The following is a 51,964-nucleotide window of genomic DNA, read 5'->3' on the forward strand; positions in this document are numbered from 1 at the left end:
CGACCCCCAGATTCGTAGTCTGGTGCTCTATCCAGCTGAGCTACGGGTCCGCTGTAGGCCGGTGATCTAATTGTAGCCCAAGGGGAGCGCAAGGGCAAAATCTACTCGATCGCGAGATTTTCGACGAGGGCGCCTCTGGGCAGGGAAATGCGGAACTCGGTGCCGGTCTCGTCGCTGCGCGTCAGCTCCAGCTTGCCGCCGTGTCCGCCGATCAGATCGGCGGCAATCGCCAGGCCAAGGCCGGTGCCGCCCTTGCGGGTGCCGCCGGTGAAGGGCTGGAACAGATAATCGCGCGCCTTCTGCGGCAGGCCGGGGCCGGTATCGCCGACGCGGATGAGCCAGTCCTGCTCTCCCTCTGTCGCGGCGATTTCGATGGTGCCGGGACGGCCGGCAGCCTCGATCGCCTGGCGGCCATTGCGGATCAGGTTCGACAGCACCCGATGCAACTGGTCGCGATCGGCGCGGATGACCAGATTGGCGCTGACATCGGTGATGAACTCGACCAGCCTTGCGCCATCGGCGGTCTCTGACAGCAGCGTCTCGGCCTCGGTGATCTCCTCGACCAGATCGCGCAAGGCGAAGCGCGACAGCGTCGGCGCCGGCTCCTCGGCCTTGCCGAAGGCCAGCGTCGTCTCGCAGAGGTTCACGGCGCGGCTGATCGAATTGACCAGTTTCGGCGCCGCCTTGCGCACGGCCGGATCGGCGCTGTCCTCCAGCCGGTCGGCGAAGATCTGGCTGGTGGTCAGGATATTGCGCAGATCGTGGCTGATCTTGGCCACCGCCTGCCCCAGACCGGCCAGGCGCTCCTTTTGCTTGAGCGACTGGGTCACCGTGGTCTGCATCAGGGCGAGGGCGGCCTCTGCCTCTCGGACCTCCGAGATGCGGGCGTCGGGGGTGATGATCAGGCGCGGGTCGTTCGGCGCATCGGCGTATTTCGCCATATGGCTGATGACGCGGCGGATCGGCTTCAGGATCAGCCGTTGCGCCGCCAGGTTCAGAAGCGCCGCCGTCAGCGCGATCAGCACCGCCGAGGAGACCAGCACCCGGAAGCCGAATTCGGCCATGGCCGCGCGCAGGGGCGCGGTGGACAGCGTGATCTCGATCAGCTGGCCGGCATGGTTGACCGGCGCGCCGATGACGCGGATCACCTCGTCCTTGCGGTCGAAGAGCTGCCGGATCCCGGCCAGTGCCGCCGCCATCCACGAATCGTCGCGCAGGTCATAGGTCGCCGCAATCGGCCCCGGCAGCGGCGAGGACAGCACCAGCTGGCGCACATCGTCGCGCCGCAGCACCACGTTATAGACCCCCGCATTGGCCAGCAGCTCGGATTCCAGTTCGGCGGCGATATTCTGGTTGTCGTCGGTCGCCAGCAAGGTCAGCGAGGCGATCTGCGCCTTCTCCAGCCGCGTCTGCAGGTAATCCAGACGGAAATTCGATACCGAGGGGATCAGCACGAAAATCTCGGCCAACGCCACGAAGAGCAGCGTCAGCGCGGCGAAACGGCCCGAGAGTGTGTTGATCCTCATGCTTGACAGAACTCTTTGCCGCGGATCTGGTGCCCGCTCTGGCGCAACACCTAGCTGTCGGACGGGGCAAATTCAAATCTTTGTGCCCCGGCCTCGACAGTTTGGCCGTTTTTGGGCGGATCGCCCGAATGTCTCGTTGACTTAGGCACGACCATGGCCTATTTCGCGGGCTTCGAATAACCGACGCGGTCGCGTGGGGCGGGTTTTTCTGACCCATCACCCAGACCTTCCGCGCCCGTAGAGTGGAGAAACGAAGATGTCGAAGCGCACGTTCCAGCCGTCGAACCTGGTTCGCACCCGCCGCCATGGCTTCCGCGCCCGGATGGCCACCAAGGCTGGCCGTCAGGTGCTTAACCGCCGCCGCGCCAAGGGCCGCAAGCGCCTGTCGGCCTGATCCGACCGCTGCATTCCGGCGCGCATCGGCGCGTCAGACAGGACATGACGATGCCGCCGCATCCGCCCCATGACGCTGATTCGATCCAGCAGGGGAAAGATGCGGCGGCATTTGTCGTGCCTGCCTTCACCATCCTGCGCAATCGGCCCGATTTCCTGAAAGCCGCGCAGGCCCGCCGCGCCGGCACTTCGGGTTTCCTGTTGCAGGCCCGTCGCCGTGCCGCGGATGACCCTGCCGAGGCGCCGGTGCGGGTGGGCTATACCTGCTCGAAGAAGATCGGCAATGCAGTGGCGCGGAACCGGGCCAAGCGCCGGCTGCGCGCCCTTGCCCGCGCGGTCATGCCCGGGCTGGCGCAGCCGGGCTGGGATTATGTCCTTGTCGGTCGCCCGCAGGAAACCATATCGCGCGATTTCAAGTCCTTGCAGGACGATCTTGCGAAGGCGATGGCGCGCGTCCACGCCCCAAAGGCCCCGCGATGAGCCCGCTCGCCCGCATCTTTGCCCTGCCGGTGCGCGCCTATCGGCTGTTGCTCAGCCCATGGGTCGGGCATGGCTGCCGCTTTCAGCCGACCTGCTCGGCCTATGCGCTGGAGGCGCTGGAAAAACACGGTGCCTTTCGCGGCAGTTGGCTGGCGCTTCGGCGCATCCTGCGCTGCCATCCCTGGGGCGGCGAGGGCTATGACCCGGTTCCCGGCTGCGGCCATGGCCAGCACTACCATTCAGAGAAACATGACAGCGATGAACGAGCATAGCGATATCGACGGGCCGGACGAAACCGAGGCAGAAATCCACGCGCTTTTCCGAGGCGCGCCCGCGACCACCGCCTTTCGCAAGCTGCGCAAGCGGCTGGTGCGCGACACCCGCGCCGCGATCGAGGATTTCGGCATGATCCGCCCCGGCGACCGCTGGCTGGTCTGCCTGTCGGGCGGCAAGGACAGCTATACGCTGCTGGCCATCCTGCATGAGTTGCAATGGCGCGGACTGCTGCCGGTCGAACTGCTGGCCTGCAATCTCGATCAGGGCCAGCCGGGCTTTCCGGCGACGGTGCTGCCCGAGTTCCTGAAGGATCGCGGCGTCACCCACCGGATCGAATATCAGGACACCTATTCCATCGTCACCGACAAGATCGCGCCGGGCGGCACCATGTGCAGCCTGTGCTCGCGGCTGCGGCGCGGAAACCTGTACCGGATCGCGCGCGAGGAAGGCTGCTCGGCCGTGGTGCTGGGCCATCACCGCGACGACATGCTGGAAACCTTCTTCATGAACCTGTTCCATGGCGGGCGGCTGGCGACCATGCCGCCGAAGCTTCTGAACGAGGAAGGCGACCTGCTGGTCCTGCGCCCGCTCGCCTATATCGCCGAGGCCGATTGCGAGAAATTCGCCCGCGACATGGATTACCCGATCATCCCCTGCGATCTCTGCGGCTCGCAGGAGGGCTTGCAGCGCGCCCAGGTCAAGCGCCTGCTGGACGAATGGGAGGCGCGCAGCCCGGGCCGGCGGCAGGTGATGTTCCGGGCGCTGATGAACACCCGGCCCTCGCATCTGCTGGACCCGAAACTGTTCGATTTCGCGGGTCTCTGGCCCGGTGCGGCGACGGTTTCCGACAGCGACGTGCCGAATCTGCGCGAACATTAACCGAACGGGAACCAGTTCGCGCCTAGATTGCCTGGTGAGATGCAAGCGAATCGGGACTGGAATGCGACTGCGTGCCCTATTTGACCGACTGACGGCGGGCTGGCGAAGAAGGCCGGCACCTGCGGACGTTGCCCCGCTAGCAAGCCCGGCCCCGACGCCCTACGGCCGCGCCGCCGCCGGAAATCTGAAATTTCGTCCCCAGCTCAGTTGTGAAAACCGTCAGGTGGCGTCGATCCTGGTCCTGCCGGAGCGGCAGTTGAACGGCGATACCGAGGCCATCCTGCGGGCAGCACTGAAACAGTCGCATGTCTGGGTGCAGGACGGCCTCGCCACGCCCCCGCTGGTGATCGAACTGCCGAAAGCCCTCGCGGAATCGGCGGAACTGGCGCAACCGCTGCTCTGGGAAATCGACCGCCAGAACGGCCAGCCCGGGCAAGTGATCTTCAGCGCAGCAAGCGCGGGTCACTATAGCCATGTGCTCAACGGAATGGCGCTCCTGTCGCGCCATGGTTGCGGGATCGAGCTTGACTGCCTCGATCCCCTGGGCATGGCGCTTGTCCGCGAAGTCAAACCAAAGCGGGCGCGGATGCGGGTGCCGCCGGATTTCCTGCCGGATGACCTTCGCCATCCCCAAGGGGGGCAATTGATCCTGTCGCTTCTGGCCCTGGCCGAGCGGCATGGATTGGCGACACTGGTCGGCGATGTCCGCTCGCGAGAGCGGTTCGACTGCCTCGCCCAGACGGGTTTCGACATTGTCGAGGGCGATGCGGTGGCGCCGGTGCTCGATGCCGATGCGACGGCGCAGTTCCTTGACAATACCGGCGCCCGCGCGGTGCCGCATGACAGGCTGCACTGGCCGGCTGCGTGAATGCAGGATCTCGACCATTCGCCGCAACCCGGCACTTCGGCCAGTCTGTGCCGGTGATTTTCCGCGAATTGCCTTGACCTTTGCCCGCCCCTTCTGTTGAACGCTGCCTGACAACAAGGGGCTCATATCCGCATGGAAGACAACAACCGCAATCTGATCCTGGCCATGGTTCTGTCCATGGTCGTGGTGCTGGTCTGGTTCACCTTCTTCGCGCCGGAGCCGCCGCCGCCCACCCCGGAAACCGAAGTCGCGGCGCAAAGCCAGACCGATGCCGGCGGCGTGACCGCGCCCACCGCCGATGCCGCCGCCCCCGGTGCCGCGATTGCCGCGACGGGGTCGCAGGATCCCTCGGCCTCGGCAGGCCGGGTCACGGTGAAAAGCCCGGCGCTGGAAGGCTCGATCTCGCTGGCCGGCGGGCGCATCGACGATCTGCTTCTGACCAGATACCGCGAGACGCTGGACGAGGATTCGCCCTTCGTGCGGTTGCTGGTTCCGACCGACAGCAGCTACCGCGCCACCATCGAGGCCGGCACCCCGGTCGCGCCGGGCGGCGATCCCACCGCCGTCACCGAAAAGCCCTATTACGCCGTCTATGGCTGGAGCCCGGGCGCCGGAACCGATCCGGCCGCCGTGCCCAATGCCGCGACCGTCTGGTCAGTCGAATCGGGCGAGACGCTCGGCCCCGACAGCCCGGTCACGCTGGTCTGGGACAATGGCCGCGGCCAGGTCTTCCGCCGCAGCTTCGCGCTGGATGACAAATACCTGTTCACGATCACCCAATCGGTCGAGAATACCGCCGACACCCCCTTCGCGGCTGCCCCCTATGGAATCATCGCCCGTCACGGCCAGCCCGACACGCAGAATTACTATGTCCTGCACGAGGGCGCGATCGGCATGACCGACGGCGAATTGCAGGAAATCAAGTACAAGAACATCGTCAAGCTCGACTCCGTCGCCCGCGAGGGCCGCGCCGAGATCACCGAGGTCACCGGGAACGGCTGGATCGGCTTCACCGACAAGTACTGGATGACGACGCTCGCCCCGGCCCCGGGCCAGCCCTTCACGGCTGTGGTCAAATATGCCGAGGGCGCCGATATCTATCAGGCCGAGACCCGCTTCCCAACCGTCACCGTCGCCCCGGGTCAAAGCGCATCGAGCGAATCCTATCTGTTCGCCGGGGCCAAGGAATGGGAAACCATCCGCGAGTATCAGGAAGCCCCCGGCATTCAGCGTTTCGTCGATTCCATCGACTGGGGCTGGTTCTATTTCCTGACCAAGCCGATCTTCCGCCTGCTGCACTGGCTGCACAGCTTCATCGGCAATATGGGCTGGTCGATCATCGCGCTGACCTTCATCCTGAAGCTGCTGGTCTTCCCGCTGGCGCGCAAATCCTACATCTCGATGGCACGGATGCGCGAATTGCAGCCCGAGATGGAGGCGCTGAAGGAACGCACCGGCGACGACCGCGCCAAGATGCAGCAGGAAATGATGGCGCTCTACAAGCGCGAGAAGGTCAACCCGGCCGCCGGCTGCCTGCCGATCCTGATCCAGATCCCGATCTTCTTCAGCCTCTACAAGGTGATCTTCGTCACGCTGGAACTGCGCCAGGCACCCTGGATCGGCTGGATCCGCGACCTCTCGGCACCCGATCCTTCGTCGATCCTGAACCTCTTCGGGCTTCTGCCCTATGCCGCGCCGGCGCGTGACAGCATGTTGGGCATCGTCTCGCTGTCGATCATGGCCATCATCCTCGGCATCTCGATGTGGCTGCAGCAGAAGCTGAACCCGGCCCCCACCGATCCGACCCAGAAGATGATCTTCGCCTGGATGCCTTGGGTATTCATGTTCATGCTGGGCGGCTTCGCCTCGGGGCTGGTGCTTTACTGGATCACCAACAACGTGATCACCATCGGCCAGCAATATGCGATCATGTCGATGCACGGCCATCCGCCGCAGCTGTTCGGCAATATCCGTGACAGCGTGCGGCTGCGGAAGAACAAGTAATGACGCGGCTCGCCCAGATCTGGCGCTATCCGCTGAAATCCATCGGGCGCGAGAGGTTGTCTCGCGCCCGTCTCGATCAGGGCGGCAAGATCCCCGGCGACCGGGCCTGGGCGGTGCTGCATGAAGGCGCGGCCAATCGGTTGAACGAGGCCGGCAGGCTGGAAAGCTGGCTGCCCAAGATGGCCTTCCTGCGCGGCGCGGCTGGCCCGTCATTGCAGGCCATTGAGGGCGGGATGGACGGCGGCAAGCTGGCGCTGCGCCACCCCGATGCCGGCGAGATCGCCATAGAGCCCGCGAATGAAGACGATGCGACGCGGCTGATCGACTGGCTGCGCCCGCTCTGGCCCGAAGGCAAGCCCGCCCCCCTGCGCCTCGTCGCCGGGCCCGCGCCGCTGACCGATACGCAAAAGCCCTTCGTTTCGATCAACTCGCTCAGCAGCCTGAGTGAGTTGGAGCGCGTGGCCGGCCAGCGGCTGGGCGTCGAACGCTGGCGCGGCAATCTCTGGATCGAAGGGGCGGAACCCTTCGCCGAGTTGGACTGGATCGATCGCGAGATCTCCATCGGCGCGGTGCGGCTGGTGGTGCGTCAGGCCATCGGTCGCTGCACGGCCACCGCCGTCGATACCGCGACCGGCCAGCCCGACCGCGACATGGTCCGCACCCTGACCGAGACCTATGGCCACAGCCATTTCGGCATCTATGCCGAGGTGCTGGAGGGCGGCGAAATCGCCGAGATGGATGAGGTGACGCTGCATCCCGCAGCCGGGGTCGGTGCATGAAGGTCGCCTTCCCCCTCGCCCCCGATCCAGATCCAGAGGCCGCCGAGGCCGCGCGCCTGCTGTTTGCCGGCCCGGTCGATTTCGTCAAGGGCGTGGTCGCCATGGACGGGCTGCCCCCCGCCGACCGGCCCGAAGTCTGCTTTGCCGGACGTTCCAATGTCGGCAAGTCCAGCCTGATCAATGCGCTGACCGGGCGCAAGGGCATCGCGCGCGCCTCGAACACGCCGGGGCGCACGCAGGAAATCAACTATTTCGCGCTTGGCCAGCATGGCTATCTGGTCGATCTGCCCGGCTATGGCTTTGCCAAGGCCCCGGTGGCGGTGGTGGCGAAATGGCAGGCGCTTCTGAAAAGCTATCTCGCCGGCAGGCCGACGCTGCGCCGCGCCTTCTGCCTGATCGACGCCCGCCACGGCGTCAAGCCGGTGGATCACGAGATCATGACCCTGCTCGACCGATCCGCCGTGCCCTTTCAGGTGGTGCTAACCAAGGCCGACAAGCTCGGCCCGAACGCGATCAAGCCGGTCATCGCCCAGGTCGAGGAAGAGTTGCAGAAGCATCCTGCGGCCTATCCCGAATTGGTCGTGACCTCATCGGAAAAGGGCGAAGGCATCGCCACCTTGCGCGCTATTATCGCCGGGCTGGATTAAGGCCGGGTCAGTCGTCTCTGGACCTTGCCCGGCCCTGCCCCTAACCTGCGGGCAACGCATCAGGGAACCCCCATGAGACAGCAGGACATGACCCGAGATTTTGCCGCCGCCGCCGCCACGCTTTCCGAAGCCCTGCCCTATATGCAGCGCTATTCCGGTGCTGTCGTGGTGGTCAAGTTCGGCGGCAATGCCATGGGCGACGATGCCGAAATGGCAAAGTTCGCCTCTGACATCGTGCTGATGAAGCAGGTCGGCATTCACCCGGTCGTCGTGCATGGCGGCGGGCCGATGATCAACGACCTGCTGGGCAAGCTGGGAATCGAAAGCCGATTCGTGCGCGGCAAGCGCGTCACCACCAAGGAAACCGTCGAGGTGGTGGAAATGGTGCTTTCGGGCCTCGTCAACAAGCGCATCGTCCAGGCGATCAACGATGCCGGCGGTCGCGCCATCGGCATTTCCGGCAAGGATGACGATCTGATGGTCTGCGAGGCCGACGACCCGGAACTGGGCTTCGTCGGTAAACCCGTCGAAATGAACGTCCAGATCATCCGCGATCTCTACACCGCCGGACTGATTCCCGTAATCGCCCCGGTGGCGACGGGGATGGAGGATAACGAGACCTTCAACGTCAATGGCGACACGGCGGCGGGGGCCGTGGCCGGTGCGCTTCAGGCCGACCGGCTGTTGCTGCTGACCGATGTCTCGGGCGTGAAGGACAAGACCGGAGAGGTGCTGACGGCGATGACCCCCGATCAGGTCCGCGCCATGATCGAGGACGGCTCTATCGCCGGCGGCATGATCCCGAAGACCGAAACCGCCCTGAAAGCGCTGGAAGACGGTGTGCGCGCGGTGGTCATCCTCGACGGGCGGGTGCCGAATGCCGTGCTTCTTGAACTGTTTACCGAACACGGTGCCGGCAGCCTCATCCGCTCGACCGAGCCGCGGGTGAAGCCGCGCGGCCTCCGGCAGGGCGACAGCGGGCTTTAACTCACAGACCATCCCCATATTTCAAACGCTTGCCCTCTCTGCACAACCTATGGCAGGCTCCGTTCACATTCTTCGCCAAGAGAGGCCGTCCCCCGATGAATCCGTCCGGATATCGCCGCCTGATCCTGACCCGCCACGCGAAATCGGCCTGGGACGATCCAACGCTTGAAGATTTCGACCGCCCGCTGAACGATCGCGGGCGCCGTGCCGCCCGCGCGCTTGGCGATTTCATGGCCTCGCGCGGCTATGAACCCGAAGAGGTCATCTGCTCGCCCGCACGGCGCACCCGCGAAACCTGGGAACGGATCGCCGGCGCGCCCTTGGAAGTGCGCCCGGCGCTGCGCTTCGAGGAACGCATGTTCCATGCCACCCCGGATGTGCTGCTGGAGGTGCTGAAATCCGCCAGTGCCCCCACGGTGATGATGCTCGGTCACAATCCCGGCATCGCCGAGTTTGCCGCCCGCCTGCCCGCGAACCCGCCGCTCGACCCGGATTTCCGCCGCTTTCCGACGGCGGCGACGCTGGTCGTCGATTTCCAGATCGACGATTGGGCCGATCTTCGCCCGGGCGAGGGCAGCGTGATGGATTTCGTCCGCATCGACGGGCGCTGAGAACAGGGAAGAGACATGACTTATCTGAAATCGCATCCCGATGCGAAGGGCTTCTTCGGGCCCTATGGCGGGGCCGACCTGCCGCCGGTTCTGGTCGAACGTTTCGCCGAGATCGAGGCCGCTTATCTGCGCCTCTCGCGCTCGGCCGGGTTCATCAGCGAGCTGCGCCATATCCGCAAGCATTTCCAGGGCCGCCCGACCCCGATCAGCTATCTCGGCAATCTCTCGGGCGATTGCGGCGGCGCGCAGATCTATGCCAAGCGCGAGGATCTGAACCATACCGGCGCCCATAAGCTGAACCATTGCATGGCCGAGGCGCTGCTGGCCAAGCATATGGGCAAGACCAAGCTCATGGCCGAAACCGGCGCCGGCCAGCATGGCGTGGCGCTGGCAACGGCGGCGGCCTATTTCGGCCTCGACTGCGAGATCCACATGGGCGAGATCGACATCGCCAAGGAGGCCCCGAACGTCACCCGGATGAAGCTTCTGGGCGCGAATGTGGTGCCGGTGGGCTTCGGCGGGCGGTCGCTGAAGGAAGCAGTGGACAGTTGCTTCCAGGCCTATGTCGCCCAGGCCGATACCGCTCTTTTCGCCATTGGCAGCGTGGTGGGCCCGCATCCCTTCCCGATGATGGTCCGCGATTTCCAGCATGTCGTCGGCATCGAATCGCGCGAGCAGTTCCTTGAGATGACCGGCCGCCTGCCCGACATGGTCGCGGCCTGCGTCGGCGGCGGCTCGAACGCCATGGGCATGTTCGCGGGCTTCATCGACGACGAGGAGGTGGCGCTTTACGGGGTCGAACCCTTGGGCACCTCGTCCAATCTGGGCGATCACGCCGCCACCATCAGCTTCGGCGAGGATGGCGATATCCACGGTTTCCGCACGCTGGTGCTGAAGGATGCCGAAGGCAACCCTGCCCCGGTCCATACCGTCGCCTCCGGCCTCGACTATCCGGGTGTCGGGCCGGAACATGCTTACCTGCACAAAAGCGGCCGGGCCAATTACGTGGCGGCGGATGACCGCGAGGCGCTCGACGCCTTCTATCGCCTGTCGCGGCGCGAAGGCATCATCCCGGCGCTGGAAAGCGCCCATGCCGTCGCCTTCGCCCTGCGCGAGGCACCGAAGCATCCGGGCAAGACCATCCTTCTCAACCTTTCGGGTCGGGGCGACAAGGATATCGACTATGTCACCGAGACCTACGGGTTCGGCGAAAACGCCTGAGATCTGAAAATGATGAATGCCGCGCCGGGGTTCGGCGCGGCATCGTCATGTCCGGCAGTCCTTATTCGCCCGAATAAAGCCCCTCATAGATCGGGCCGAGCGTATCCAGTTCGAACAGCGAACTGACCGAGGTGCCGTTCCAGATATTGATGATGGCCTGCGCGAAAAGCGGCGCGGTCGGCACGATGCGGATATTGGCGCAGCTTTTCACCGCATCGGGCTGGTCGATGGAATCGGTGATGACCAGCGATTTCATCACCGATTTCTGCACCCGCTCGACCGCCGGCCCCGAAAGGACGCCATGGGTGATATAGGCATGAACCTCGGTCGCGCCGTGATCGACCAGCAATTGCGCCGCCTTGCACAGCGTGCCGGCAGTGTCGCAGATGTCGTCGACGATAACGCAGGTCTTGCCCTTCACATCGCCGATCACCGTCATATCGGCGATCTCGCCGGCCTTCTCGCGGCGCTTGTCGACGATGGCCATGGGGACATTGATCCGCTTGGCGATCTCGCGCGCGCGGGCGACGCCGCCGACATCGGGCGAGACCACCATCAGATCGTCGATGCGGCCCTTGAAGTGATGCTTGATATCCAGCGAAAAGATCGGCGCGGCGTAAAGGTTGTCCACCGGGATATCGAAGAAACCCTGGATCTGCGCGGCGTGAAGATCCAGCGTCAGCACCCGGTCGACGCCGGCCTCGGTCAGCAGGTTGGCGACCAGCTTGGCGCTGATCGGCGTGCGCGCCTTGGCGCGGCGATCCTGGCGGGCATAGCCGAAATAGGGGATGACGGCGGTGATCCGGCTGGCCGAGGAGCGCCGCAGCGCGTCGGTCATGATCAGCAGTTCCATCAGGTTGTCATTGGCCGGGTTCGAGGTCGACTGGATGATATACATGTCCTCGCCACGGACATTGTCGAAGACCTCGACGAAGATCTCCTGATCGTTGAAACGCTCGACCCGGGCATCGACCGGGGCCACGTTCATGCCCCGATGCATCGACATGCGCCGCGCGATGGCCTGGGCCAGGGGCTTGTTGGCATTGCCGGAAATGAGTTTCGGTTCGGTCATCGCGGGCATGGGTTCGGTCCTCTGGCAGCCGGGATTCGGACGATTGCAGCGGACTTAGCACCGCGCTAGCCTGCCCGCAAACCTCAACCGACCGATTGGACGGCATATGGCACATATCGACTATTACTTCGGCACCATCAGCCCCTGGGCCTATTTCGCCGGCGACCGGCTGGAGCGAATCGCGCGCGAGCACAAGGCCGCGATCACCTATAAGCCGGTGGACCTGATGCAGCTGTTCCCGCGCACCGGCGGCCAGAAGCCGGCGGATCGGCACGAAAGCCGCAAGGACTACCGGCTGCAGGAACTCAGCCGTTGGGCGGCGGTGTTGAAACTGCCCTTCAATCTGCAGCCGGCGCATTTCCCGGTGAACATGGCGCCGTCCTCCTATGCGCTGATCGCGGCGCAGGCGGCGGGCGGCGATGTCGGCGGGCTGGCGCAGGGCTTTCTGCGCGCCGTCTGGGCCGAGGATCGCGACATTTCCGACGATGCGGTGATCCGCGACGTGCTGGCCAAGGCGGGCTTCGATCCGGCCATCGCCGACAAGGGCCTGTTCGTCGGGGCCGAGCAATATGGCCGCAATCTGGAAGACGCGGTGGCCGCCGGGGTCTTCGGCTCTCCGTTCTATATCGTGCGCGAGACCGGGCAGAAATTCTGGGGCCAGGACCGGCTGGATTTCCTGGCCGCGCATCTCGCCTCGCTCTGATGCAACTCAACGAACGGCATTTCCCGGGCGATCCCGAGCGTCCGGCCATCGGGCTGCATTGCATGATGGGCAGCGGCGGGCTGTTCGACCCGCTGGCAGCAAGGCTGGGTGGGCTGGTCGATCTGCGCGCCTTCGACTTTCCCGGCCATGGCCGCAGCCCCGGCTGGATCGCGCCCGGGGACGGGATCGACCTGCACACTTTCGTCACCCGCCAGACCGCCGGGCTGATCACCCGGCCGGTCGATCTGATCGGGCACAGTTTCGGGGCCACCGTGGCCCTGCGCATCGCCGTCGGCGCCCCCCATGCCATCCGCAGCCTGACCCTGGTCGAGCCGGTTCTGTTCGCCGCCGCCTCGCCCGCCGCCAGCACGGCCGAATACGACCGGCTGGCCCCTTACGAAGTCGCGCAGGACTGGGACGGCATGTTGCGGCAATTTCTGGGCGACTGGGGTGCGGCCGGGCCGGTGCCGAGCGAGGGCCCCAAGGCCGAGCGTCTGCGCCGCCAGATGCGGATGGTCGTCGATACCAATGCCGGGCTGATGGCCGACCGCGCCAATATCCTGCGCGAGGGCGGGCTGGAAGGCGTCGATGTGCCGGTCATGCTGATCGCGGGTGCTCAATCGCCGCCTATCGTCCACGAGATCGCCGAGGCCCTTGCCGCCCGCCTGCCCGATGTCGCCCGCGCCACCATTCCCGGCGCCGGGCATATGCTGCCGATGTCGCATCCCGACCAGTTCGCCGAACTGACCCGGATGAATCTGGAACGCAGTTAACCCCGCAGCGCGGCGATCAGCGCCTCGACATCTTCCTGCCGGCTGTTCCAGCTGCAGACGAAGCGCAGCGTGACCTCGTCCTGGGTCTCCTCACCCAGCGAGGTCCATTTGTAGTAGCTGGCACCGGCGGCGCGGGCGCGGTCGTCGGCATCGCTGGGGACCACGGCGAAGACCTGGTTCGATTCGACCGGCTGGGCCAGCCGCGCGCCTTCGACGGTTTCGATTCCTTCCGCCAGAAGCCGGGCCATGTCATTGGCATTGCGCGCCGCATCCAGCCAGAGACCGCCTTCCAGCAACGCATAGAACTGCGCCGCCAGATAGCGATGCTTGGACCACAGATGCCCGCCACGCTTGCGCATATAGGCCAGCCGCTCAGCCAGCACGCCATCGAAGGCGACGATGGCTTCGGCCCCCATGGCGCCGTTCTTGGTGCCGCCGAAGGACAGAAGATCGACGCCGGCGCGATGGGTGATGTCGGCGGGATGCGCATCGCTGCCGATGACAGCATTGGCGAAACGCGCGCCGTCCATATGCAGGACCAGCCCGTGCTGGCGCGCGACGGTGGCGATTTCCTGCACTGTCTCGGGCATCCAGACCCGGCCCCATTCGGTCGAATTGGTGATCGAGACCGCGCCGGGCTGGCCGCCGCCCAGCCCCTCGCCGGCCCAGAACCCGGCGGCGTGATCCAGCGCATCGGCGTCGATCAGCCCGCCATCGCCGGGCATCAGGGTCAACTTGGCCCCGGCGGTGAACAGTTCCGGCGCGCCGCATTCCGAGGTCTCGATATGGGCGTCCTCGTGGCAGAAGATGCGCTGCCAGGGCTGGAGCGAAGCGCCAAGTGCGATGGCATTCGCGGCCGTGCCGGTGGTCACGAACATCACCGCCGCCTCGGGCGCGTCCAGCACCTCGCGCACGCGCTCCTCGGCGGCGCGGGTCAGCGCGTCATTGCCATAGCCCAGAACATGCCCGTCATTCGCGGCGGCAAGCGCCGCCATCACCGCCGGATGAACGCCGGATGCATTGTCGGAAGCAAAGTTCATGACAGGTCCTCGATGATATGATCTTCCCAGTCTTCCTCGGGGATTTCGGCCTCGGACAGGGTCCAGCCGCGCACCGAGACGCCGGCGCGATGCACCGCCTCGGGATCGCCCGAGATCAGGTAATGCCAGCCCGGCAGCGGCCTGCCCTCGTGGCGCAGCCTATAGGCACAGGTCGCCGGCAGCCAATAGCTGATATCGGCGATCTTGGCCGGATCGAGCGTCACGCATTCGGGCACATATTGATGCCGGGTCTCGTAACGCGTGCAGCGGCAGGTCTGCCCGTCCAGCAGCCGGCAGGCGATGCGGGTAAAGGCAAGTTCCTCGGTATCCTCGAATTCCAGCTTGTTCAGGCAGCACTTGCCGCAGCCGTCACAAAGCGCCTCCCATTCGGCAGGATCGAGATCCTTGAGCGGCAGTTCCCAGAAACGCGGCCGCATCAATGCGCCGCCAGAACCGCGCGGGCATCGGCGCTGTCGCGGTCCATCTGCGCGATCAGCGCGTCGAGGCTGTCGAATTTCGCCTCGGGCCGCAGGTATTCGATCAGCGCGACCGACAGATGCTCGCCATAGAGATCGCCGTCGAAATCGAACAGATGCACTTCCAGATTGGGCCTGTTCACGCCGAACATCGGCCTGACGCCAAGGCTGGCAACGCCGGGCCAGCTGCCCTTGTGCGGCCCGCCCAGCACATCGGCGACGACCGCATAGACGCCGAGCTTCGGCAGGTGCAGCCCCTCGACCGACATATTCGCGGTCGGATAGCCAAGCGCGCGGCCGCGCTTCTCGCCGTGAAGAACCTCGCCCTCGATCCGGTGCCAATGGCCCAGCATCTGCTCGGCCTGACGCGGCTGGCCTTCGGCCAGGGCGGTGCGGATCGCGGTCGAGGAAAATTCGGTGCCGCCCTCGCCCAGAAGCGGCGCGATGGTGACGCCGAAGCCGAGCCTGTCGCCAAGATCGCGCAGGGTCGAGGCATCCCCGGCCCGGCCCTTGCCGAAGCAGAAATCCTGCCCGACGGCGACATGGGCGATTCCAAGGCCGTCGACCAGCACCTCGCGCGCGAAAGCCTCGGGCGAGAGGCCGGCGAGGACCGGACCGAAGGGCAGCTCAAACAGGTGTTCGACCCCGAGGCGGCGCAGCCGGTTCGCCCGCGCCTCGGCATTCATCAGCCGGAAGGGCGGCGCGTCAGGGGCGAAGAATTCGCGCGGATGCGGCTCGAAGCAAATCACGCCCAAAGGCGCATCAATGGCCGCGCGGGCGCAGTCGATGACCGAACGGTGGCCGCGATGAACGCCGTCGAAATTGCCCATCGCCACGGTGGTGCCGCGCGCCGAGGCGGGAAGACCGGTCCAGTGGTGATGGATGTGCAACAAGGGCCCCCTTCCGGGATCGGCCCGGCGCGTGGTCAGTCGGTGGCGGGACGGCCCCGCCCCCTGCATATCGCGCAGCGCGCGCCGGGTTGCAAGCGTCAGGGCAGCCGCCATTCCGGCGGGCAGCGGTCCAGAAGTTCCAGCGCTTCCAGCCGGCGCGGGCGAGCGGTTTCGGGATCGGGGATGGCAGGTTCGGCGGCCAGCCGCGCGATCCAACCTGCCGGCAGGCGCTGTTCATGCGCGCCGGCAAGGACAAGGGACAGATACCAGTCGAAGGGCCGGAGCCGGGCATCGCGATAGTCGGGCGGGGCGATATAGGTCAGTGCCTCGCGGTCATGCTCTGCCGTTTGCAGGGGAATGGTCCGGCGTTCATAGCCGCGCCCCCGCCCTTCGATCCAATCGAGCACCTCAAGGTCGGCATCGTCCAGATGAAACAGCACCCCCGGCACCCTGCATCCCGGCGCCTCCACCAGCGTGGCCTTGCCGGAGCCGTCCTGCCCCTGCTTGTCGAAGGTCAGATCGAACCCCTCGACATGGGCCACCGACAACACCCGCGCCGAAGCGCAGCGCGCCTTCAGCCGCGCGCCGAGCATGTTCGAGCCATAGGCGAAGTAACGGGCCACCTAGCGCAGACGGCCCATGGCGAAGGTCGGGTCAAGTTGGACCGCCGCCAGCCAGTCGCGCAGCAGGGCCGGATCGGGGTTTTCGACATCGGCGCCAAGCTCCTCGGCGGCAAGTCCGCCGGTGATGAAGACCGCATCCAGCCCCTCGCCCACCGCGCCGGCGATATCGGTCCTGATGCCGTCGCCGATGACCAGAATGCGGGCACCCTCGCGCAGGTTCAGAAGCCGCCTTGCCAGATCGTAGATCGGCGGATGCGGCTTGCCGAAATAAAGGCTTTCGCCGCCAAGATGTTGATAGAATTCGGCAATCGCCCCGGCGCAATAGATGCGGCGGTCGCCCAGATCGACGACGATATCGGGATTGGCGCAAAGCAGTTTCAGCCCCCGCTGGCGGGCCAGCATCAACTGGCCGCGATAATCCTCGGGCGTGTCGGTGGTCTCGTCGAAGGGGCCGGTGCAGACGATGCCCTCGGACTCGTCCAGAGGCACGCGGGCGATGGCCGGGGCATCGGCCCATGCGGCCGGCGCGTCGAAGAAGGCATCGTCCTTGGCCGGGCCGATATGCCAGACCCGGCGCCCGACCGCACCGGCAAACAGCGCATCCTGCGCCGCATCGCCCGAGGTCACGATCACGTCCCATGCGTCGCGCGGGATGCCGAGCCTGTCGAAGCTGGCCTCGACCTGGGCTGCCGGACGCGGCGCATTGGTCAGAAGGCAGACCTTGCCGCCGCCCTGCCGGAAGGCCTGCAGCGCCGCGATCGCCTCGGGATAGGCGCGGATGCCGTTATGCACGCAGCCCCAGAGATCGCAGAAAAGCACGTCGTAATCATTGGCGATTTCGGACAGGGACTGGAGGATTCGGGTCATGGCATCTTCCTTCGGCTGGCATGGGAAAGGCCGGGGGTGATCCCCCGGCCCGTTGGCTGACACATCGCCCGGATCAGAGCTTGAGCGACGGGATGATCTGCTTCTTGCGCGACATGATGCCGGGCAGAACCACGCTGTCGCCGGCGACCTTGGCATCGAAAGAAGCCTCGGCCACCTGCTTGACGTAATCGTTCGGCACCAGCAGCGTCGCTTCCTCGTTCAGGATATCGACGACGAACAGCAGCACTTCGTCGGCACCATCGGCCGAGGCCACGCCCGGCATGGCCGCCATCAGCGCCGCCTTGCGGTCCAGCAGCACCTTGGGCGCGGTGGTTTCCAGAACCGAGACCCGCAGCTTCTTGCCGTCGAGTTCGAATTCCTTGCTGTCCATGCGCAGCAATTCCTCGTCCGAGAAGGCGCTGACATCGGATTTCGCGGCGAACATCTCGGCCGCGTAATCGGACACGTTCACGCCCAGATCGGCGGCCAGCTTCTCGGCCACGGCCTTGTCATGGGCGGTGGTGGTGGGCGAACGGAATTCCAGCGTGTCCGACAGGATGCAGGTCAGCATCACGCCCTTGACCCAGTCCGGCGCCTTCGACAGGTCGTCGCCGATCAGGTCGTGCATGATGGTGGCGGTGCAGGCCAGCGGGCGGATGGTGATATTGATCGGCGTCCGGGTCTTGATGCCGCCGACCAGCATGTGGTGGTCGATGATTTCCAGCACCTCGGTCTCGTTGATGCCCTCGGGCAGTTCGGCCGGGTTGTTGGTATCGCAGATGACCGTCTGCGAGCCCGCCGCCAGTTCGGTCACGATCTCGGGCATGTCGCGGCCCCAGCGGGTCAGCATCCAGCCAGCCTCGGTATTCGGCTTGCCCTGGAGGATCGCGCGCGCCGGGGTCTTGCGGACCTCGTTCAGATACCAGGCCCAGATGATGGGCGAGCCGGTGGCATCGGTATCGGGCGATTTATGGGCGAGAACGGTGATCATCGCGAGAAGCTCCTGACAGATATGCGGTGGTCCGGCCCGAAGGCGCCGGTCCGTATGATGATTGGCGTTCTCCTATCGCGGGATCGGGGCAAAGTCCATCATTGCACGAGGTTCGACGCCGCCCCCACGGCAAGCGCCACGATCACCGTGTTGAAGAAGAAGGACAGCACCGCGTGCATCAGCGTCACCTTGCGGAAACTGCGACTGCGCAGGCTGACATCGGCGGTCTGCGCGGCCATGCCGATGGTGAAACTGTAATAGAGAAAATCCCAGATATCCGGCTCGGGCTGGCCGGGGCCGAAATTCAACCCGCGCGCATCCTCGCCGTCGCCATCCAGCGCATACCACATGCTGGCGTAATGGAAGGCCATGACCACCTGCAGGGTGGACCAGCCGAGCGGGATCGAGGCGAGCGCGAGGATATTTCGCAGCACCGAACCGCCGGCCGCGCCGCGCATGGTCTCGACAATGCCGATCAGGCTGAGCGCGATGGCCGCAAGCGCGATCACCAGGATGATCGGCATCCCCTCGTCGACGGTATCGCCGCGCGATTTCAGCGCCGCCGGCCCAAGCCTGCCCAGCAGACGCACGGTCCAGGCCAGAAAGATCGCGAAGAACGAACTGACCCCAAGCAGCGCCCGGTCGGGCAAGGGCCAGTGCCAGGCGGCCATGCCGATCAGCAGCCCCAGCAGGGCGGATACCAGGAAACGCTTGTGGCGGCGCAGGTCTGACAGCATGTTCAGACCGGCCCCCGCCGATGCGCGTTCCGCCGTTGGCCCCCAGCCGGATTCCACGATCCATACCGCATCATTCCACCCGCTCGATGGTCCAGCCTTCCTGTTCGAGCAGGCGCAGCACCCCTTTTTCGCCCGGCAGATGCAGGGCACCGAAGGCCGCGACGACGCCCTTGCCGCTGGCAGCGGCCATATTGGCGGCCCCGGTCATCGGGTCGATCCAGGCGCGGTTGCGGTCATGCATGAGGATCTGCTCGGCCTCGGCCAGCATCTCGTCGACCTCGCCCTCGGTCAGGCCGGAATTGCGATAGCCGTCGAGCCGGCCGAATTCCCAGATCTGCCAGATATCGCCGGCGGCATAGGCATCGTCCATGGTCGTGGTGTAATCGTCGGCATAACCGGCCATGGGCAGGGAATAGACGATCATCTCGACCTCCTCCTGCGGGGTCAGGTTGCCGAACATCTGGATCACCGTATCCCATGGCTCCAGCGCCTCGACGGGCAGGCCGATCGTCTCGGCCTCGGCCATCAGCCGCTTGTCGAGCCCGTTCAGAAGCGCGCTCTCCTGCGTCAACTGCTGCATCGCGCAGGGCGAGAAACCCATCAGCATGGCCAGATACCAGGGCCGCATCCGTGAGGCCATGACCGCCGGGACGCCGCGCGCCTCCATCGCCGCGCTGACCTCCTGCCATTGCGGCTCGCTCAGCCTCTCGGGCAGGGTCGGGCCGGTCGGGTCCATGATCAACGTCGGATCGCTGAGCATCGCCGCCTGAAGCTGGGCCTCCTCCTCTGGTCCCATCTCGACCAGCAGCCGGTCGGCGGCCGCAAGATCGGGCTGCAGGCGCGCGACCGTGGCCGGGTGCATGGCGTGATCGAAATGATAGGTGCCGACGATGGAAATCCAGGCATCGCCCTTCTCGGCCCGCCAGAGGATGCCCTGATGATAGGGCACCGCCTCGGCCCGGTCCCGGATCCATGCCCGATCCTCGCCCGGAAGCGCCGCGATCAGGTTTTCGCCCACGCATTCCCCGGCGAAACCGGAACCGGCCAGAAACATCAGCGCGCTTGCGGCAAGGACGGTCTTCATCTTCGGCTCCGGGCTTGGGGACGTTGGCAGAAGCCTTTCACGATGGCGGGGATTTTTCCAGAGCCGCGAAAATTTATGCCGGCTTTGCCGTTGACAGCTTTCCGGGCGATCCCTAGATCATTCGGCGCTGGCACTCACCAAGGCCGAGTGCCAACAATCAGACACTGCAACCTGAAACACCGGAGTGTTAACATGGCTTTCAAACCGCTGCACGACCGAGTCCTGGTCAAGCGCGTCGAATCCGACGAGAAGACCAAGGGCGGGCTGATCATCCCCGACAGCGCCAAGGAAAAACCCGCTGAAGGCGAAGTCGTCGCCGTCGGCGAAGGCGCCCGCAAGGATTCGGGCGAGCTGATCGCACCCGCGGTCAAGGCCGGCGACCGGGTCCTGTTCGGCAAATGGTCGGGCACCGAGGTCACGCTGGATGGCCAGGAGCTGCTGATCATGAAGGAAAGCGACATCATGGGGATCATCGGCTGATCGCCGAACCCCAGACAAACGCTTCAATTCAAACGAGTTTCTAGGAGAATAACATGGCTGGCAAGGACGTTAAGTTCAGCACCACCGCGCGCGATTCGATGCTGAAGGGCGTCAATATTCTGGCGGATGCGGTCAAGGTCACCCTCGGCCCGAAAGGCCGCAACGTGGTCATCGACCGTTCCTTCGGCGCACCGCGCATCACCAAGGACGGCGTTTCGGTCGCCAAGGAAATCGAGCTTTCGGACAAGTTCGAGAACATGGGCGCCCAGATGGTCCGCGAAGTCGCTTCGCGCACCAATGACGAGGCCGGCGACGGCACCACCACCGCGACGGTTCTGGCCCAGGCCATCGTCAAGGAAGGCATGAAATCGGTTGCCGCCGGCATGAACCCGATGGATCTGAAGCGCGGCATCGACCTGGCGACCTCGAAAGTCGTCGAAGCGATCAAGGCTGCCTCGCGCCCGGTCAACGATTCGGACGAAGTCGCTCAGGTTGGCACCATCTCGGCCAATGGCGAAGAAGGCATCGGCAAGATGATCGCCGAAGCCATGCAGAAAGTCGGCAACGAGGGTGTCATCACCGTCGAAGAGAACAAGGGCATGGAAACCGACGTCGAAGTCGTCGAGGGCATGCAGTTCGACCGTGGCTATCTGTCGCCCTATTTCGTGACCAATCCCGACAAGATGGTCGCCGATCTGGAAGACGCCTATATCCTGCTGCACGAGAAGAAGCTCTCCTCGCTGCAGCCGATGGTTCCGCTGCTGGAAGCCGTGATCCAGTCGGGCAAGCCGCTGCTGATCATCGCCGAGGATGTCGAGGGCGAGGCCCTGGCCACGCTGGTCGTCAACAAGCTGCGCGGCGGTCTGAAGATCGCAGCCGTCAAGGCGCCGGGCTTCGGCGATCGCCGCAAGGCCATGCTGCAGGACATCGCCATCCTGACCGGCGGTCAGGTGATCAGCGAAGACCTGGGCATGAAGCTGGAAAACGTCACCGTCGACATGCTGGGCACCGCCAAGAAGGTTTCGATCAACAAGGACAATACCACCATTGTTGACGGCGCCGGCGACAAGGCCGAGATTGAGGCCCGCGTGGGTCAGATCCGCCAGCAGATCGAGGAAACCACCAGCGATTACGACAAGGAAAAGCTGCAGGAACGCGTGGCCAAGCTGGCCGGCGGCGTGGCCGTCATCCGCGTCGGCGGCATGACCGAAGTCGAAGTGAAAGAGCGCAAGGACCGCGTCGATGACGCGCTGAACGCGACCCGTGCGGCGGTTCAGGAAGGCGTTGTCGTCGGTGGCGGCGTGGCGCTGGTTCAGGGCGGCAAGGCGCTGGAAGGCCTGAAGGGTGCGAACTCGGATCAGGACGCCGGCATCACCATCGTGCGCCGCGCGCTGGAAGCCCCGATGCGCCAGATCGCCGAAAACGCCGGCGTCGACGGCGCTGTCGTCGCGGGCAAGATCCGCGAATCGAACGACAAGGCCTTCGGCTTCAACGCCCAGACCGAAGAATATGGCGACATGTTCAAGTTCGGCGTCATCGACCCGGCGAAAGTCGTGCGCACCGCGCTGGAAGACGCAGCCTCGGTTGCCGGCCTGCTGATCACCACCGAAGCCATGGTCGCCGAGAAGCCCGAGCCGAAGGGCGCCGGTGGTGCCCCCGACATGGGTGGCATGGGTGGCATGGGCGGCATGGGGATGATGTAATCCCCTGCCCTCAGGCAGACATGCGAAAGGCCGCCCTTCGGGGCGGCCTTTTTCTTTCGACGGCTTGAAAAAACTGCCGGGCGCGGCTTGCGACTGACGCGCCCGGCAGTCCCGGCGGGGGAGCGCCGGATCAGTGCGCCAACATCTCTGACACGACGCCTTCCGTGCTCAGCGCGGCCGGGTAATAGGTCGGCCAGTTGGTCAGCTCTTTCAGGATCTCGGCGCGGTCCTCGCCCCAATAGAGGTGGTAATGGTCCGAGACCTCGGGCGCGATCTTGTGATCGCTGAACTGGATGAAGCCCGGCGCATCCGCATCACCCTCGACCTTGCGGAAGATGAAGCGCACACCGCGATTGCCCTTCTCATAGGTCAGGATCTCATAGCCATCGTCGGCATAGCGCCCCGAGACCGCCGCATCGCCGCGATGGAAGGTGACCATGTCGCCTTCGATATCCAGCCGATCGACATCGGTCGCATAGCCGATGCGGTAATATTCGGTGTATTCCTCGGCCGTCTTGTCGCCATGCGCGGCCTTGTCGGCCATGACCGCATCCAACTGCCCCGCCTCCAGCAGCGGAAAGACCGATTGCCATTCGCCCTGCCAGTCGGAAAGCGGGCGCGGCGCGATCTGGCTGTCCTCGAAATAACCGCTGTAGATCTGTTGCTTGGCGGCGGCCTCGTCATGTTCATGCGCGTGCGCGTGATCGTGGGCGGCAGCGTCCTGTTCGGTTCCGCTGGCATGGGCCGCAAGCGCAAACATGCTGACGGCCAGAGCCGCCATCGTCGTTGTCATCGTCCGGGAATACATCTTCGTCTTTCTCCAATCAGATTTGCAATGTTATTACATTACATATCCTGAATAGACGAGCCATCCCCATGACGCAACGGTTTCCGATCACGCGGGCATCACCGGCCAATCCTTGCCGGATCGGGATGCCGATTGTGGATCACGACGCCGTGAAGCCCGGCCATGCGGATGCAATGGGCTATTGTTCCAGCACGTTCAGCACGCCGGGGACGACACGGAAACGCTGACGGGCGCCGGGGCCGACGGGGGCCTTGTCGGTGACCTCGACATCATAGACCTCGTCGCCCTCATGGACGCGCAGGATCAGCTTGCCGCGCCGGCCGCGATCCGTGCCAAGGCCGGACAGCGTGTCCTGCAGGCCCTTCAGGTCCAGCGAATCCGCGACCTCCAGCACCAGTTCTGCCGGGCCGACATTGGCGATGGCGCTTTCCAGCGGCGTGACGGATCGCGCCAGCATCTTTACCTCGTCGCCCTGCGGCTCGACCTGCACCTGCATGACCACGTTCTGACCCGGCTCCAGATGCTCGCGGCAGGCTTCCAGCACATCCGAGAAGACCACCGCCTCGTAAAGCCCGGTCGGATCCGAAGCACCGATGAAGGCGAAGCGGTTGCCCTTCGCCGATTTCTTCTCCTGCCGCGAGGACACGGTGCCGGCGATATAGGTCACCAGCGGGCCCGAGGCCGCAGCGGCCTTGATCTCAGCCAGCGTCGAGACCTCGATCCGGCGCAGGGCCGGCAGATAATCGTCGATGGGATGGCCCGACAGATAGAAGCCGATGGCCTGATGTTCCTGCCCCAGCCTCTCCGATGGCAGCCAGACCTGCGCCAGAACCGGGCGCGGCGGCGGCAGATCCTCGCCCCCCCCGAACAGCGAGGACTGGTTCGAGGCCGCCTGATCGTGGCTCGCCCCGGAAAAGGCGACCAGCCCGTCGAGTGAGGCCAGCACCCGGGCGCGATTGTCGTCCAGCAGGTCGAAGGCACCGGCCTTGGCCATCATTTCCAGCGCCCGCTTGCCGACGCGGCGCAGATCGACGCGGCGGGCGAAATCGACGAGGTCCGTGAAGGGCTCATCGCCCCGCGCCTCGACGATGGTGCGCATCGCCTCGACGCCCACGCCCTTCAACGCGCCGAGCGCGTAATGCACGCGGCCCTCGGCCACGGTGAAGGTCGCGCCGGATCGGTTGACGCAGGGCGGCACCACCTCGATCTCCATCCGGTCGAGTTCGCGCTTGTAGACGGCCAGCTTGTCGGTCAGGTGGATATCGCAATTCATCACCCCGGCCATGAACTCGACCGGGTGGTTCGCCTTCAGCCAGGCGGTCTGATAGCTGACCACCGCATAGGCTGCGGCATGCGATTTGTTGAAGCCGTAATTGGCGAATTTTTCCAGAAGGTCAAATACTTCGCCAGCCTTCTTCGAATCGACGCCATTCGCGACCGAGCCATCGACGAATTTCGGCCGCTCCTTGGCCATTTCCTCGGCGATCTTCTTGCCCATGGCGCGGCGCAGCAGGTCGGCACCGCCGAGCGAATAGCCGGCCATGACCTGCGCGATCTGCATCACCTGTTCCTGATAGACGATGATGCCCTGTGTTTCGGCAAGGATATGGTCGATAGAAGGATGAATGGATTCAAGATCTTTCTGGCCGTTCTTCACCTCGCAATAGGTGGGAATGTTCTCCATCGGGCCGGGGCGATAAAGCGCCACGAGCGCCACGATATCCTCGATGCAGGTCGGCTTCATCCGGCGCAGCGCATCCATCATGCCCGAGCTTTCCACCTGGAAGACGGCGACGGTGCGGGCGCTGGCGAAAAGCTCGTAACTGGCCTTGTCGTCCAGCGGGATCGCGTTGATCTGGTTCAACGCCCCCTCGGGCGGGTCGTAAAGCTGGCGGCCGTCGGCGGCGACATGCAGGGGCCTGCCGCCGCCATTGATCAGATCGACCGCGTTCTGAATGACGGTCAGGGTCTTCAGGCCGAGGAAGTCGAACTTCACCAACCCGGCCTGCTCCACCCATTTCATGTTGAACTGCGTGGCCGGCATGTCGGATGCCGGATCGCGGTAAAGCGGCACCAGCCGGTCCAGCGGCCGATCCCCGATCACCACGCCGGCGGCATGGGTCGAGGCGTTGCGGTAAAGCCCTTCGACCTTGGCGGCGTAATCCAGCAGCCGGGCCACCACTTCCTCGCTGTCGCGGGCCTCTCGCAGGCGCGGCTCATCCGCGATGGCCTTGGTCACGCTGACCGGCTTCACCCCTTCGACCGGGATCATCTTCGACAGCCGGTCCACCTGACCGAAGGGCAGTTGCAGGACGCGTCCCACATCGCGCACCGCGGCTTTCGAAAGAAGCGCGCCGAAGGTGATGATCTGGCCCACTTTTTCGGCGCCGTACTTCTCCTGCACATAGCGGATCACCTCCTCGCGGCGATCCATGCAGAAGTCGATGTCGAAGTCGGGCATCGAGACCCGTTCCGGGTTCAGGAAGCGTTCGAACAGCAGCGAATAGCGCAAGGGATCGAGATCGGTGATGGTCAGCGCATAGGCCACCAGCGAGCCCGCGCCCGACCCCCGCCCCGGCCCGACCGGAATGTCATGATCCTTGGCCCATTTGATGAAATCGGCAACGATCAGGAAATAGCCGGGGAAACCCATCTGCTCGATGATGCCCAGCTCGAAATCCAGGCGCTTGTGGTATTCCTCGACCGAAACGGCATGGGGGATGACCTTCAGCCGCGCCTCCAGCCCGTCGCGGGCCTGACGGCGCAGTTCTTCCACCTCGTCATCGGCGAAGCGCGGCAGGATCGGCTTGTGCCGGGCCACGGCAAAGGCGCAGCGTCGGGCGATTTCGACGGTGTTTTCAATCGCTTCGGGCAGGTCGGCGAACAGGACCGCCATTTCCTCGGGCGATTTGAAATCGTGGTTCGGCGTCAGCCGGCGGCGCGGCTGGGACTGGTCGACATAGGCGCGCTCGGCGATGCAGATCAGCGCGTCATGGGCCTCGAACATCGCAGGCTTGGGGAAATAGACATCGTTGGTCGCAACCAGCGGCAGTTCCAGCAGATAGGCAAGGCGGATGAATGTGTCCTCGGTCGCGGCCTCGGCTTCCATCAGCTTGCCCGATTCGTCCTTGTGACGGGTCAGTTCGACATAAAGCCGGTCGCCGAAGGCCCGATGCAGGCTGCGCAGACCGGCCTCGGCCCCGGCCAGATCGCCGGCGCGGATCAGCTTGCCGATGGGACCCTCGGCGGCCCCGCTCAGCAGGATCAGACCGGCGGAATGCTGGGCCAGTTCGGCCTCGGTCACATGAACGGGCTGGCCGTCCTTGCGCAGGTAAAGACAGCTCGACAGCGCCATCAGGTTCAGCCAGCCATCGGCATTCTGCGCCAGTGCCACGACCGGCCCCGCCTGCCCGCCGATGTCCAGCGTCAACTGGCAGCCGACGATCGGCTGGAGGCCTTCCTCCAGCGCCTTCACGCTGAATTCCAGCGCCGCGAACATGGCGTTCGTATCGGTCAGCGCCACCGCCGGCATCCCGGCATCCTTGGCCAATCCGATCAGTTTCTTGACGGGAACCGCCCCTTCCAGCAGCGAATGCTCGGAATGGGTGCGGAGATGGATGAATCGTGGCTGATTTTCCGGCATGCGGTGAAAGCTATGCGCGGCTGACTGAAAGCGCAATTGCCCGATCCGGATTTATCTGTCTAAATCGCAGGCAAGAACAACAGGGACAATGACTTGAGCGACACTGCCATTTTCCGCGCCGAGGGTCTGAGCAAGACCTATCCGGGCGTCAAGGCCAATGATGCCATTTCGTTCGAGGTCCGGCCCGGCGACATCCACGCGCTTCTGGGCGAGAACGGGGCCGGAAAATCCACATTGGTCAAGACCATCTACGGGCTGGTGCGCCCGGACGAGGGGCGGATGTGGATGAATGGCGCGTCTTTCGAGCCCGCCGATCCCAATGCCGCCCGCGCCGCCGGCGTCGGCATGGTTTTCCAGCATTTCAGCCTGTTCGACGCCATGAATGTGGCGGAAAACATCGCCCTCGGCCTCGACCACCCGCCGCCCCGGCGCGAGCTGGCGAGCCGCATCGCCACGCTCTCCGAAGAATACGGCCTGCCCCTGAACCCCGCCCGTCAGGTCGCCGATCTTTCGGCGGGCGAGCGTCAGCGGGTCGAGATCATCCGCGCGCTTCTGGGCGATCCGCGCCTGCTGATCATGGACGAGCCGACCAGCGTTCTGACCCCGCAGGAGGCCGAGATCCTGTTTGCCACCCTTCGCAAGCTGGCGGCGAAGGGCACCTCGATCCTTTATATCAGTCACAAGCTGGAAGAGATCCGCAGCCATTGCGACCGCGCGACGATCCTGCGCGGCGGCCGGGTCATCGACAGTTGCGACCCGCGCGAACATTCGGCGCGGGAACTGGCGGCGATGATGGTCGGCGGCGAGATGCGCGAGATCGACCGTTCCGGCCGCAGCCCGGGCGAAGTGCTGCTGACCGTCGATAACCTCAGCCTCGCCGCGCAATCGGTCGAGGGGACGGCGCTGAAATCCGTCTCGCTGGAATTGCGCGCGGGCGAGGTTCTGGCCATCGGCGGCGTCGCCGGCAACGGGCAGGAAGAACTGCTGGCCGCACTTTCGGGCGAAATCCCCTCTCCGGCGGGCACGGTGACGCTGGCGGGCGAGGATCTGTCGCGCGCCGGCCCGGCCCTGCGCCGCCGCGCCGGGCTGCTGGCCGCGCCCGAGGACCGGCTGGGCCATGCCGCCGTGCCGGGTTTCTCGCTGGTCGACAATGCGCTGCTGACGGCGACGGTGCGGCAGGATTTGGCGCCGGGCGGGATGATCCGCCACGGCGCGGCGCGGGACTATACGCAGAAGGTGATCGCCGAATTCGACGTGCGCACGCCGGGGCCGGACACGGCGGCGCGCGCGCTGTCGGGCGGCAACCTGCAGAAATTCGTCATCGGGCGCGAGGTCCTGCAGGCCCCGCGCGTGCTGGTGGTGAACCAGCCGACCTGGGGCGTCGATGCCGGCGCCGCCGCCTCCATCCGGCAGGCGCTGCTGAACCTTGCCGCCGGGGGGGCGGGGGTGATCGTCATCAGTCAGGACCTTGATGAACTTCTGGAACTCGGCGACCGTTTCTGCGCGCTGAACGAAGGCCGCCTGTCGGAACCGCGCCCGGTCGAAGGCCTCAGCCTCGATCAGATCGGCCTGATGCTGGGCGGCGCCCATGGAATGGAGGCCGCGCATGTGGCAACTTGAACCACGCAGCGACGCGCCGCTGATCTGGCAATTCGCCACGCCGGTCATGGCGGTCATCGCCACCATGCTGACCGGCGCGCTGCTGTTCGGGCTGATGGGCTACGACCCCGTGGCGGCCATCCGCACCATCTTCTGGGACCCGCTGTTCGGCGCCTCGGCCGGCTATTCGCGCCCGCAATTGCTGGTCAAGGCCGGCCCGCTGATCCTGATCGCCTGCGGCCTTGCCGTTGGGTTCCGGGCCGGCATCTGGAATATCGGCGCGGAAGGGCAATACATCATGGGCGGCATTGCCGGCGCCGCCGTGGCGCTTGCCGCCTATCCGGCCGAGGGCTGGTGGATCTTCCCGGCCATGGTCGTCGCCGGCGCGCTTGGCGGTTGGGCCTGGGGGATGATCCCGGCGGTGCTGCGCAACTGGTTCGGGGCCTCCGAGATCCTGGTTTCGCTGATGCTGGTCTATGTCGCCCAGAAGATCGCCGCCTGGATGGCCTTCGGCCCGATGCGCAACCCGGAAGGCTTCGGGATGCCCGGATCGCGCAACCTGTCGCAATATCCCGCCGCCTCCAACCCCGAGATGTTTCCCGGCACCGGCATCCATTGGGGCGTCATCGCGGCCAGCTTCGCGGTCTTCGGCATCTGGGTGCTGATGTCGCGCCATATCCGGGGGTTGCAGATCCGCGCGGCGGGCGAAGCCCCGCGCGCCGCCCGCTTCGCCGGGGTCCGGCCTTCGGCCCTCGTCGGGTTCTGCCTTGGCCTTTCGGGCGCGCTTGCCGGCATGGCCGGCCTGTTCGAGGCTGCGGGCCCGGCTGGCCAGATCACCGACAGCTTCGGCTCGGGCTATGGCTTTACCGCGATCATCGTGGCCTTTCTGGGCCGGCTGCATCCGGTCGGCATCCTGCTGGCGGGCCTGCTGATGGCGCTGACCTATATCGGCGGAGATATCGCCCAGCTGATGCTGCAATTACCGGCGGCGACGGTGCAGGTGTTTCAGGGGATGCTGCTGTTCTATCTTCTGGGTTTCGACCTGCTGACCCGCTATCGCATCCGGCGGAGGATCGCGGCATGATCGACCTGACCACCCTGATCGTGATGATCCTGTCCGCCGCGACTCCGATCCTGTTCGCGGCGCTTGGCGAATTGGTCGCCGAACGCGCGGGCGTCCTGAACCTGGGCGTCGAGGGGATGATGATCACCGGCGCATTGGCAGGCTTCGCGGCGGCCCATGCGACCGGCAGCCCGGCGGTGGGGTTCATGGCGGCCGCGATTGCCGGGGCCGCGATCTCGATGATCTTCGGGCTGCTGACGCAATTCCTGCTGACCAATCAGGTCGCCACCGGCCTTGCCTTGACGCTGTTCGGGCTGGGGCTGACGGCGCTGTTCGGCAAACCCTATGAAGGGGTCAAGGCGCCCTCGATGGGGGCGGGCGTTCTCGGGCTGAACTGGGTGATCTGGTTCGGCCTCGTCATGGTCCTGGCGCTTTGGTGGTTTCTGAACCGCACCCGACCCGGCCTGATCCTGCGCGGCATCGGTGAGAACCACCACGCCGCCCATGCGCTTGGCCACAAGGTCCGCGCCGTGCGGCTGGCCGCCATCGCCTTCGGCGGCGCCATGGCCGGAATCGGCGGGGCCTATATTTCCATCGCCACGGTCCTGCAATGGACCGAAGGCATGACCGCCGGTGCCGGCTGGATCGCGCTCGCCCTCGTCGTCTTCGCGGGCTGGCGCGCCGTCGGCGTGCTGGCCGGCGCCTGGCTGTTCGGGGGGGTCGCGGTGCTGCAACTGCGCCTGCAGGCGGCAGGCGTCAATGTGCCGGTGCAATTGCTGGCCATGGCCCCCTATCTGGTGACCATCCTGGCCCTCGTTCTCATCTCGGCCCGTCGGCGCGGTTCGGCAGCGCCCGGATCTCTGGGCCAGATCTTCCATGCAACAAGCTGATATAACAGGGAGAATATCCATGCAGCGCAGAACATTCCTTATCACCTCGGCGGCGGTCGCGGCGCTGACCGCGCTTCCGGCACAGGCGCAGGATGGCGAGAAGCTGAAGGTCGGCTTCATCTATGTCGGCCCGGTCGGCGATGGCGGCTGGTCCTATCAGCACGATCAGGGCCGCAAGGCGATCGAGGCCGAATATGGCGACAGGATCGAAACCACCTTCATTGAAAGCGTGCCGGAAGGTGCCGATGCCGAACGCGCGCTGACCCAGCTGGCGCTTGCCGGCAACAAGCTGATCTTCGCCACCAGCTTCGGCTTCATGGATTCGGTGATCGCCACCGCGGCCAAGTTCCCGGATGTGAAATTCGAACACGCCACCGGCTACAAGCGCGCCGACAACGTCTCGACCTATGACGCCCGCTTCTACGAAGGCCGCGCGGTCATGGGCACGATTGCCGGGCGGATGACCAAATCGAACAAGATCGGCTATATCGGCTCCTTCCCGATCCCCGAGGTCATTCAGGGCATCAACTCCTCCTTCATCCACGCCAGGAAGGTGAACCCGGATGTCGAGATGAAGGTGGTCTGGGCCTATAGCTGGTTCGACCCGGCCAAGGAGGCTGACGCCGCCGCCGCGCTGATCGCCGAAGGCGTCGACGTGGTCCTGCAGCATACCGATTCGACCGCGCCGCTGGCCAAGGCCCAAGAAGCCGGTGCCATCGGCTTCGGTCAGGCCTCGGACATGGGGGCCTTCAAGCCCAGCCCGCGGGTTTCCGCGATCATCGACAACTGGGCGCCCTATTATATCGAGCGCGTCGGCGCGGTTCTGGACGGGACCTGGGAATCCAAGGCCACCTGGGCCGGGATCGGCGCCGGCGAGGTCGAGATCGGCGAGATCACCGAGGCCGTCCCCGCCGAGGTCAAGGCCGAAGCCGAGGCGCTGAAGGAACAGATCGCCTCGGGCGCCTATCACCCCTTCACCGGGCCGCTGAACAAGGCCGATGGCAGCGCCTGGCTGGCCGAAGGCGCGACCGCCACCGACGAGGAACTGTCGCAGATGGATTTCTACGTCGAGGGGATCACCGCCGAAATCCCGAAATAAGCCGGGATGCGTCAGACAGGGAACCGGGGCCATCGCGGCCCCGGTTTTTTCATGGACCGGCCACAGTGCGCCGCCGGTCCGCGCCTTGAACGCTCAAAGCGTCGACAGAAGATAGGCGCGCGGAAGGCTCAGCAGATCCTGCGGCGGATCGCGATCCAGCGCGTGGCGCAGATAGACCCCGTCGATCAGCGCGCCAAGCGTCTCGGCGATGCCGGCGGCACGATCACCGGCCAGCTTCCGCAGATCGGCCAGCAATGTCGAACGCAGCCGGCGATGATAGACCCGCAAAAGCCGCGCCGCATCCCTGTCCCGCTGCGCGAGCACATAGAAGTTCAACCAGGCCGCCACCGTGCCGGAATCGAAATGCTCCGGCCCGAGACTGACATCGAGCACGGCCAGCAGACGCGCGCGCGGATCGTCGAGCCCGCCGAGTTCGGCGCGCACGGCGACGCCATAGCGGCGCAGGATTTCCCGCATGGTCGACAGGAAGATCTGATCCTTGGAGCCGAAATAGTGATGCGCCAAGGCCGGGGACATGCCGGCTTCACGGGCAATGTCCGCCACGGTGACATCAAGCGTGCCAGATCGCGCAATCGTTTCGATTGCGGCGTTGATCAATTCGATCTTTCTGTTATTTTGCCGGGCACGACTACGCATCCGCGCACCTCGCGGTCGGTTTTGTGTAGGAATAACCCAGCTTGATTGACCCGTCAATCAATATTTTTCGAGGAGTATCCATGACCCGTATCGCCGCCCTGCTGCTCGGCGCAGCCATCGCCCTTCCCGCCGCCGCACAGGAAGCCGAGACCTGCAAACAGGTCACCTTCTCGGATGTGGGCTGGACCGACATCACCACCACCACCGCCGTGGCGACGACGATCCTCGACGCCCTGGGCTATGAGACCGAGATCGAGGTCCTGGCCCTGCCGGTGACCTTCACGGCAATGTCGACCAACGATATCGACGTTTTCCTGGGCCTCTGGATGCCCTCGATGGAGGCGGACATCGCCCCCTATCGCGAGGCCGGCACCATCGACATGGTGCGCACCAATCTGACCGGGGCGAAATACACGCTGGCCACCAATCAGGCCGGCGCCGATCTGGGCATCACCGATTTCAGCAATATCGCCGCGCAGGAAAAGGCGCTGGATGGCAAGATCTACGGGATCGAGCCGGGCAATGACGGCAACCGCCTGCTGATCGAGATGGTGGGTGAAGACAAGTTCGGCCTCGGCGCCTTCGACATCGTCGAATCCTCGGAACAGGGGATGCTGGGACAGGTCGCCCGCGAGAGCAAGGCCGGCAAGCCCATCGTCTTTCTCGGCTGGGAACCGCATCCGATGAACAGCGAGTTCGACCTGACCTATCTGGCCGGCGGCGACGATATCTTCGGGCCGAATCTCGGCGGGGCCGAGGTGCTCACGACCAGCCGTGCCGGCTATGTCGAGGAATGCCCGAATGTCGGCAAGTTCCTGCAGAACCTGGAATTCACCCTGGCCATGGAAAACGAGATCATGGGCGCGATCCTGAACGACAAGGCCGATCCCGGCGATGCGGCGAAGGCCTGGCTGAAGGCCAACCCGGATGCGGCACCGGCCTGGCTCGACGGGGTCACCGCGCAGGATGGCCGTGACGCGGTCGAGGTGCTGACAGCCGCGCTCACGGATTGATCCACCCTTGGACCGTCTGCTCGAGCTGATCACAGGCACGAAAATCCCGGTCGGCCGCGAGGCCGGCCGGGCCTTCGACTGGCTGACCGAACATGCCAGCGCCGTTTTCGACGCCATGGCGGCGGCGCTGCAGGGGATGATCGACGCGATCCTGTGGCTGCTGCTGACCCCGCATCCGCTGGTCATGGTGGCGATCATGCTGGGCATCGCGCATCTGCTGCAGCGCAGCTGGCCGACGACGCTGGGGGTGGCGGCGGGGCTTCTGTTCATCATCAACCAGGGCTACTGGGAAGAGACGATGGAATCGCTGACGCTGGTGCTGACCGCCTGCGCGGTCTGCATGGCCATCGGCGTGCCGGTGGGCATCGCGCTCGCGCACCGGCCCCGGCTTTACGAATGGGTCAGGCCGCTTCTCGACCTGATGCAGACCTTGCCGACCTATGTCTATCTGATCCCGGTCATCGTCTTCTTCGGCATCGGCATGGTCGCGGGGCTGATCGCCACCGTGGTCTTCGTGCTGCCGGCACCGATCCGGCTGACCCAGCTCGGCATCGCCTCGACCCCGCGCGCGCTGACTGAGGCCGCGACCGCCTTCGGTGCCACGCCGCGCCAGCTGTTGTGGAAGGTGGAACTGCCAAGCGCCCTGCCCCAGATCATGACCGGGCTGAACCAGACCATCATGCTGTCGCTCTCCATGGTCGTCATTGCCGGGCTTGTCGGTGCCGACGGGCTGGGCGTGCCGGTGGTGCGGGCGCTGAACACCGTGAATGCCTCGCTCGGTTTCGAATCGGGGCTGATTGTCGTCATTGTCGCGGTCACCCTCGACCGCGTCCTCCGGGTAAGGGGAAAATCATGAGCGATCCGCAAAACGCCATCGAGTTCGACGCCTGCTCGATCGTCTTCGGCAAGAAGCCGGCCCATGCGCTGCGCCTGGCCGATGAGGGGCTGGAACGCGCCGCCATCGAGGAGGCGACCGGCGAGGTTCTGGGCGTCCATGACGCGGCCCTGAACGTGCAGGATGGCGAAATCGTCGTGCTGATGGGGCTGTCGGGTTCCGGCAAATCGACGCTGCTGCGCGCGGTGAACGGGCTCAACCCGGTGGTGCGTGGCGATGTGCGGGTGCGCATGGGCGGCAGGATGGTCTCGGTTCCCCATGCCGATGCGCAGCAATTGCGCCGGCTGCGGCTGCGCCATGTCTCGATGGTCTTCCAGCAATTCGGCCTGCTGCCCTGGCGCAGCGTGGCCGAGAATGTGGGGCTCGGGCTGGAACTGGCCGGTGCCGCGCCCGAGGAACGGCGCCAGCGCGTCGGCGCGCAACTGGCCATGGTCGGGCTGACCGACTGGGCCGAGCGTCCGGTGGGAGAATTGTCCGGCGGGATGCAGCAACGCGTCGGCCTGGCCCGCGCCTTCGCGACCGAGGCGCCGATCCTGCTGATGGACGAACCCTTCAGCGCGCTCGATCCGCTGATCCGCACCCGGCTTCAGGATGAGCTGCTGGAATTGCAGCGATCCTCGCGCCGCACGATCCTGTTCGTCAGCCACGACCTCGACGAGGCCTTCAAGCTGGGCAACCGCATCGCCCTGATGGAGGGCGGGCGGATCGTGCAGACCGGCACCGCGCGCGAAATTCTGGCCCGGCCCGCCAATGGCTATGTCGCCGATTTCGTCGCCCATATGAACCCGCTGGAGGTGCTGACCGCCCGCGATCTGGCCGCGCCCGGCATGGCCGAGGGCCAGCCCCTGCCCGCCGATCTGCCCTTGAAAGAGGTCCTGGGCGCGCTGCGCGAAACCGAGGCGAGGCCGGTCTCCGGCGGCGGCATCGTCACCCGCGATCAGGTGCTGCAACGGCTCTCTGCCTGATTGATCTCGCCTCGCCGGTGATCGGCTACTGGACCATGCGCTGAGCGACGCGGGTCTCGCGCCAAGTGATGAAGCTGATGGCGGCGATGATGATGGCCCCGCCCAGCAGCACCATGGGGTCGAGCGGTTCGTGAAAGACCGCCACCCCCATCAGGCTGGCCCAGATCAGTTGCAGGAAGGTGACCGGCTGGGTGACGGCCATGGGGGCGACGGCAAAGGCGCGGGTCATGGCGTAATGGCCAAGGGTGGCGATCAGGGCCACAAGCGCCAGCCCCGCCAACTGCCCCCAACCCATCGGCTGCCAGACCGCCAGTGCGAAAGGAAGCAGCCCGGCTGTGACCGTCAGCGTCATGACGGCGACAACCACCTCGGCAGGGATCTTCTGCGCCAGGTTTCGCGCAACCAGATAGGACAGCCCGACCAGAACCGAAGATGTCACCTGCGCCAGATGTCCCAGATCCAGCCCGCGCATCCCCGGCCTCAGGATCAGCAGCGCCCCGCCAAGCGCGACCAGGATCGCCACGGCACGCGGCGGCGACAGCGGCTCGCGCAGGAACAGGACTGCGCCAAGCGTGGCCGCGACCGGGTTGAGGAAGTTGATCGCGGTCACCTCGGCGATCGGAATGCGGGTCATGGCATAGAACCACAGCACGACGCCGACGATATGCAGCACCGCACGCAGCCCGAAAAGCGGCAGCGACCCATGGGGCAGCCCGTCCCGCAGGATACGCGGCAGCAAGGGCGCAACGAAGATCGCGCCCACGGCAAAGCGGATAAAGGCGGATTGCGCAGCCGGCAGGCCCTGCCCGAAGATCTTGACCGAGGCATTGAAGGCCACGAAAAGCAGCCCCGTCAACACCATCCATCCGACACCCGCCAGATCGTTCCGTTGTCTGGCGTCCACGCCCTACCCCCAGATCAGTGACAGGGCGATAGACCACATAACCAGAGCAATGACCAGATCGAGCACCTGCCAGGCGCGGGGCCGGGCGAAGATCGGCGCCAGCAGTCGCGCGCCATAACCGAGCGCGAAGAAGAACAGGAAGGATCCGGCGATGGCACCGCTGGCAAAGGCCCGCTTGTCGGCGAAATCGGCCGAGACCGCGCCGAGCAGCACGACCGTATCCAGATAGACATGCGGATTGGCCCAGGTGATCGCGGCGACCGTCGCCATCGTCGCCCAGAAGCCCTGCGCCTGCCCCGCCACGCGCAGGCTGTCGCCCCCGTTCCAGGCCGAGCGCGCGGCGCGAAATCCGTACCAGATCAGGAAGGCCGCCCCGCCCCAACGCATGACCTCGGTGAACCAGGGGGCGACGCGCGACAGCAGGCCTGCGCCGAAGACGCCGAAGGTGACCAGAACCGCGTCTGACAAGGCGCAGAACAGGCAGACGGCGAAGACATGGCTGCGAAGCAGGCCCTGGCGCAGGACGAAGGCGTTCTGCGCCCCGATGGCGACGATCAGCGAAAGCCCGGTGCCGAGCCCGGCAAGAAAGGTGTGCATGGCGAAGTCCCCTGTTACGCATCCGCTCTTGCCAGAGGATCGAACATAAGTGAAATTAAATCATATAAACCAAGATTAGCTGAACTGATGCTCGACTATCCCGCCCTTGCCGCCCTGTCCGAGATCGCCCGCCGCGGCTCTTTCGAGGCTGCGGCCCATGCGCTCGGCGTCACCCAATCGGCGATTTCGCAGCGCATCAAGACGCTGGAGGCGCGGATGGGCCAGGTCCTGCTGGATCGCGGCCCGCCCGTCGCCCCGACCGAGGCCGGGCTGAGGCTGGTGGCGCATCTCGACCAAGTGCGGCTGCTGGAGGCCGGGATCGCGGGTCAGGGCGCCGCGCCGGCCGAGACCCCGGTGATCCGCATCGCCGTAACCGCCGACAGCCTTGCCAGTTGGGCCATATCCGCCCTGCCCGAGGCGCCCGGCCTGCTCGATCTGGTCGTCGACGATCAGGACCATGCCGAAAGCTGGCTGCGCGCCGGTCTGGTCAGCGCCGCGATCACCGCGACGCGCGGGCCGGTCGCGGGCTGCGACAGTCACGCGCTCGGTGCCATGCGCTATCTGCCGACCGGAAGCCCCGGCTTCATCGCCCGCCATTTCGCCGATGGGGTCACCGCCGATGCGCTGCGCCGCGCCCCGGCGATCACCTTCAACGCCAAGGACGGGTTGCAGAACCAATGGGCCGAGCGTCAGGCCGGCACCCGCATCGCCCTGCCGACCCATCTGATCCCGACGACGCAGGGCTTTGCCGAGGCGGCGCGCCTTGGCATGGGCTGGGGGATGAACCCGGAAATCCTGATCGGGGATGACCTGCGCCATGGCCGGCTGGTGCCATTGGTCGCGGATGCGCCGCTCGACGTGCCGCTTTACTGGCAGGTGGCGCGGATCGTGGCGCCGCAACTGGCGCCGCTGACACGCGCGATCCGCCGGGCCGCGCGCGCCGTGCTTATCCAGCCGTGATCACAGCTGCGCCGCGACCTCGTCCGAGAGGTCGAAATTGCCGGTGACGTTCTGCACGTCATCGTCGTCTTCCAGCGTCTCGATCAGGCGCATCAGCTTCTGCGCGGTGTCCAGATCGGCGATCTCGGTCGGGGCCTGCGGCTTCCAGATCAGCTTGGCGGTCTCGGATTCGCCAAGCGCCGCTTCCAGCGCCGTGGTGACATCGTTCAGATCGGTATCGGCGCAATAGATCCAGTGGCCTTCCTCGTCCGATTCGACATCGTCGGCACCGGCCTCGATGGCGGCCATCATCACCGTGTCGGCATCGCCCGCATCGGCGGGATACTTGATTTCGCCCACCCGGTCGAACATGAAGCTGACCGAGCCGGTCTGCCCCATATCGCCGCCCGATTTGGTGAAATAGCTGCGCACATTCGAGGCCGTGCGGTTGCGGTTATCGGTCATCGCCTCGACGATCACGGCGATCCCGTTGGGGCCGTAACCCTCGTAACGGATCTCGTCGTAGTTTTCGGCATCGCCGCCGACGGCCTTCTTGATGGCGCGGTCGATCACGTCCTTGGGGACCGAGCTCGACTTGGCTTCCTTCACCGCCAGACGCAGGCGCGGGTTCTTGTCGGGATCGGGGTCGCCCATCTTGGCGGCGACGGTGATCTCCTTCGCCAGCTTCGAGAACAGCTTCGAGCGGATGGCGTCCTGCCGGCCCTTGCGGTGCTGGATGTTCGCCCATTTGGAATGGCCTGCCATGATCGGTGGTCCTTCGATATTCGGCAAAATGCGGGTTTCGGGCGCTTGTAATCCAGCCCGCACCCGGATCGCAAGAGACGAGGCGCAATTGCCTGCCCTGCCATGCCCCGTTCCCATGCCAGCCCTGAGCGGGCGATGCGCAGAAAGCCGACCCGGCACCCCCCTGACCGGCGGACCTTACCCGCCTTCCCGATAGCGCTTCTGCGCCTCGGCCATGCGTTCCATATTGCGCACGGCTTCCTCGATGGCGGTCTCGTCGCTGCTGTCGGCATAGCGCCATTCGCTGTCGGCGTAGCGGTTGATTTCCTGCGCGATCATTTCCTTGGTGATCGGCTGCCGCAGGGCCTCGATCATCTCCAGCTTGCGCTCGTAAGGCTGGTGCATGAAGGGCTCGGGGGTTTCGAACCATTCATCCGGCATGTCGAAATCCATCGAACGCGCCTTGATCGCATCGGTGATATTCTTGATGGCGCGGCCGGTGAATCGCTCATCCGCCTGAGAAATCGCGTGCAGATAGGTGCCGAACTCGGCCAGCGTGTCGAGGGGGCCGGTCTGGGCGGTGACCTCGGACCAGACCTTCGCGAGGCCTTCCTCCTGCGGCTGGTTGTGACGCTCCAGACTGTCGGCGACGGCGGTCTTGATGGCCTGGGCCTTCATCAGCTCGTGATCGCCGACCGGGATCTGGTGGCGCTTGCCCAGAAGCAGGGACAGGATGTCAATGTAATCGGCCTGGGTCTTCGGGCCGTCGATCAGGAAGCGTGCGCCTGCCCGCTGGCGCAGCGCGTCGTCGATGGATTCGGCATAGTTCGAGAACATGCCGAATGTGGCATTGCCGCGCACGATGGTCGAAGCGCCGGCAAAGGCCTCCATCAGCACAGCGGTGATTTCCTGCTGACCGCTGGAGGACTGCTTGTCGCCACGCTTGCCGGCGATCTGGTCGATATCGTCGATGGTGCCGAAGCCGATCACGCCCGGGTCGATCACGTTATTGATGAAGGCGCGCGCATTCTGGCCCGACTTGCCCTGATAGCTGTCGACATTGTCGATGCTCAGATTGGCATAGCGGAAGGGATAGCCCGCCACCGTGCAGTAATCGTTCAGCAGACCCGCCATCATCTGGATCAACGTGGTCTTGCCGGTGCCGGGCTTGCCGTCGCCGAGGAAGGTATAGATGAACCCGCCAAGCTCGACGAACGGGTTCATCCGCCTGTCGAAATCGTAAGCGACCAGCATCCGCGCCAGCCGCATCATCTGGTGCTTGGCGATGGCATTGCCGACGACCTCCTCGGGGGTCTTGAAGGCCAGTTGCACCGGCTTGCCGCGCGCCTTGGTCGCGGGCGCATAGCCCGAGATCGGGAAATCGTCCGCCGCCACGCGCCAGCTTGCCCCGGTAAAGGCCCCGGTGCGCGGCACGCTTTCGGCGCGGGCCTGAACGCCCGCCGACAGCGCCTCGGCACTGGCGATCACGCTGGCGATCAGGGTCTTGTCGTCATGGGCGGCGCGCGACAGGTTCTGGTCCATTTCCCACAAGGCACCCTGCAGGGCGGTCAGCGGATTGTCGGTCAGGATCTCGTCCGCGGTGATGCCCTCGACCGTTTCGGGGCCGGCATGTTCGGCCAGCAGGAAGGCGGTGGCATTGGCAAAGACCGACAAGGCCGCAAGCGATTCGGCGGCCAGCAGTTCGGCGAATTCACCGCGCTTTTCCGCCGGCAGCCGGCCTTCCAGATTGGCGCGCTTCAATTCGGCCGCGCCGGAACGGGCCGAGACCTCATCCACCACCGCCAACGCGATGGCGATGGCGCGGCGCAGCGCGCGGGTAACGGTGGCGGCGGCGGGCGATGGCAGATCGTCGCCGCCCACCCCCTCGATCCGGTCGATCACCTGGGTGCCTTCGGGCCGCGCCGTGGCGACCGAACGCCCGGCCAACCCCGGCGTGGTGGAGCGGAACCGCGTCATGCGGGGGATCCCGGGCGAGCGTTCGGGCACAGCCGCCGGGGCCGAGGCCTTGCCCAGCCGTGGCGCATGGTCGAAGCCGGTCAGCAGCGACAGCGCCTGCGGGTAATGGGCGCGGATCTCGGCCTCGGGCAATTCCATTTCGTTACGAACGTCCATTCGGGTCCTCTTTAATCCACATCTCGGGGTAATCGGTGACGAAGCCGTCGGCATCGACGGCAAGTTCGGCCTCATAGCCGGGCGAGGCATAATGCCAGCCCGAATCGCCGCGACGATAGCTCTGCGGCAGGCGTTTCAGCGCCCAGTCGGCCGGATCGAGCCAGACCGAGGCCAGTTCAGCGCGATCCTTGCCCTGCTGGCGCAAGCGGCGGATCGGCAGGGTATTGGTCGCGGGCGTGAAGCCAAGGTCGATATCCTGCAATCCGCAGAGATCCGGCAGTTCTTCACCCGCCGCGCGCCAATTGCCGATCTCGTCGCGATGGATGGAGAGCGTCAACTCTCGCCCCCCGACGCGGCCCTGCACACGGGCGGAGCGGGTGGTCCAGTCGTTATCGCAGGCGACATGATAGGCCAGATGCGCCGGGCCGGCAGGGTCCAGCCAGACCGCCACCCCTTCCACCCCCTGCCGGGTGTCGTCCTGCCACAGCCGGCAGGCATCGTGGCCGGGCCGGTCCAGCCGCCGCCACAGGATCTGCGGATCGCGCGCCATCAGCGATAGGCGGTCACGCGGCCATCGGGCAGCGGGACATATTTGCGGATATTGCGAAAGCCTGCCGGGTCCATCTCGGCCAGCGACTGATAGGGCCGCGCCGGCAGCACAAGCGCGCGCTCGACATTGCTCGCCCCCTGCCCGGCCCCGCCGAGGCCAAGCGGATCGAGCTTGAAGATCTGCCGCTCGGTCACCCCGAACAGCCCGCTCGATTCCATGATCGCGCGTTCGGCCTGCAACTCCTCGATGGTCAGCGCCACGGCCCAATCCTCGCCCGCCGGGGCGCGGGCATTGTCCAGCACCTCCTTGATCGGGCCTTCCTGGGTGGTGAACTGCTGCGAATAGATCGGCCCCATCAGGATCCGACGCAGGCGATGCGGGTGCAGCTTGTCGAAATCGCGATCGAAGCCCTGCGCGATGGTCAGCAGTTGCAGCGAGGTCACCGATTGCGCCATCAGATGCGCCTGCACCTCGGGCCAGCGTTTCGGATCCTCGGCCAGCGGGCGGCGACCGCTATCGTCGCAATCCATCAGATAGACCACCGGCAGGTTCAACTGGCTGTCATAGACCGCCCAATGGATCAGCCAGCGCCGCCTATGGCCGGCATCGGACAGCCAATAGGCCTGCGGATGCATCTGCGGCCAGAACAGCCCGCCCTTTGCCAGCGCCTCATGGTAAAGCCGCTGCGACATCGCATATTGCAGCCGCGTCGGAATGGTCAGATCGCCGACGATCTGGCGCACCATGTCGTCCTTGATCTGGCTGCTGTCGGCGGTGCGCGCCAACTGGTCGGCGGCCTGCGCCGCATCGGCGGCCATCTGCCCGATCTCGGACCAGACCGGATAGCCGGATTCGTGCACATCGATGGTCAGGAACTTGCGCAACGGCCCGTCGACCCGGCCCGAGACCAGATATTTCATCGACAGCGCATCGGCCGAGCGCAGCATCGCGCTCAGATAAGAGCCGAGCACCTCGACCTCGGTCTGGCTGAACAGCCGGTCGCGGACCATTTCCGCCAGCACATCGGGCAGAGTGGCCGAAATCAGGCGCAGCTTCTCGAAATAGCGCCGGGCGATCAGGTCGTCCTCGATCTGGCGATGATCGGCGTCCAGATTGCCGGTGCGGTCCTTGCTCATTGATGATCCCCCAGCTTCGGCACCGAACGCCAACAGCATTCACCATACCGCGTCACGACGCCAACCCGCCCGGCGGGGAGGGTCGGCGCAACGCGGCTCAACGCAACCTCAACCCCCGTAGAGATTGCTGTCGTGCTTCTTCACGATCTCGCTGAAACGGCGGGCGAAACGTTCGTCGGCCTTGGCCTTTTCCTCCAGCACCTTGCGGGCGAAGACCATGTGATCGCCATGGGCTTCCAGCATGTCGGCCATGCGGTCATTGGTGGCGGTGCCGATGGCGGCCATCTGGGCCTGCGCCTCCTGATCGGTCTTCACCCCGATCTCGTTGATGCGATGCGCCACGTCCTGCTGCTGCGCGGTCTTCAAGGACTTGGTCAGCGCGTCATACAGAACCACACGCTGCTTGGTATCCGTCTGCAGCTTGTTGATCAGCACCATCTGCGTCGCGGCCTGATTCTGCAGGCTGTCGACCCAGGTCTTGCCGGCCTCGATATAGCGTTCCAGCGTCTGCGACTTCGCCAGCGCCACCTGCTCGTCCTGCACGAGCGCGTTATGCTCCTTGTTGGCATTGGCAAGCTCGGTCTCCAGCCGGGTGCGGTCGCTCGGATCGGTGGTCGAGGCGACCTTGTTCTCCAACTCGATCAGTTGCGGATCCATCGCCGCGATCCGCTGGCGCAGGGATTCCAGCAGATCGACCGTGGCCTCGCGCTCGTCCAGCGTGCCGGTCAGGTTGGTCTCGACCTTCCCCTTCTGGTCGTTCAGCTGCGCCAGCTGATCCTGCAACAGCCGCGTGATCACATCGGATTTCGAGATCAGGTCCTGCAGCTTGTCGTCGATGCTGGCCGAACGCATCCGTTCCTGCCGCATCGCCTCGGATTTACCGCGCGCGAAAATGCCGACAAAGCTCTCCCACCCGGTTTTCGAACGCATCTGCTCGAAATCCTTGGAGAACCCGGCCGTCACATCGTCCAGCCCCATGATGAGTTCGGCGATATTGGCATTCATTGCCTCGGTATGGGCATGGACATCGGCCAGCGTCGCATTGGCGATGTCGATGGCCGGCTCGGCCACCTCGGCGCGCGCCGTGGCCCGGTCAAGCTGGCTGGTCACTTCGGCCATCTTCTGTTGCGTCAGCGTGATCTGCTTCTGCGTGTCGTTCAATTGCTGGTCGAGCGATGCCATCGAAAAATCCCCTGAGAACTTGGTTGCACAAAACTTTAGGCTCAAACGCGGCTCATACAAGACCCGTTCCCCGAAATCGAGCTTGTTCGGCGGGGCGCGGCCAAGGACAGCGCAGAAGGCTGGACAGCGCGCCGAAGCCGCGCCAATCTCGCCGGCATGGACGCCCTTTCCGATACCATCCTGGCCCGCCGCGACGATCTGATCCGCCTGACCCAGGACCTGATCCGCATCCCGACGCTGAACCCGCCGGGACAGCATTACCGCGACATCTGCGACTATCTGGAGGCGCGGCTGGCCCCGAAGGGCTTCGCCTGCGATCTGGTCCGCGCCAAGGGCAGCCCCGGCGACAGCGAAGCCTATCCGCGCTGGAACCTCGTCGCCCGCCACAAGGGCGCGCGCCCCGGCGATTGCGTGCATTTCAACTCTCATCACGATGTGGTCGAAATCGGTCACGGCTGGTCGCGCGACCCGTTCGGCGCCGAATATGTGCCCGAGGAAGACCGCATCTATGGCCGCGGCGCCTGCGACATGAAGGGCGGGCTGGCCGCATCCATCATCGCAGCCGAGGCCTTCATCGACACCCATCCCGACCATGCCGGGCGCATCGAAATCTCGGCCACGGCGGATGAGGAAACCGGCGGCTATGGCGGCGTGGCCTATCTGGCCGAGCAGGGCGCCTTCGCCGATGTCCAGCATGTCATCATTCCCGAGCCGCTGCACAAGGACCGCATCTGCCTTGGCCATCGCGGCGTCTGGTGGGCCGAGATCGAGACCCATGGCCGCATCGCCCACGGCTCCATGCCCTTCCTGGGCGACAGCGCCATCCGCCATATGGGCGCCGTGCTGGAGGAGATGGAGGCGACGCTCTGGCCGCTTCTGGCCGGCAAGCGCACCGAGATGCCGGTGATCCCGGACGGCGCGCGATCCTCGACGCTGAATATCAATTCGATCCATGGCGGAGAACCCGATCTCGGCCCCGAATTCACCGGCCTGCCCGCGCCCTGCGTGGCCGACCGCTGCCGCATCACCATCGACCGCCGCTTCCTGATCGAGGAAGACCCGGCAGAGGTGAAGGCCGAAATCACCGCGCTGATGGAACGCATCCGCGCCCGCCGCCCGAGTTTCCGCTACGAGATCCGCGATCTCTTCGAGGTCATCCCCTCGATGACCGACCGCGACGCCCCGGTCGTGCGCACCACCGCCGCCGCCATCGAGCGTGTGCTGGGCATTCAGGCCGGATATGTCGTCAGCCCCGGCACCTATGACCAGAAACATATCGACCGCATCGGCAAGCTGAAGAACTGCATCGCCTACGGCCCCGGCGTGCTGGAAATGGCGCATCAGCCGGACGAATGGATCGGCGTCGAGGACATGCTCGATTCGGCGCGGGTCATGGGGCTGGTGCTGGACGATCTTCTGCGCCAACCTTGACCGCGCGCCGCCTGATCGCCGGACCGACAGCGCGCGCCGGCGGGCGCAGATCAGGCCTCGCGACCAGTGGCATCCGGCACCGGCTCAGGCGATGGTCAGGACCGTCCCGCCCTGATTGATGACCTGCCCGCCGACCATGGCGCCCAGCCGAACCGTCGCGCCCGACCGCACCAGCAGGTCGCCATTGACCAGCCCGTGCAAGGTCACGGCAACGCCCTTGGCGACAATGACATCGCCCCCGATCATGCCGTCGAAATCCGCATCCGACGTGAACATGTGATCTCCGCCGATCACGGCACGTTTCGCTCGCATGGCAGTCTCCTCTCCCCGAAGGACTTGAAGAAATGGCAATGCCCCGCAACATGCGGGCAGAGAGTAATATCTGAATGACACCGGGGTTAACCGGGCAAATTTCCGCTTGGGACGCCTTGCCGGCCCGACTCGAAATTCGCCATCGCTACTGCGACCATTTAACCATATCCCGTCGCGAAAGGCATTACTGAAGTTTTCTTTCTGTCGGAATCTTCGCAACGATATTTCGCCGCCCGACCGCCGCCGCCCCGGCTTCCCCCGGACCGCGTTTCGTGCGAATATGCCGCAAAAGGCCCGAAGAAGGCCGCAATCCGGGGCAGCCCATGTCACAGCGCCTGTCGCTTTCAGCGATCGTCATCGTTTTCCTGGCCGTGCTTGCCAGCGTCTATTTCGCCTTCGCGGCCATCCAGGGCCCGTCCGGGGTGATGCGGCGCATCCAGTTGCAGGATGAGACCAAGGCCCTGATCGCCGAACGCGACGCCCTGCAGGCCGAGGTGGAGGCGATGAAGAACCTGACATACCGGCTGTCCGACGAATATCTCGACATCGACCTTCTCGACGAACGCGCCCGCGAGGTTCTGGGCCTGATGCGCCCCGACGAGGTCATCATCCGCTAGGTCAAGATCGCGGATTGCAGCCAGTTTTCCGATGCGCTACGGATAGTTTAACGCTGAACTATCCCGCCAGCTTGCAGGAGGAACCCGCATGGCCAGGAAACCCGCAGCCACCAAGAGTGCCGCCGCGAAACCAGCAGCCGCCAAAAGCGCGTCTAAGCCGAATGTCTCGAAGGACGAGCTGCTGAAATACTACAAGGACATGCTGCTGATCCGCCGATTCGAGGAAAAGGCCGGCCAGCTTTACGGCATGGGCCTGATCGGCGGCTTCTGTCACCTCTATATCGGTCAGGAAGCCGTGGTCGTCGGTCTGGAAGCGGCCGCCGAGGAAGGCGACAAGCGCATCACCTCCTATCGCGATCACGGTCACATGCTGGCCTGCGGCATGGATGCCGGCGGCGTCATGGCCGAACTGACCGGGCGCGAGGGCGGCTATTCCAAGGGCAAGGGCGGCTCCATGCACATGTTCTCGAAGGAGAAGCATTTCTATGGCGGTCACGGCATCGTCGCGGCGCAGGTGCCGCTGGGTGCCGGCCTCGCCTTCGCCGACAAGTATCTGGGCAATGGCCGCGTGACCTTCACCTATTTCGGTGACGGCGCCTCCAACCAGGGCCAGGTCTACGAGACCTACAACATGGCCGAGCTCTGGGAATTGCCGGTGATTTTCGTCATTGAAAACAACCAGTATGCCATGGGCATGTCGGTCAAGCGCTCGACCAAGTCGACCACCTTCTTCGGTCGCGGCGAAGCCTTCGGCATCCCGGGCGAGCAGGTGGACGGCATGGATGTGCTGGCCGTGAAAGCCGCCGGCGAAAAGGCCGTGGCCCACTGCCGCGCCGGCAAGGGGCCCTATATCCTCGAAGTCATGACCTATCGCTATCGCGGCCACTCGATGTCCGACCCGGCGAAATACCGTTCGCGCGAGGAGGTGCAGAAGATGCGCGAGGAACGCGATGCCATCGAACATGTCCGCGAGCTTCTGCTGCAGGGCAAGCACGCCTCGGAAGACGACCTCAAGGCGATCGACAAGGAGATCAAGGAGATCGTGAACCAGGCCGCCGAATTCTCCAAGGAAAGCCCCGAGCCGTCGCTGGACGAGCTCTGGACCGACATCTATGCCGCCGATCCGGCAACCCAGAACGCGTAAGGGAGGGATAAAGAATGGCTACTGAAATCCTGATGCCCGCCCTGTCCCCGACCATGGAGGAAGGGACGCTGGCGAAATGGCTGAAGAAGGAAGGCGACACGGTCACCGCCGGCGACATCATCGCCGAGATCGAGACCGACAAGGCGACGATGGAGTTCGAGGCCGTCGATGAAGGCATCCTCGGCAAGATCCTGATCGCCGAGGGCAGCGAAGGCGTGAAGGTGAACACCCCCATCGCCGTGCTGATCGAGGAAGGCGAAAGCGCCGATGCCGTGGCCGCAAGCGCCCCGGCACCTGCCGCAGCCGCCGCCGCCGAAGCCGCACCTGCCCCGGCGGCTGCCGCAGCCCCGGCCCCGGAGATGCCCGCCGCCAATGCCAGCCCCGACTGGCCGGAAGGCACGAAGATGAAGACCATGACCGTGCGCGAAGCCCTGCGCGAGGCCATGGACGAAGAAATGGCCCGCGACGAAACCGTGTTCCTGATGGGCGAGGAAGTCGGCGAATATCAGGGCGCCTATAAGATCAGCCAGGGCCTGCTGGACAAATACGGCCACAAGCGCGTCGTCGACACCCCGATTTCCGAGATCGGCTTTGCCGGCATCGGCGTCGGCGCGGCCTTCGGGGGCCTGCGCCCGATTGTCGAGTTCATGACCTTCAACTTCGCCATGCAGGCCATCGACCACATCATCAACTCCGCCGCCAAGACGCTTTACATGTCGGGCGGCCAGATGGGCGCGCCGATGGTCTTCCGTGGCCCGAACGGTGCCGCCGCCCGCGTCGGCGCCCAGCACAGCCAGGACTACGCCGCCTGGTATTCGGCCATCCCCGGCCTCAAGGTGGTGATGCCCTATACCGCCGCCGACGCGAAGGGCCTGCTGAAGACCGCCATCCGCGACCCGAACCCGGTGATCTTCCTGGAAAACGAGGTTCTCTATGGCCGCAGCTTCGAGGTCCCCGACCTCGAGGACTTCACCATCCCCTTCGGCAAGGCCCGCATCGCCCGGCCCGGCAAGGACGTGACCATCGTCAGCTTCGGCATCGGCATGACCCACGCGCTTGAAGCCGCCGAGACGCTTGCCGCAGACGGCATCGACGCCGAGGTCATCGACCTGCGCACCCTGCGCCCGATGGATTACGGCACCATCCTCGAATCGGTGAAGAAGACCAACCGCATGGTGACGGTCGAGGAAGGCTTCCCGGTCGGTGCCATCGGCAACCACATCTCGGCCTATGTGATGGAAAACGCGTTCGATTACCTCGACGCGCCGGTCATCAACTGCACCGGCAAGGACGTGCCCATGCCCTATGCCGCGAATCTGGAAAAATACGCCCTGACCACGGCGGCCGAAGTGGCCGATGCGGTCAGGAAAGTCACCTACAGGTAAGGAGCAAGCGAGATGCCCACAGAAATCCTGATGCCCGCGCTTTCTCCGACGATGGAGGAAGGCACCCTGGCCAAATGGCTGGTCAAGGAAGGCGACACCGTGTCCTCGGGCGATATCATCGCCGAGATCGAGACCGACAAGGCGACGATGGAATTCGAAGCCGTCGATGAAGGCACGGTCGGCAAGATCCTGATCGCCGAAGGCAGCGAAGGCGTGAAGGTGAACACCCCCATCGCCGTGCTGCTGGAGGAAGGCGAATCCGCCGCCGATATCGGCAGCGCCCCGGCACCAAAGGCCGAGGCCCCGAAAGCCGAAGCCGCACCCGCTGCTGCGGCGGCCCCGGCTGCCGCCCCCGCCCCCGCCGCGCCGAAAGCCGCTGACGGCAACCGCGTCTTCGCCTCGCCGCTCGCGCGGCGCATCGCGGCGGAAAAGGGCATCGACCTGGCCGGCGTCAAGGGCTCCGGCCCGCATGGCCGGATCGTGAAGGCCGATGTCGATGGCGCGAAACCCGGTGCCGCCCCGGCCCCCGCCGCAGCGACCGCACCCGCCGCCGCCCCGGCCAAGGCTGCCGCCCCCGCCGGTCCCTCGGCGGAAGCCATCCTCAAGATGTATGCCGACCGCGAGACCGAAGAGGTCGCGCTCGACGGCATGCGGCGCACCATCGCCGCGCGTCTGGGCGAGGCCAAGTCGACCATTCCGCATTTCTACCTGCGCCGCTCGGCCAAGCTGGATGCGCTGATGAAGTTCCGCGCCACGCTGAACAAGCAGCTCGAAGGGCGCGGCGTGAAGCTGTCGGTGAACGACTTCATCATCAAGGCCTGCGCGCTTGCCCTGCAGGAAGTGCCGGACGCCAATGCCGTCTGGGCCGGCGACCGCATCCTGAAGCTGAAGCCCTCCGATGTCGCGGTGGCCGTGGCCATCGAGGGCGGGCTGTTCACCCCGGTCCTGAAGGACGCGCAGCAGAAGACGCTCTCGACCCTCTCGGCCGAGATGAAGGACCTCGCCACCCGCGCCAAGACCAAGAAGCTCGCGCCGCACGAATATCAGGGCGGCAGCTTCGCGATCTCCAACCTCGGAATGTTCGGGATCGAGAATTTCGACGCCGTCATCAACCCGCCCCACGGCGCGATCCTCGCTGTCGGTTCGGGCATCCAGACCCCCGTGGTCGAGGATGGCGAGGTGGTGATCCGCAACGTCATGTCGACGACGCTCTCGGTCGATCACCGGGTCATCGACGGGGCGCTTGGCGCGCAACTGCTGGAAAAGATCGTCGGCCATCTGGAAAACCCGATGGGCATGCTGGCCTGAACCGGCCACAAGAACAGAAAAGGGGCCGCGAGGCCCCTTTTTTCATGACTTGGTCCCCGCGCCGCGAGAAAGCCGTTCAGAAATGCGCCTTCGGCTCATCCGGCTTGCCGGCGGCAATGGCCAGCCCGCCTGCGGTGGCGCAGAAGCCGATGGGGAACATGGTGAAGACGCCAAAGCCGAAAGCGGCATAGATCAGCATCGCCGCCGCCAGCAGCAGCAACCCGCCCCAAAGCGCGCGCGAGATCGCCATCGCGCCCCCGGCAATCGCCAGAAGCGGCGCAAGGAAGCTGGCAGTGCGGATCAGATCGGCATTTTCCACCGCGCCGAAGGTCTCGGCCAAAGCGGCGTGATTGCTGGACAATTCCGTATAGCCATAGCTGAAAAACCCGACCATCATGGCGAAAAGCCCGCCGATCACACCAAGCAACATCGCGGCTGTCCGCATCCCCGAAACCTCACATCAATCCCGCGCCGACCGTGGCGCCCCCTCTACATGGCGCGCGAAGCCTGCCGCTTCAAGTCGCCGGGTCTTGGCAGCGCCGCCACCGGGTCTAGAATGGGGTCAGGAATTGAGGGCATTTCTTGAAGAACCTGTTCATTCATATCGGCTGGCCCAAGACCGGCAGCACCGCCCTGCAGGAATTCTGCCACGCCAATCGCGAGGCCCTTTCGGCGGCGGGACTGGCCTATTACGCCTGCTTCGGCTCTGCCTGCGGCTCGATCGTCCGCGCCTTGCGCAAGGCAGAGCCGCTCGATGAAGCCCGCCGCCGTTTTCTGGGTTGGGCGGAGCAGCAGCAGGCAAGCAATGTGCTGATCTCCTCCGAAGGGTTTTCGGGCGTCGCGCCTGACCGGCTGGAAGCCTTCTTCGATCCGGCGGCTTGGGCCTCCATCACCGTCATCGGCTATCTGCGCCCGCAAGAGGCGTTTTTCGAGGGCTGGTACAAGCAGCAGGTCAAATGGGGCAGCAAGGCATCCGTCGCAAGCTATCTTGCCCCTAACAGCACGATCTGGCGCCAGGGGGATTACCGGCCCGCTTTGGACGCCTGGGCCGAATGGTGCGCGCGCCATGGCCATGCCCTGCGCCTGCGCCTTTATGACCGCAGGCAGATGGTGGGTGGCGATCTCGGTCGCGATTTCGCGGCGGCGCTTGGCCTGCCCGATCTGCCGATCGCGCCCGAGGCGCGCAATGTCTCGCCCTCGGCGGCACTGATCGGGCTTTACCTGCGCCTGCCGCCCATCGAGAAGCTGCAACAGATCAACCGCCGCATGGTCGCCTCGGGCCATCCGGCGGCGACCGGCAGCGGCGATCTGTTCACGCCCGAGTTGATCGCGCAGATCCGCGACACCTATGCCGAGCCGAACGAGGCGATCCGCTCCGTCTGGTTCCCGACACGCCCGACGCTTTTCGATCTGCCGGCTGCGCCCCGGCCCGCGCCTGCCGACCCGGACGGGCTGGCCGGGCTGCTGCTGAAAACCATCACGAAGATGCGCGGCCCGGAGGTCGCCGAGGCCGCCCGCATCGCCCTCGACAGGCCTGCCGCCGGGCCATGAACCCCCGCGCGCGCGTATCGACGCGAAACGGACGCGATATGCACAGGGTATGTACGGGTTATGCACGCCCTTTTTTGGGGGGGCGCGGGGTCAGACCATCATCTCCTTGGTGGCGGTCAGCTTCAGTTCCGGGTGGTCGCGGGTGACGCGGTCGATGTCCCATTGCAGCCGGGTCAGATAGACCAGATCGCCGTCGTGATCGGTCGCCATATGCTGCTTGTTCTGGTTGGCGAAGGCCTCGACCTTCTCCTTCGGGCCGGCCAGCCAGCGCGCAGAGGTGAACTGAGAGCCTTCAAATCGCACGGGAATCCCGTATTCCAGCTCGATCCGGCTGGCCAGCACCTCGAATTGCAGGGCGCCGACGACACCGACGATGAAGCCGGAACCGATCTGCGGCTTGAAGACCTTGGCGGCCCCTTCCTCGGCGAATTGCATCAGCGCCTTTTCCAGATGCTTGGCCTTCATCGGATCGGTCGCCCGCACCGATTGCAGCAATTCCGGCGCAAAGGACGGAATCCCCGTGAAACGCAGCCCCTCCCCCTCGGTCAGCGCGTCGCCGATACGCAACTGCCCGTGGTTCGGAATGCCGATGATATCGCCCGCCCAGGCCTCTTCGGCGAGTTCGCGGTCGGCAGCCAGAAACAGCACCGGGTTCGAGATCGCCATCGGCTTTTTCGAGCGCACATGCAGCAGTTTCATCCCCCGCTCGAAATGCCCCGAGGCCAGCCGCACGAAGGCCACCCGGTCGCGATGCTTGGGGTCCATATTGGCCTGAACCTTGAAGACGAAGCCGCTGACGCCCTTTTCCTCGGGCGCGATCTGGCGTTCGGCGGCGTTCTGGGGCTGCGGTTCGGGGCCGTAATTGCCGATCCCCTCCATCAGCTCGCGCACGCCGAAACTGTTGATGGCAGAGCCGAACCAGATCGGCGTCAGGTGGCCTTCAAGGAAGGACTGGCGGTCGAAGGCGGGCAGCAGTTCGCGCGCCATTTCAATCTCTTCGCGCAACTTGCTCAACTGCTCGGCCGGGATGTGATCGGCCAGCTTCGGGTCGTCGATGCCGCTGATCTTCACGGTTTCCGCGACCTTGTTACGGTCGGCGCGGTCCATGATTTCCAGCCGGTCGTTGAGCAGGTCATAGGCCCCGATGAAGTCGCGGCCCATGCCGATGGGCCAGCTTGCCGGGGCGACATCGATGGCGAGGTTTTCCTGAATCTCGTCGATGATCTCGAACGTATCGCGGCTTTCGCGGTCCATCTTGTTGCAGAAGGTCAGGATCGGCAGGTCGCGCA

At 65.3% G+C, this 51,964-nt stretch carries 52 protein-coding genes; 29 read left to right on the plus strand and 23 right to left on the minus strand.

Annotation, left to right across the window (positions count from 1 at the left end; genetic code table 11):
• Positions 1-101 precede the first annotated feature (101 nt).
• A complete protein-coding gene (locus Q0330_RS11075; RefSeq protein WP_299478793.1) occupies positions 102-1,526 on the minus strand; it encodes a HAMP domain-containing sensor histidine kinase in 1,425 nt (474 codons plus the stop codon).
• Between the two features lie 256 nt (positions 1,527-1,782).
• Between Q0330_RS11075 and rpmH the strand changes: the two genes are divergently transcribed.
• The 11 genes from rpmH (at position 1,783) to trpB (ending at position 10,671) form a co-directional block, all read left to right on the plus strand.
• Positions 1,783-1,920: a 50S ribosomal protein L34 gene (gene rpmH, locus Q0330_RS11080; RefSeq protein ID WP_147097266.1), complete on the plus strand. Its 138-nt coding sequence runs from the start codon at positions 1,783-1,785 to the stop codon at positions 1,918-1,920.
• A gap of 50 nt (positions 1,921-1,970) precedes the next feature.
• A complete protein-coding gene (gene rnpA / locus Q0330_RS11085) occupies positions 1,971-2,399 on the plus strand; it encodes a ribonuclease P protein component (protein ID WP_299478802.1) in 429 nt (142 codons plus the stop codon).
• On the plus strand, positions 2,396-2,671 hold the full coding sequence (gene yidD / locus Q0330_RS11090) for a membrane protein insertion efficiency factor YidD (RefSeq protein ID WP_299478805.1): 276 nt from the start codon (positions 2,396-2,398) through the stop codon (positions 2,669-2,671). Before rnpA ends, yidD begins: the two co-directional genes overlap by 4 nt.
• A complete protein-coding gene (gene ttcA, locus Q0330_RS11095) occupies positions 2,658-3,554 on the plus strand; it encodes a tRNA 2-thiocytidine(32) synthetase TtcA (RefSeq protein ID WP_299478808.1) in 897 nt (298 codons plus the stop codon). Before yidD ends, ttcA begins: the two co-directional genes overlap by 14 nt.
• Positions 3,555-3,777: 223 nt before the next feature.
• Positions 3,778-4,422 (plus strand): EAL domain-containing protein, encoded by a 645-nt coding sequence (locus Q0330_RS11100; protein WP_299478811.1) that lies wholly within the window; start codon positions 3,778-3,780, stop codon positions 4,420-4,422.
• 132 nt (positions 4,423-4,554) lie between these two features.
• Positions 4,555-6,426, plus strand: coding sequence for a membrane protein insertase YidC (gene yidC / locus Q0330_RS11105; RefSeq protein ID WP_299478813.1), 1,872 nt, complete (start codon positions 4,555-4,557; stop codon positions 6,424-6,426).
• Positions 6,426-7,205 carry an MOSC N-terminal beta barrel domain-containing protein gene (locus tag Q0330_RS11110; protein ID WP_299478816.1) on the plus strand — a complete coding sequence of 260 codons (780 nt, stop codon included), beginning with the start codon at positions 6,426-6,428 and terminating at the stop codon, positions 7,203-7,205. Before yidC ends, Q0330_RS11110 begins: the two co-directional genes overlap by 1 nt.
• On the plus strand, positions 7,202-7,852 hold the full coding sequence (yihA, locus tag Q0330_RS11115) for a ribosome biogenesis GTP-binding protein YihA/YsxC (protein ID WP_299478819.1): 651 nt from the start codon (positions 7,202-7,204) through the stop codon (positions 7,850-7,852). Before Q0330_RS11110 ends, yihA begins: the two co-directional genes overlap by 4 nt.
• A gap of 87 nt (positions 7,853-7,939) precedes the next feature.
• Complete coding sequence (argB, locus tag Q0330_RS11120; protein WP_299478935.1) at positions 7,940-8,839, plus strand: acetylglutamate kinase; 900 nt, start codon at positions 7,940-7,942, stop codon at positions 8,837-8,839.
• Between the two features lie 95 nt (positions 8,840-8,934).
• The gene (locus Q0330_RS11125) at positions 8,935-9,450 is read left to right on the plus strand and encodes a histidine phosphatase family protein (protein ID WP_299478822.1); all 516 of its coding nucleotides are present in this window, start codon (positions 8,935-8,937) and stop codon (positions 9,448-9,450) included.
• Between the two features lie 15 nt (positions 9,451-9,465).
• A complete protein-coding gene (trpB, locus tag Q0330_RS11130; protein WP_299478825.1) occupies positions 9,466-10,671 on the plus strand; it encodes a tryptophan synthase subunit beta in 1,206 nt (401 codons plus the stop codon).
• 61 nt (positions 10,672-10,732) lie between these two features.
• Here the strand turns inward: trpB and Q0330_RS11135 are convergent, their stop codons facing one another.
• Positions 10,733-11,752 (minus strand): ribose-phosphate pyrophosphokinase, encoded by a 1,020-nt coding sequence (locus tag Q0330_RS11135; RefSeq protein WP_299478828.1) that lies wholly within the window; start codon positions 11,750-11,752, stop codon positions 10,733-10,735.
• Between the two features lie 97 nt (positions 11,753-11,849).
• On the opposite strand from Q0330_RS11135, the gene Q0330_RS11140 reads away from it, so the two are divergent.
• Complete coding sequence (locus Q0330_RS11140) at positions 11,850-12,446, plus strand: 2-hydroxychromene-2-carboxylate isomerase (RefSeq protein ID WP_299478831.1); 597 nt, start codon at positions 11,850-11,852, stop codon at positions 12,444-12,446.
• A complete protein-coding gene (locus tag Q0330_RS11145) occupies positions 12,446-13,219 on the plus strand; it encodes an alpha/beta hydrolase (protein ID WP_299478834.1) in 774 nt (257 codons plus the stop codon). The genes Q0330_RS11140 and Q0330_RS11145 overlap by 1 nt, the downstream gene beginning before the upstream one ends.
• Here Q0330_RS11145 and Q0330_RS11150 read toward each other — a convergent pair.
• The 8 genes from Q0330_RS11150 to Q0330_RS11185 all read right to left on the minus strand — a co-directional run bounded on the left by Q0330_RS11150 (position 13,216) and on the right by Q0330_RS11185 (position 19,927).
• Entirely contained in the window at positions 13,216-14,259 is a 1,044-nt protein-coding gene (locus tag Q0330_RS11150) for an aminotransferase class V-fold PLP-dependent enzyme (RefSeq protein ID WP_299478837.1), read from the minus strand. The two genes, Q0330_RS11145 and Q0330_RS11150, sit on opposite strands and share 4 nt — an antisense overlap.
• Positions 14,256-14,696, minus strand: a complete 441-nt coding sequence (locus tag Q0330_RS11155; RefSeq protein ID WP_299478840.1) for a YcgN family cysteine cluster protein — start codon at positions 14,694-14,696, stop codon at positions 14,256-14,258. Before Q0330_RS11155 ends, Q0330_RS11150 begins: the two co-directional genes overlap by 4 nt.
• Complete coding sequence (locus tag Q0330_RS11160; RefSeq protein ID WP_299478938.1) at positions 14,696-15,625, minus strand: bifunctional riboflavin kinase/FAD synthetase; 930 nt, start codon at positions 15,623-15,625, stop codon at positions 14,696-14,698. The genes Q0330_RS11155 and Q0330_RS11160 overlap by 1 nt, the downstream gene beginning before the upstream one ends.
• 98 nt (positions 15,626-15,723) lie before the next feature.
• The gene (locus Q0330_RS11165; RefSeq protein ID WP_299478843.1) at positions 15,724-16,248 is read right to left on the minus strand and encodes a gamma-glutamylcyclotransferase family protein; all 525 of its coding nucleotides are present in this window, start codon (positions 16,246-16,248) and stop codon (positions 15,724-15,726) included.
• The gene (locus Q0330_RS11170) at positions 16,249-17,115 is read right to left on the minus strand and encodes a TIGR01459 family HAD-type hydrolase (RefSeq protein ID WP_299478846.1); all 867 of its coding nucleotides are present in this window, start codon (positions 17,113-17,115) and stop codon (positions 16,249-16,251) included.
• A gap of 73 nt (positions 17,116-17,188) precedes the next feature.
• Positions 17,189-18,106, minus strand: a complete 918-nt coding sequence (locus tag Q0330_RS11175) for a manganese-dependent inorganic pyrophosphatase (RefSeq protein ID WP_299478849.1) — start codon at positions 18,104-18,106, stop codon at positions 17,189-17,191.
• 98 nt (positions 18,107-18,204) lie between these two features.
• A complete protein-coding gene (locus tag Q0330_RS11180) occupies positions 18,205-18,900 on the minus strand; it encodes a DUF1345 domain-containing protein (protein ID WP_299478852.1) in 696 nt (231 codons plus the stop codon).
• A gap of 13 nt (positions 18,901-18,913) precedes the next feature.
• Positions 18,914-19,927 carry a TraB/GumN family protein gene (locus tag Q0330_RS11185; RefSeq protein WP_299478855.1) on the minus strand — a complete coding sequence of 338 codons (1,014 nt, stop codon included), beginning with the start codon at positions 19,925-19,927 and terminating at the stop codon, positions 18,914-18,916.
• Positions 19,928-20,119: 192 nt separating this feature from the next.
• Here Q0330_RS11185 and groES point away from each other — a divergent pair, with 192 nt between their 5' ends.
• A complete protein-coding gene (gene groES / locus Q0330_RS11190; protein ID WP_299478858.1) occupies positions 20,120-20,407 on the plus strand; it encodes a co-chaperone GroES in 288 nt (95 codons plus the stop codon).
• 53 nt (positions 20,408-20,460) lie between these two features.
• Positions 20,461-22,110 carry a chaperonin GroEL gene (groL, locus tag Q0330_RS11195; RefSeq protein ID WP_299478861.1) on the plus strand — a complete coding sequence of 550 codons (1,650 nt, stop codon included), beginning with the start codon at positions 20,461-20,463 and terminating at the stop codon, positions 22,108-22,110.
• A 130-nt stretch (positions 22,111-22,240) separates the two neighbouring features.
• Here the strand turns inward: groL and Q0330_RS11200 are convergent, their stop codons facing one another.
• Positions 22,241-22,870: a metal-binding protein ZinT gene (locus Q0330_RS11200; protein WP_299478941.1), complete on the minus strand. Its 630-nt coding sequence runs from the start codon at positions 22,868-22,870 to the stop codon at positions 22,241-22,243.
• A 226-nt stretch (positions 22,871-23,096) separates the two neighbouring features.
• Positions 23,097-26,561 (minus strand): DNA polymerase III subunit alpha, encoded by a 3,465-nt coding sequence (gene dnaE / locus Q0330_RS11205; RefSeq protein ID WP_299478864.1) that lies wholly within the window; start codon positions 26,559-26,561, stop codon positions 23,097-23,099.
• Between the two features lie 93 nt (positions 26,562-26,654).
• Between dnaE and Q0330_RS11210 the strand changes: the two genes are divergently transcribed.
• The 4 genes from Q0330_RS11210 to Q0330_RS11225 are packed head-to-tail and all read left to right on the plus strand — an operon-like array spanning position 26,655 to position 31,212.
• Positions 26,655-28,181: an ABC transporter ATP-binding protein gene (locus tag Q0330_RS11210; RefSeq protein ID WP_299478867.1), complete on the plus strand. Its 1,527-nt coding sequence runs from the start codon at positions 26,655-26,657 to the stop codon at positions 28,179-28,181.
• Positions 28,168-29,244, plus strand: coding sequence for an ABC transporter permease (locus Q0330_RS11215; RefSeq protein WP_299478870.1), 1,077 nt, complete (start codon positions 28,168-28,170; stop codon positions 29,242-29,244). Before Q0330_RS11210 ends, Q0330_RS11215 begins: the two co-directional genes overlap by 14 nt.
• Entirely contained in the window at positions 29,241-30,113 is an 873-nt protein-coding gene (locus tag Q0330_RS11220; RefSeq protein ID WP_299478873.1) for an ABC transporter permease, read from the plus strand. The genes Q0330_RS11215 and Q0330_RS11220 overlap by 4 nt, the downstream gene beginning before the upstream one ends.
• Before the next feature lie 19 nt (positions 30,114-30,132).
• Positions 30,133-31,212, plus strand: a complete 1,080-nt coding sequence (locus tag Q0330_RS11225) for a BMP family ABC transporter substrate-binding protein (protein WP_299478876.1) — start codon at positions 30,133-30,135, stop codon at positions 31,210-31,212.
• 93 nt (positions 31,213-31,305) lie between these two features.
• Here Q0330_RS11225 and betI read toward each other — a convergent pair whose 3' ends face one another.
• Positions 31,306-31,869, minus strand: a complete 564-nt coding sequence (gene betI / locus Q0330_RS11230; RefSeq protein ID WP_299478879.1) for a transcriptional regulator BetI — start codon at positions 31,867-31,869, stop codon at positions 31,306-31,308.
• An 80-nt stretch (positions 31,870-31,949) separates the two neighbouring features.
• Here betI and choX point away from each other — a divergent pair, with 80 nt between their 5' ends.
• From choX to choV, 3 genes are read left to right on the plus strand one after another with little or no spacing between them, the layout of a single operon-like run.
• A complete protein-coding gene (choX, locus tag Q0330_RS11235; RefSeq protein WP_299478882.1) occupies positions 31,950-32,882 on the plus strand; it encodes a choline ABC transporter substrate-binding protein in 933 nt (310 codons plus the stop codon).
• A gap of 7 nt (positions 32,883-32,889) precedes the next feature.
• Positions 32,890-33,738 carry a choline ABC transporter permease subunit gene (gene choW, locus Q0330_RS11240; protein ID WP_299478885.1) on the plus strand — a complete coding sequence of 283 codons (849 nt, stop codon included), beginning with the start codon at positions 32,890-32,892 and terminating at the stop codon, positions 33,736-33,738.
• Positions 33,735-34,742, plus strand: a complete 1,008-nt coding sequence (choV, locus tag Q0330_RS11245) for a choline ABC transporter ATP-binding protein (protein ID WP_299478887.1) — start codon at positions 33,735-33,737, stop codon at positions 34,740-34,742. Before choW ends, choV begins: the two co-directional genes overlap by 4 nt.
• A 25-nt stretch (positions 34,743-34,767) precedes the next feature.
• Here the strand turns inward: choV and Q0330_RS11250 are convergent, their stop codons facing one another.
• The gene (locus tag Q0330_RS11250; protein WP_366518329.1) at positions 34,768-35,646 is read right to left on the minus strand and encodes a DMT family transporter; all 879 of its coding nucleotides are present in this window, start codon (positions 35,644-35,646) and stop codon (positions 34,768-34,770) included.
• Between the two features lie 3 nt (positions 35,647-35,649).
• On the minus strand, positions 35,650-36,243 hold the full coding sequence (locus Q0330_RS11255) for a LysE/ArgO family amino acid transporter (RefSeq protein WP_299478890.1): 594 nt from the start codon (positions 36,241-36,243) through the stop codon (positions 35,650-35,652).
• An 87-nt stretch (positions 36,244-36,330) separates the two neighbouring features.
• Between Q0330_RS11255 and Q0330_RS11260 the strand changes: the two genes are divergently transcribed.
• Complete coding sequence (locus tag Q0330_RS11260; protein WP_299478892.1) at positions 36,331-37,203, plus strand: LysR family transcriptional regulator ArgP; 873 nt, start codon at positions 36,331-36,333, stop codon at positions 37,201-37,203.
• On the opposite strand, the gene Q0330_RS11265 is transcribed toward Q0330_RS11260, so the two are convergent.
• From Q0330_RS11265 to Q0330_RS11285, 5 genes are all read right to left on the minus strand, one after another.
• The gene (locus tag Q0330_RS11265) at positions 37,204-37,947 is read right to left on the minus strand and encodes a YebC/PmpR family DNA-binding transcriptional regulator (protein WP_299478895.1); all 744 of its coding nucleotides are present in this window, start codon (positions 37,945-37,947) and stop codon (positions 37,204-37,206) included.
• A gap of 177 nt (positions 37,948-38,124) precedes the next feature.
• Positions 38,125-40,059, minus strand: a complete 1,935-nt coding sequence (locus Q0330_RS11270; protein ID WP_299478898.1) for an ATP-binding protein — start codon at positions 40,057-40,059, stop codon at positions 38,125-38,127.
• Positions 40,046-40,609 (minus strand): putative glycolipid-binding domain-containing protein, encoded by a 564-nt coding sequence (locus Q0330_RS11275; RefSeq protein ID WP_299478901.1) that lies wholly within the window; start codon positions 40,607-40,609, stop codon positions 40,046-40,048. The genes Q0330_RS11270 and Q0330_RS11275 overlap by 14 nt, the downstream gene beginning before the upstream one ends.
• Complete coding sequence (locus Q0330_RS11280; protein ID WP_299478904.1) at positions 40,609-41,745, minus strand: hypothetical protein; 1,137 nt, start codon at positions 41,743-41,745, stop codon at positions 40,609-40,611. Before Q0330_RS11280 ends, Q0330_RS11275 begins: the two co-directional genes overlap by 1 nt.
• A 108-nt stretch (positions 41,746-41,853) precedes the next feature.
• Positions 41,854-42,927 carry a hypothetical protein gene (locus Q0330_RS11285; RefSeq protein ID WP_299478907.1) on the minus strand — a complete coding sequence of 358 codons (1,074 nt, stop codon included), beginning with the start codon at positions 42,925-42,927 and terminating at the stop codon, positions 41,854-41,856.
• 156 nt (positions 42,928-43,083) lie between these two features.
• Here Q0330_RS11285 and Q0330_RS11290 point away from each other — a divergent pair, with 156 nt between their 5' ends.
• Positions 43,084-44,358, plus strand: a complete 1,275-nt coding sequence (locus tag Q0330_RS11290; protein ID WP_299478910.1) for an acetylornithine deacetylase/succinyl-diaminopimelate desuccinylase family protein — start codon at positions 43,084-43,086, stop codon at positions 44,356-44,358.
• 84 nt (positions 44,359-44,442) lie between these two features.
• Here Q0330_RS11290 and Q0330_RS11295 read toward each other — a convergent pair whose 3' ends face one another.
• Positions 44,443-44,670 carry a hypothetical protein gene (locus tag Q0330_RS11295; RefSeq protein WP_299478913.1) on the minus strand — a complete coding sequence of 76 codons (228 nt, stop codon included), beginning with the start codon at positions 44,668-44,670 and terminating at the stop codon, positions 44,443-44,445.
• Between the two features lie 323 nt (positions 44,671-44,993).
• Between Q0330_RS11295 and Q0330_RS11300 the strand changes: the two genes are divergently transcribed.
• From Q0330_RS11300 to Q0330_RS11315, 4 genes are all read left to right on the plus strand, one after another.
• On the plus strand, positions 44,994-45,287 hold the full coding sequence (locus tag Q0330_RS11300) for a septum formation initiator family protein (protein WP_299478915.1): 294 nt from the start codon (positions 44,994-44,996) through the stop codon (positions 45,285-45,287).
• Positions 45,288-45,375: 88 nt separating this feature from the next.
• The gene (gene pdhA, locus Q0330_RS11305; protein WP_299478918.1) at positions 45,376-46,431 is read left to right on the plus strand and encodes a pyruvate dehydrogenase (acetyl-transferring) E1 component subunit alpha; all 1,056 of its coding nucleotides are present in this window, start codon (positions 45,376-45,378) and stop codon (positions 46,429-46,431) included.
• Between the two features lie 14 nt (positions 46,432-46,445).
• Positions 46,446-47,816, plus strand: coding sequence for a pyruvate dehydrogenase complex E1 component subunit beta (locus Q0330_RS11310; RefSeq protein ID WP_299478921.1), 1,371 nt, complete (start codon positions 46,446-46,448; stop codon positions 47,814-47,816).
• Between the two features lie 12 nt (positions 47,817-47,828).
• Positions 47,829-49,124 carry a pyruvate dehydrogenase complex dihydrolipoamide acetyltransferase gene (locus Q0330_RS11315; protein WP_299478924.1) on the plus strand — a complete coding sequence of 432 codons (1,296 nt, stop codon included), beginning with the start codon at positions 47,829-47,831 and terminating at the stop codon, positions 49,122-49,124.
• Positions 49,125-49,200: 76 nt separating this feature from the next.
• Here Q0330_RS11315 and Q0330_RS11320 read toward each other — a convergent pair whose 3' ends face one another.
• Positions 49,201-49,569 carry a hypothetical protein gene (locus Q0330_RS11320; protein ID WP_299478927.1) on the minus strand — a complete coding sequence of 123 codons (369 nt, stop codon included), beginning with the start codon at positions 49,567-49,569 and terminating at the stop codon, positions 49,201-49,203.
• 137 nt (positions 49,570-49,706) lie between these two features.
• Here Q0330_RS11320 and Q0330_RS11325 point away from each other — a divergent pair, with 137 nt between their 5' ends.
• Complete coding sequence (locus tag Q0330_RS11325) at positions 49,707-50,675, plus strand: hypothetical protein (protein ID WP_299478930.1); 969 nt, start codon at positions 49,707-49,709, stop codon at positions 50,673-50,675.
• Between the two features lie 90 nt (positions 50,676-50,765).
• Here the strand turns inward: Q0330_RS11325 and Q0330_RS11330 are convergent.
• Positions 50,766-51,964, minus strand: a 1,199-nt coding sequence (locus tag Q0330_RS11330; RefSeq protein ID WP_299478932.1) for an EF-Tu/IF-2/RF-3 family GTPase, incomplete at its 5' end; no start/stop codon positions are given.

Origin of the sequence: uncultured Paracoccus sp., from assembly GCF_937873615.1 — a bacterium.
Classification (GTDB): Bacteria; Pseudomonadota; Alphaproteobacteria; order Rhodobacterales; family Rhodobacteraceae; genus Paracoccus.

Bases quoted from the DNA above. Each gene is read 5' to 3' on its own strand.
- Q0330_RS11075 (WP_299478793.1), bottom strand. From the start codon at position 1,526: ATGAGGATCAACACACTCTCGGGCCGTTTCGCCGCGCTGACGCTGCTC.
- rpmH (WP_147097266.1), top strand. From the start codon at position 1,783: ATGTCGAAGCGCACGTTCCAGCCGTCGAACCTGGTTCGCACCCGCCGC.
- rnpA (WP_299478802.1), top strand. From the start codon at position 1,971: ATGCCGCCGCATCCGCCCCATGACGCTGATTCGATCCAGCAGGGGAAA.
- yidD (WP_299478805.1), top strand. From the start codon at position 2,396: ATGAGCCCGCTCGCCCGCATCTTTGCCCTGCCGGTGCGCGCCTATCGG.
- ttcA (WP_299478808.1), top strand. From the start codon at position 2,658: ATGAACGAGCATAGCGATATCGACGGGCCGGACGAAACCGAGGCAGAA.
- yidC (WP_299478813.1), top strand. From the start codon at position 4,555: ATGGAAGACAACAACCGCAATCTGATCCTGGCCATGGTTCTGTCCATG.
- Q0330_RS11110 (WP_299478816.1), top strand. From the start codon at position 6,426: ATGACGCGGCTCGCCCAGATCTGGCGCTATCCGCTGAAATCCATCGGG.
- yihA (WP_299478819.1), top strand. From the start codon at position 7,202: ATGAAGGTCGCCTTCCCCCTCGCCCCCGATCCAGATCCAGAGGCCGCC.
- argB (WP_299478935.1), top strand. From the start codon at position 7,940: ATGACCCGAGATTTTGCCGCCGCCGCCGCCACGCTTTCCGAAGCCCTG.
- Q0330_RS11125 (WP_299478822.1), top strand. From the start codon at position 8,935: ATGAATCCGTCCGGATATCGCCGCCTGATCCTGACCCGCCACGCGAAA.
- trpB (WP_299478825.1), top strand. From the start codon at position 9,466: ATGACTTATCTGAAATCGCATCCCGATGCGAAGGGCTTCTTCGGGCCC.
- Q0330_RS11135 (WP_299478828.1), bottom strand. From the start codon at position 11,752: ATGCCCGCGATGACCGAACCGAAACTCATTTCCGGCAATGCCAACAAG.
- Q0330_RS11140 (WP_299478831.1), top strand. From the start codon at position 11,850: ATGGCACATATCGACTATTACTTCGGCACCATCAGCCCCTGGGCCTAT.
- Q0330_RS11145 (WP_299478834.1), top strand. From the start codon at position 12,446: ATGCAACTCAACGAACGGCATTTCCCGGGCGATCCCGAGCGTCCGGCC.
- Q0330_RS11150 (WP_299478837.1), bottom strand. From the start codon at position 14,259: ATGAACTTTGCTTCCGACAATGCATCCGGCGTTCATCCGGCGGTGATG.
- Q0330_RS11155 (WP_299478840.1), bottom strand. From the start codon at position 14,696: ATGCGGCCGCGTTTCTGGGAACTGCCGCTCAAGGATCTCGATCCTGCC.
- Q0330_RS11170 (WP_299478846.1), bottom strand. From the start codon at position 17,115: ATGACCCGAATCCTCCAGTCCCTGTCCGAAATCGCCAATGATTACGAC.
- Q0330_RS11175 (WP_299478849.1), bottom strand. From the start codon at position 18,106: ATGATCACCGTTCTCGCCCATAAATCGCCCGATACCGATGCCACCGGC.
- Q0330_RS11185 (WP_299478855.1), bottom strand. From the start codon at position 19,927: ATGAAGACCGTCCTTGCCGCAAGCGCGCTGATGTTTCTGGCCGGTTCC.
- groES (WP_299478858.1), top strand. From the start codon at position 20,120: ATGGCTTTCAAACCGCTGCACGACCGAGTCCTGGTCAAGCGCGTCGAA.
- groL (WP_299478861.1), top strand. From the start codon at position 20,461: ATGGCTGGCAAGGACGTTAAGTTCAGCACCACCGCGCGCGATTCGATG.
- Q0330_RS11200 (WP_299478941.1), bottom strand. From the start codon at position 22,870: ATGTTTGCGCTTGCGGCCCATGCCAGCGGAACCGAACAGGACGCTGCC.
- dnaE (WP_299478864.1), bottom strand. From the start codon at position 26,561: ATGCCGGAAAATCAGCCACGATTCATCCATCTCCGCACCCATTCCGAG.
- Q0330_RS11215 (WP_299478870.1), top strand. From the start codon at position 28,168: ATGTGGCAACTTGAACCACGCAGCGACGCGCCGCTGATCTGGCAATTC.
- Q0330_RS11220 (WP_299478873.1), top strand. From the start codon at position 29,241: ATGATCGACCTGACCACCCTGATCGTGATGATCCTGTCCGCCGCGACT.
- Q0330_RS11225 (WP_299478876.1), top strand. From the start codon at position 30,133: ATGCAGCGCAGAACATTCCTTATCACCTCGGCGGCGGTCGCGGCGCTG.
- betI (WP_299478879.1), bottom strand. From the start codon at position 31,869: ATGCGTAGTCGTGCCCGGCAAAATAACAGAAAGATCGAATTGATCAAC.
- choX (WP_299478882.1), top strand. From the start codon at position 31,950: ATGACCCGTATCGCCGCCCTGCTGCTCGGCGCAGCCATCGCCCTTCCC.
- choV (WP_299478887.1), top strand. From the start codon at position 33,735: ATGAGCGATCCGCAAAACGCCATCGAGTTCGACGCCTGCTCGATCGTC.
- Q0330_RS11255 (WP_299478890.1), bottom strand. From the start codon at position 36,243: ATGCACACCTTTCTTGCCGGGCTCGGCACCGGGCTTTCGCTGATCGTC.
- Q0330_RS11260 (WP_299478892.1), top strand. From the start codon at position 36,331: ATGCTCGACTATCCCGCCCTTGCCGCCCTGTCCGAGATCGCCCGCCGC.
- Q0330_RS11265 (WP_299478895.1), bottom strand. From the start codon at position 37,947: ATGGCAGGCCATTCCAAATGGGCGAACATCCAGCACCGCAAGGGCCGG.
- Q0330_RS11270 (WP_299478898.1), bottom strand. From the start codon at position 40,059: ATGGACGTTCGTAACGAAATGGAATTGCCCGAGGCCGAGATCCGCGCC.
- Q0330_RS11275 (WP_299478901.1), bottom strand. From the start codon at position 40,609: ATGGCGCGCGATCCGCAGATCCTGTGGCGGCGGCTGGACCGGCCCGGC.
- Q0330_RS11280 (WP_299478904.1), bottom strand. From the start codon at position 41,745: ATGAGCAAGGACCGCACCGGCAATCTGGACGCCGATCATCGCCAGATC.
- Q0330_RS11285 (WP_299478907.1), bottom strand. From the start codon at position 42,927: ATGGCATCGCTCGACCAGCAATTGAACGACACGCAGAAGCAGATCACG.
- Q0330_RS11290 (WP_299478910.1), top strand. From the start codon at position 43,084: ATGGACGCCCTTTCCGATACCATCCTGGCCCGCCGCGACGATCTGATC.
- Q0330_RS11295 (WP_299478913.1), bottom strand. From the start codon at position 44,670: ATGCGAGCGAAACGTGCCGTGATCGGCGGAGATCACATGTTCACGTCG.
- Q0330_RS11300 (WP_299478915.1), top strand. From the start codon at position 44,994: ATGTCACAGCGCCTGTCGCTTTCAGCGATCGTCATCGTTTTCCTGGCC.
- pdhA (WP_299478918.1), top strand. From the start codon at position 45,376: ATGGCCAGGAAACCCGCAGCCACCAAGAGTGCCGCCGCGAAACCAGCA.
- Q0330_RS11310 (WP_299478921.1), top strand. From the start codon at position 46,446: ATGGCTACTGAAATCCTGATGCCCGCCCTGTCCCCGACCATGGAGGAA.
- Q0330_RS11315 (WP_299478924.1), top strand. From the start codon at position 47,829: ATGCCCACAGAAATCCTGATGCCCGCGCTTTCTCCGACGATGGAGGAA.
- Q0330_RS11320 (WP_299478927.1), bottom strand. From the start codon at position 49,569: ATGCGGACAGCCGCGATGTTGCTTGGTGTGATCGGCGGGCTTTTCGCC.